This window comes from Sphingobium algorifonticola, from assembly GCF_004005485.1.
In the GTDB taxonomy this organism is placed as follows: Bacteria; Pseudomonadota; Alphaproteobacteria; order Sphingomonadales; family Sphingomonadaceae; genus Sphingobium; species Sphingobium algorifonticola.
In genome coordinates, this window is sequence record NZ_RZUL01000009.1 from 1 (window position 1) to 53,618 (window position 53,618).

The following is a 53,618-nucleotide window of genomic DNA, read 5'->3' on the forward strand; positions in this document are numbered from 1 at the left end:
AGTCTCCTTGAGGATGATGGTCTCGAACACCTTGTCCAAGCCACCTCCCTCTTCCCCGCTCCCCTCCCCGGCCACCGGCCGGGCCGGCGCGCAAGCGCCCCGTCCGAGGCCCGTTCACGGCCTCGGGATGGACCTCAGTGGATCGACCCGAAGAGGCGCTGCTTGACCTCGGCCTGGGACGCGCTGTCCTTCACCCCGACCGTCGCCTCCATGTCCGCCTCCAACCGGGCCACTAGATCGGCTGGCACCAGCGCATGAGGTTCGACAATCGCGATTGCGGCTTGGGGGGTCGGCAGTTCGCCGGGCTCGGTGCCGAGCCAGATCGTCGCCTCGCCTTCATCGGGTTCCTCTTGCGTAAGGAAGAAGACCTGCGCGAAGAAGGTCTGGAGCGGCCGGTCCCATCCGACGACGGCGCGGACCACGTTTGCCGCTTCGGGCCTAGTATCCAGTTCATAGCGGCTCATGGCAGGCTCCTGCGAAAACGGTGATCGGCATGGCGTGCGGCGCCCTGGGCGCTTCGGAGCGCATGCCGTGCCGCTTCCGCAGCGCGAGGCGCTCCGCTCTCCCGCAGCAGCGTACGGGCCTGGCGCAAATGTTCAATCGCCTGTGCGACGGTTTCGCGCGTCTCTTCGCTGGCCGGACGGATCTTGCGCATGCTGCTGTCTCCCTGCCCAGGCAGCTCACTCGGCCTCGGCCACAGGCGCGATCGTGGCGACCGCCGGCTCCGCGGCCTCGAGACGGATATCGAGACTGTTGCGGCCGACGACCGCGACGAACTGGCGACCTTCGGGCACGAACCATTGGGTCCGATAGGACAGGATCGCGCGAAACCGCTCGACCAGCGCCGCATCGTCGCCCAACAGGAGGCGTGTCGCCATTTCCTGGGCATCGAGCAGGAAGCGGTCATGCTGGGTATCCCAGCTGTCGGCATCCTTGTCGTCACTGGCGCTGAAACAGGCGCCATCAAGCAGATCGACAAGGTCATGGGGCGTGATGGCGACAGGCGACGCGATGAGGATATTCGCCTCCTCGAACCCCCAGAACAGCCCGTCATCATATTCGATCGCAACGGGCGCGGGCAGACGGATGCGAGCGGGCTCCGGGCCTTCGAGCGACAGGATGAGCTCAAGCCGATCGACGGGGCCGCTCTCCAGGCCGGGAAAATCGGGTCCTCCAAGTTCCGAGACTTCGCCATCCCGTTCAATCTCGAAACGAAGGTCGACGATCCGTGGCAGGCGATCGTACCAGCCATAGCCGCGCATTGCCTCGTCGGGTTCGGCGAGGCGTCCCTCCAGGCTGCCGTCGCGGGCAAGCGCAAAGGCCGCGCACTGTTCGAGCGGCGCGCCAAAATCGTCGACCAGGACAAGATCGGCGGTATCGATGATGCTATGGCGTCCGGCACCGCCATTCTGGTCGGCCACCGCGGGGCTCCAGGACAGCAGTTCTGCGCGCGCCTCGGGCAAGGTCACGCCGAGACCCGCAGCCTCCTCCCAGAGCGTGAAACCCAGCCGGTGAGAGCCAAGCGCGTGGATATGCCGGTAGATGGCAAGGCGGACGGCATCGCGCAGCGCCGCAAGCGCGGCATTCTCCACCATCTCCTTGCGCGCGGGGAGCACCAGCTGAAGATCGGGCGCATCGACGATATCGACTTTCGCGCTCCAGTGGCGATCCTTTTCCGAGACGGTGGGCAGCAAAGAGGCGACCGTCACACCGTGGAAATTGATGCTGGGGCTGAAATGACGGTGGAGATAGTTGCGGTAGAGACCGACACGGACCCCGTGCGCCGCGACGATCGTCTCTGCGCCTTTGAGCCAGTCCTCGCGCAACAGGTCCTTGCCGTCGAGACGAACAGTGATTGGACAATGGCGGGCCGCATTTTGCGCGGCCGCCATCAGGATCGGCGGCCATTGCGGATCCATGGCGACGCGGATTTCCGTGCCTGCGCGATGATTGCCGGCCACAACGCTGATCGGCGCGCCCGACTGCCAGTCGCCAGAAGCGATGCGGATCGACCAGCCATGGCCTTCAGCGCGCGGCGAGGAGATGATCTGGGCCTCGCGTCCCGCCAAACTGAAGACGCCCATGCCGGCCGGATCCTCCCGGCGCGCGATCGCCTCATCCCAGCCCGAGCGCCCAAGCGCGAGGACGACCGACGGATCGGCGATTCCGGCGCCGTCATCGGCGATGGACAGCCAGTCCATGCCGTCGAGATGGATCACCCCGATCTCGACAAGACCGGCGCCGGCCCGGCGCGCATTCTGGATGAGCTCGCACAGGATGTCGCCGAGCGTGTTGTTGAAAAGGCGCGTGACCTTGGTCACGGCAGCAGGATCGACCTGGGAACGGATCGTTGCGGGAAGGGCCATGGGGGCCTCCTTGGCTAGAGCGGGAAAGACTTCGCTTCCCCGCCCCCTTCCCTTTCCAGGCCTCGGCGCAGCCACCGGGCCAAACCTTAATAATCCTCGGCCAGCATGATGGTGAGGACGCGTTTCGTCACCGACGCGTCGGCCGGGTCTTCCGACCCGAATGCGAGGGCCATGTCGTAATAATCGATCTTGAAGAGGATGCGCTCGCCTCTGAGATCGAAGGCGCCGAAGTCGCGCTCGGGGCCATCGCCCGGCTTGAAGGCATAGCGCCGGACGGACGCCAGCAGTTCGGCCTGGGCGAGCACCTCGCCCAGCGGCTCGTCGCCCGCGAGGCGGGCCAGGCAGGTTCGGGTGACGACGATACGCGCCGTTGGATCGAGGCCTTGCCGGCAGCGATCGTTGAGACGGGCGATCTGGTCTTCGCGGGTGATGGTCATGCGGCCTCCGGGAATGCGGCGTTGAACTGGTCGAGCCACGCCGACATGGCGGGGCGCTCCGAGATCGGGATCTGGGCGGCGACGTCCTGGAACCGGATGAGGCTCATGGGCGCATCACGGATGATCGCGTCGATCACGGCTTCCGGCAGAAGCGCCTCGGCGCGGATGAAATCGGTCATTCGTCCCGGGCGCGTGCGGGTCGACCGACGCCACAGACCCTCGACGGTGCGCAGACGCGGCGCCGCCCGAGCCTCGACCAGGATGATGAGCCGCAGGCACCAGGCGGGCAGCGCGCGGACTTCGTCGGGCTTCATGGCTCCGCAGATGAATTATGTCGCCATTGAGACGATCCATTCCCTTTGACGGGATAAGGATATTGTCCCATTATCGATCGGGTCGGGGCAATAAAATGGAAACGCCCAGTGTCATGTCGAGGGTTCAGTGCATCTTTTCCCGTTCGATCCTTGGCTCGGCGTCGAGCCTATACTTCTTGATGGGACGATGATCCGGCCTGCGCTTGATGACTCCATAAAGCAGGACGCAATCAAATACTTACCCGAAACAAATCTCCCTTCTCTCCTTCATTCCGACGGAAGCCCCGTTGTAGAAGTCAATTCGTTCATCACGTTCCTGCGATCCGATGGCGTGTCCCTTGCCAGCGCAGGCCACTATGCTCGAGATCTTCAGGTCTTTGCCCGTTACCTGCGGGATGCGCGTTCAAAGTCGTTACTCGACGCATCGAGTGCCGACGTAGGGAAATATCGCAGCCTTCGGCTCGAAGGGCCGGGCGAGCTCCGACTATCGGGATCGTCTTGGAAGCGCACCTCTGCGGCGCTAACGCGGTTCTATCAATGGGCCGCCAGCGAGGACGCAGGACTGATATCAGTTGCGCCGAAAACCAGATTCCGCCGTGATGGCGCGGTTGCCGAAGATACGATCCGCATGATCCCGCTCGAGGATTACGTTCTGTTCCGAGACCAAGGCCTGCTCGGTGGGGGTTACGCGAACGGCATCACTCACCGGCGGAATCCGATGCGCGATGCCGCGTTCGCCGAGCTGCTTGTGACGACAGGGGTTAGGCTCGAAGAAGGCGCAAGCCTTCTGATCGGTGAGCTTCCGACGACGAACGCCCGCGTCTTTCACGGCTGTCGCAGCACCATGATCGACCTGCCCGCCAGAATCACCAAAGGGCGCAAACCTCGATCAGTGCCGTTCCCGAGGCGGGTAGCCAGTAACTTCATCGACGCTTATATTCGCGAGGAGCGGAGCCAGTTGGTCGATCGCTGGCGACGCGCGGGTGGGGTCCGGACCATGCGGCAGCCGCTCATCGGCACGCTTGCAGGCGGGCAACGCGTTTTGATCAAGGGCGAGCGGCGCCCTCGATCACTGGCGACTCTGCGCATCGACGAACGACGCAACCTCCTATTGCTGCCCGGATCGGGCGCACCATTGGAAAGTGCGCAGCCGGCAGCATTGTGGCTGGCGCAGGACGGCCAAGCCCTCACCCCCGCGGCATGGCAGTCGATATTCCGGCGTACCAGCAAGAAGTTGTCGGAGGACATGGGCTGGGACCTACACGTATCGCCCCATACCCTCCGGCATACCTTTGCCGTCTACTGGCTTACACACCTCGTCAAAGCGGAAGTGATGAGGCTCGACGATCGATCTGTCCCGGATCGAACCGAGGAAATCTACATGAAGGTTGTCAGCGACCCCTTGCGCCGGGTCCAGCGATGGCTGGGTCACGCCAGCGTCCTGACCACTGAAAAATATCTCACCTACCTCGATGAAGCCTTCGAAATCGTAGATCAGGCGGCCGAGGCGCTGGACTCTCGTCTGATGGGCTTCTTCTAGCAGTGGGTCGCCCTCGCCTCTCGTTCCGCGATTTACCTCCGCAGCAGGATGAGGAGCCGCGAGCCGACGCGATCGTAGCCTATCATCATCGTGACGGTGTCGGGCGCGAAATGACCTGGTTGCTGCACGAGGTGGGGAACGAAGGCCTGGGTCGCGATCTTGCCTTGTACCTTGGGCCGATGATGAACGAGCTGTTCGCCGGCCTGGCCGTCCCGAGTGTCGAACAGTATCGACAGAGCTGGATCCCGCTCGGGAAACATCTGTCCTCCAGCGGGCGCCTCAACGGGGGGCTTCGCGTGATCACGGCCGCTGACATCGATGCCTGCGACGTTCGGGGTCAATACTCCCGGTTCCGTTGCCTTGTTCACGGCCTTCGCGCGATAGACGAACGAAACCCTGATCTGCTTCGTCCGGATCTGAAGGCGCGGATCAACTTCACGAGCCGGCACAACGGAACGGCATTACGGCCCCGCGAACCGTTGACACCGTTCGTCGCTCGCGTCCTGAAAGACGCCGCTGATCGCAGCGTGGTAGCTACACGCGAAAGGATCTTGTCGGGCCGCGAGCAGATCGAAGCTTTGCGAAACAAGCCGGAGAGGAGCCGCTTTGAGAATGTGTTCCTGAGGGTCGCCGACGGCACGCGCCCCGCTCGAAGCGAGTTCGACATGTTCAAATATCGCAAGGTTGCCATCGCCGCGGCCAGCGATCTTCTCGTTCTGACCCTGCCTGATGCGATCTGCTTCATCATCGCCATCGCGCTCCGGGTCGAAATGCCGATAGAATGCCTGCGGACCCTGCGGCGCGACTGCCTGAAGAACCCCGCGAGAGGGTACGTCTCCATTGAATACACAAAGGGACGAGGCGGCCCCCGCGCGAAGATCAAGCGCGAACGCGTGCGTGATGGTGGAATTAATACGCCCGGCGGACTCGTTCGCCTTGCCCTCGAACTATCCCGACCCGCCGCCGAGCGAATGGCCGATCGAGGGGACCCGAATGCGGATTACCTGTGGGTGGGCTTCGTTGCAGCCGGACTGCCGAGCTGGCGGCGGTTCAGCCTTTCTACCCACAACTTCTATGCCGCGATCAGGAGCCTTGGGCTCGTCGACGAAGCGGGCAAGCCGATAACCAAGATCGTTCCCGCCCGGCTAAGGAAGACGGTGAAGCGGGACAATTACTTGCGCCACACAGGCCACCTTCGGCGCTTCGCGAGCGATCACTCGAAGCCAGTTGCCGCTCGGCATTATGCCGCGGTGGACGGGCTTCGAGAAGAGCATGCACGCTCGGTAGCGGTCGCTGAAGGTCAACTGTTCGACATGGCGATGATGCCGTTGGTCCTGCCACCGAAGGAGGAAGTCAGCGCGCTCGCATCCGGCCTCTCGATCGGAAACCAAAAGCTCGACGCAGGCGCGGTCGCGTCGTTGGTCTCAGGCGATGCCGATACGTTCCTTGGCATGTGTTCCGGCTTTTGGTCGAGCCCTCTTGGGCGGAACGACAACGGCTCCTGCGCCACCGCGTTCACCGGCTGCCTCCATTGCTCGAATGCAGTGTTCACCGCACGAAAACTGCCTGCATTGCTGACCTATCTGACATGGCTAGCTGAACGGCGCGCCGTCATGACGGAAGCGGAGTGGCACGAGCGCTACAGCGCCGACCATAATCGAATTATGGTACAGATACTCCCCGTGTTCGACGCTGGCGATATCGAACAGGCTCGGTCCACGGCGGAAAATGCCGCTGTGGCGCCAGCGCTGCCGCCACATCTTCAGCGGGGCTGAACATGCGTCGGGTTCTGGAACGTGCCGAAGCATCTTGGCGGATTGACCGTTCGGCATTGGTGATTCCGCCCCAGATGGTCGTGAGTGGCCGTGAGCAGCAGAATATCTCTCTGGTCGGGGACGATAAGTGGCTGCTCGAATGTGCCATCGCGCGGCCGACAAAGGCCCATGAAGCCTGTATCTGCTTCGGTCGGATCGCCGATGCTGATGAGCGGGAGCTCATACGAGAATACCTGTTCCTGTCTTTAAACTACGACTCCCGAGACAATGTGCGCGGCCGCCTCGGCGTCCTGAAACCTGGTTCGCTGATGCAGGTCGGCAATATAATCCGGCATTTTCTACAAGAAGTGCGGGAAGCCGGACTTCGACTCCACGAGATCGATCAGCCTTGGCTGGATCAGTGGCTGTCCGCGAAGCGGCACCTCGCACCGGCAACTCTTGTCTACAAGATCCTCTGCGTACGGCGACTTGCGCTCTATACGCCCTCCCTGTCGTTCCGGGGAATCGAGATAGCTCCTTGGGGTAACCGTTCAGCGACTAGGATCGCGGGATACCGGGGTGGCCGAGAAAATGTCACACCGCGAATACCGGAAGCCATTAGCGCGCCGGCGTTGCGGTGGGCCATGTTCTACGTCCATCATGGGATCGACGATCTTATCGCCCGACATCGTATAGCTGGCATCAACATCGCCGCGCGTCGGCAGAGAGTGTCACCGAAACTAAGCGACCAGCGCCTGCGCGCTTATTTGGATGCGCTTGAAGCATCGGGCTCTGGAGTACCGGCGACCCAAGATGGTCGACCCGCGTGGCCAGAAATCTGCAAGGCCAGCGGCCTCGGCGTGGCAGTGCTGAAGGCACGCTCAGCTATGCTCGAGAAGGCAATCTCGCAACTCGGAACCGAGCGCCCAGGCGCAAGCAGTGGTTGGGCCAGCATGCCAGGAACAAACATTGCGTGGCGGTCGCATCTTCCCAGCTTCAGCAGCCGTTATACCTTCATACCGGCGATAGCCGCGTGCTATCTCGTAATCGGCCTATTATCAGGAATGCGCGGCGAGGAAGCGGCCGCGCTCAAGCGTGGTTGCCTCAGACTCATGCGCGACGAACATGGGAAGGTTAAGGGCTACGAACTCGTCGGAAGAATCTTCAAAACCCGTAAAAACGTCGACGGCGCTGAACATCGCTGGACCGTGATAGAGCCTGTTGCCAGGGCCGTATTGGCAGCAATACGGTTGCAGGACTATCTACACAACAGCGCCGATCGAACGGAAGCGCCGCGAGATGATGAGCCCCTGTTCAAACCGGCCTTGATTCGGGGGGTGGGCAATGTCCAGCTTACGGCGCATCAATCGACCGTATACCTGAATTACTTTGCCAAAGAGTGTCGCCGGCTCGCCGAAGAAATGGCAGCGGCGGCGCCCGCCGAAGCCGACCGCATACTGGCACTTTATCATATCCCGGACGAGGGTGATGAACCCTGGCGGTGGCGCACGCGTCAGCTCCGCCGCACCCTTGCATGGTACATCGCCAGTCAGCCCTTCGGCGTGATCGCGGGCATGATACAATATGGGCACGCGAGCGCCATGATGTTCGAAGGCTATGCGGGCACTTCCCAATCCGGCTTCCGTTCGGAGATCGAAGAGGAACGTCGCCTCGCTCAGCTCAGCGATATCGTCGAGATGTACGAGGACTGGAAGGCAGGGATCAATCCAGGCGGCCCCATGCGATCGAAACTCGTCGCCGAATTTACAAGCATCAGAAACAAGATCGGAGATCTGCCCGGCACGGTCGTTGATGATCGGCGCCGCGCAAAAATGCTCTCGAACACCGCCGTCACGCTTCATCCGGGTTATATCAACGACTGCTTCTTCTATGCCGACCACGCCCTCTGCTTGAAGGTGAAAGGAGCTGAGGCGCAGCCGGCATTTACGAGGTGCCAGCCTGCTCGTTGTCCGAACAGCGTGGTGGCGAGGCGGCATGTGCTGGCTCTGCAATCATGCATCGCAGATGCCGAGACCATGAAAAATGGCAAGAACATCAGCCCGATCCAGAAACACGCCATTGAGGCACAGATCGATATTTACAGGCAGTTGCTGGAACAGGTCGAACGATGACGACGAAAGCGAACCCTCCCCGGAAATCGCAAGCCACCGTCGCGCTGCTTGACGCCTATAACCGCTTGCGCGACGGCAAAGGCACCGCGACGAATGGCAAGCTGAGCATAACCAATGTTGCGCGCGAGGCGGGGGTCAGTCGAGCGACGGCCTATCGATGCTCCAAACTTCTCGCTTTGTTCGATGAAGCTCCGAAGCCGCCGAAGGCTAAACCACAAAGCACGAGCGGCAAGGCCGAGCTGCGAAACGTGATCAACCAGTTGCTCAATCGTATCATCATGCTGGAGGCTGCGTTGGAAGCCAAAGACGCGGAACTCCGGCAATTGCGCTCAATGCTGCCAAAACCACGGCCGGCCGACTCATGATGCGAGCAAGTCCTGAGGACATTACAATCGACGCCACGTTGCACGCTCAATTCGCTCTACGCTACATGGCGACGCGAGACCGCCACGGGCGGGCTACGCATTGAAGGCAGGTTCAGTGTAAAACCCTCCCCGCTTGCGCAGCACTGATCCTCCCCTGCACAACGCTTGATGGATTTTGGTTGGGCCCATCACTCGACGAAGAATTCCCTCAATCAACGGCCCGCCTGCGACCAGCAGCTTGAATGGGTATCTCGCATGTAAATGACCGCGATTGGCCGGTAGGCGACTGTCCGGTTCGGAGCCGGGATGCGTGGATAGCTGACGGTCGTTCGGAGTCGGCAACCGACCACTTAAAGCCGTTCCGACGCCGCGGACGGAATGTCGAGTTACGCCAGAACCGGTCATTCAAGGCTTAATCAGCCGGCAAGCGCATCCGCGTGACTTTACGCAGTTCAGCGGCTCATCTTCATTTTTTTGGAAGCGCTCACCTTTTTAGATCCAGCGGATCGCCGAAACCGCTCCGCCTCTCGCGATCGGCGTTGCACAGCAGAACATGGCAGGCACTGCCCTGCGCGGGTTGTCTTGGCGTATGGCGACGGTCGATCGGAACCCAGCCAGGCGGCGGCGCGCCGCAAAATGGGATGGAGCGCGCAACCGCCGGTGCCGGCAGAGCCCCCGCCGCCAGATTGAGGCAAGCAGAAGCCGCTAGCCATGCCGCGCTAGACCGCATGGCTGAAGCGCCTTTCCTCAGCCGCCAGATAGGCGTCGAACCGTGCTGCAATGACCCGCGCATAGGGACGAGCGGCCGGTGTCAGAAGCATGCGTCCCTCGCTGCGCCGGACTAGCCCCAGCGCCTCGAAATCCGACAGATCGGGCATGGGTGTCGCACCCGGATGGGCCTCGCCCCGGCAGAGCAGTGCCTCTATGATGCGCCCCCGCCGCCGGTCTTCCCCATCGCGGATGAGCCCGCGAGAGGCAGTAAGCCGGTCGGCGGCGATCCGCTCGCGCCAGGCCCCGGCGCGCTTCTCATTCTGAACCAGCAGATCGGGAAAGGCGCTGATCGCGCTCGCGCCCATTCCGATGAGTATGTCGGCGTCATCGTCGGTGAAGCCCTGGAAATTGCGCCGCAGTCGCCCCTCGCGCGTGGCCTGCGCCAGCCCGTCGCCGGGGAGGGCGAAATGATCGAAACCGATCGCTTCATACCCTGCGGCGATCAGCCGCTCGTGCCCCTGCGCCGCCATGGCGAAGCGGGTTGCCAGATCCGGCAGGTCGTTGGCGTCGATCCGCTGCTGGCGCGGCAGAAGGCGTGGCATATGGGCATAGCCAAACAGCGCGATCCGTGCGGGCGCAAGCACGATGCTGGCGTCCAGCGTAGCGATGAGGTCTTCAATTGTCTGTCCCGGCAGGCCGTACATCAGGTCGAAACCGGTCGCCACGCCGGCGCGGGCGAAGCCCTCCACCGCGCGCTTCACCAGGTCGTGCGGCTGAATGCGACCGATCCGCGCCTGCACCGCCGGTGCGAAGGTCTGCACGCCCAGATTGACGCGACTTACCCCCATAGCCGCCATCGTCGTGATCCACTGGTTGTCCAGTCGGCGGGGGTCCAGCTCCACCGAGATCTGCGCATCATGCGCATCGAAACAGCGGCTCAGTTGTTGCGACAACCGGACGAAATCAACCAGCGGCAGGGAATTGGGACTGCCTCCCCCAAAGGCGATGCGCCGCACCCGGCCGCGGCCGGACAAGCGCGTCGTAATAATTGCTATTTCGCGCTCCAGCGCCTCGATATAGGCAGTCAGGCGTTGGATGCGATTAGCCGCTCCGGTGTTGCAGCCGCAATACCAGCAGATATCATGACAATAGGGAATATGGACATAGAGGGAGAGCGACGTGTCCGTCTCCAGTGCGTCCAGCCGTGCCATCAATTCAGCCTCTCCCACAGCATCGCTGAACTGGGCTGCGGTGGGATAGCTGGTGTAGCGCGGCACCGGCCGCGCGAGCAGATCGGGATAATAGGTCCACATACGCACGTGATCGCACGGGCGCGGTCAGTGCACATTGCGCCATGTCAAATAACGCGTTGCGCCGGATCAATGTCCAATCGGCCGATGGGGCTCAAAGGGCAGTCACCAACCAGAAGGGAAGGAGACCCCTATGAACAGGACAGTCCTATTGCTGGGCGCCGCAGCCATTGCCGCCGCGCTCGCCACGCCGGCGCAGGCGAAACAGGGCGATGTGCTGATCCGCCTGCGCGGCATCATCGTCGCGCCCAACGAAAAAAGTGGTAGTGTGCTGCCTGGGTTCCCCGGCGAAAAGGTGAGCATCGATAATGCAATCACGCCGGAGATCGACTTCACCTGGATGGCGGCCGACCATATCGGCTTCGAACTGATCGCAGCGACCACCAAGCATAGCGCCAGTGGTCGTACCGGCACGACGGGCAGCATCGGCAAGCTCGCTTCCACCTGGGTGCTGCCACCGACCCTCACGGCGCAATATCATTTCGTGCCCCAGGGCAAGGTGCGTCCATATGCAGGTGCCGGCATCAACTACACGCTGTTCTACAATGAGGACGCTTCCACGGCTCTGGAGGGCGCTGTCGGCAAGACCAAGGTGCACATGTCCGACAGCTTCGGCTGGGCGGCGCAGGCCGGCGTGGACATCGACCTGACCGATAAGGTCTTCCTGAACTTCGACATCAAATATATCGACATCGACACCGACGCGCGGCTTAGCACGAGCGCTGCGGGCGTACAGAAGGTCCATGTGGAGCTAGACCCACTGGTCTTCGGCGTTGGCTTGGGTATGCGCTTCTGACCTCCGAGAGGGGTGCCGCCGCTGAAACGGTGCCCTTTTCCGTTTGCGGGTATCCGAACCATTGACCGCCCAACTGGTCCTGCCACTATGCGGCCATGCGCATCGCGATCTTTGGCACCAAGGACTATGATCGGCAGTTCCTGAGCGGGGCCAATGTCGTGCACGGGCATGAGCTCCATTTCCTGGAACCCCGGCTGGATGAGAGCACGGCGCCTCTGGCGCAGGGGTTTCCGGCTGTTTGCATCTTCGTCAACGACCGGGCCGACGCTGCCGTGCTGGAACGGCTGGCGGCGCAGGGCACGCGACTGGTGGCGTTGCGCTGTGCGGGGTACAACAATGTGGACCTCCGGACTGCGGCGCGGCTGGGTGTCGCTGTCGTACGGGTGCCAGCCTATTCGCCGCATGCCGTCGCCGAGTTCACTATTGCGCTGCTGCTGGCACTCGACCGCAAGGTGCATCGCGCCTGGGCGCGGGTGCGGGAGAATAATTTTTCGTTGGACGGCCTGATTGGCCGCAACCTGCACGGTCGTACCGCAGGTGTCATCGGCACCGGCCGGATCGGCGCGCTGGTGGCGCGCACGCTACAACTAGGCTTCGGCTGCCAAGTGTTGGCGAGCGACGTCGTCGAGGATCCGGAGCTGGCGGCGATGGGCGTCTCCTATGTGCCGCCCGCCGAGTTGTTGGAGCGGGCCGAGATCGTCTCGCTGCATTGCCCGCTGACACCGCAGACGCGCCATATCATCGACGCCGATGCAATCGCGAAGGCGCGCGAGGGGCTGGTAATCGTCAACACGAGCCGTGGTGCGCTCATCGACACGCGGGCGCTGATCGCCGGACTCAAGGCCCGCAGGATCGGCGGCGTCGCGCTCGACGTCTATGAGCAGGAGGCCGATCTCTTCTTCGAGGACCTGTCGAACGAGATCATCGAAGACGACGATTTCCAGCGCCTGCTGACCTTCCCCAATGTTCTCGTTACCGGCCACCAGGCCTTCCTGACGCAGGAGGCGCTCGAAGGCATTGCCGAGACGACGCTGGCGAACATTAGCGATTTCGAGGCGGGACGGCCTCTTGCGAACAGCATCGATCCGGCGCTGGCACGGTAGCGCCTCTCGGTGCCAGCGCTGTTCAGAAACAGCGCTCCAGCATCACTAGGGTAGCATCGCCATCCACGGCTCGCGCGGAGAAACCCTTCTCCCGCTCCAGCGAGATCGCGGCGTGATTTTCGCGACTTTCGATCGAACGCAGCCGGCGGATGCCCCAGTGCCGGGCCTCGACGGCTGCGTGATCGAGCAGAGTCCAGCCGATGCCGCGTCCCTTATAGTCAGCATCGATGGAGATCGCGACTTCTGCGCTCTCCCCGGTCCGGTCGGCTGCGAGCGTGGCGGCAGCGATAATCTCGTCCGTGCCGGGCAGGAAGGCGAGGAAGGTCTCGCGCCGGTGATAGTCGAAGTCGATGATGTCCTTTGCTTGCGCCGCCGTCAGGTGGCGGATCGAGGACAGGAAGCGGAACCGGCGATCCTCGTCCGACACCCGGTCGAAGAAGTCGATCACCGCGGCGGCATCGGCGGGCGTGGCAGGGCGGACCGCGAGGCTGAAGCCGGCGCGGGTTTCGAGATAAATCATAGCCATGTCCTTTCGTTTAGGCGGGCGCGAGGCCCTTGACCAAGAAGGGGAGCTGCGCGCCGTCGGGCTCCGTCAGCGTCAGATAGCTGCCCGGCCGGACGCTGTGCGCGTCCAGCCGGAATATCCTTTCGTCATCCTCTTCCCCGCGGGCATAGGACAGCACCCACCCCTCCGGCGTCCGCAGCAGATAACCGCGCCGATCCGGCTCGTTCGGCCAGAAGCGGCGGGCGGTCGCCAGTTCAGGGTGGGTCCGATATTCCTGCTCGTCGATCAGCCCGTCGGATTGCAGCGGCAGGCGCAGCACATAGCTGCGCGCCGCCGAACCATTGGGGAAACCCTCCGTGCGGGCCAGTTCCAGGCGTATCGTCGTCCATGTCATGGCCTCTCTTTCCGGTTTCCGGGCGTCCGAAGAAATAAGGACTATCCCTGATGGTGCGATCCCGGACCTCCGGCCTAAGAAAAGGCGATCGGAAGCATCCGCTCGGAAAGGCCGGGGCCATGAAATCGATATTGCTTCATATCCATGACGATCTGGGTCAGGAAAGCCGGCTTCAGGCCGCCTTCGACATCGCGCGGGCGACCAGTGCCCATATCCGCTGCGTTCAGGTGACGATGCTGCCGGATTTGGTGGCGGCCGATCTCTATGGCGGTGCGGGCTTCGCGCCGACGATCATGGCGGAACTGCGGGACATCGACCGCAAGGCGCGGACGGAGGTCGAGGCGCGGCTGGCGCGGGAAGGCGTGCAATGGGACTGGATTCAGTGCGAGGGCGAGGCCGTGAGCGGTATCCTGTCCGCCGCACGCCTGGCCGACCTGATCGTGGCAACCCTGCCGCGAGGGCCGCGCAGCGGCATGCACGACCCGCTTTCCATCGTCCCGGACCTGGCGCTGGGCCGCTGCGGACCGGTACTGGGCGTACCGCAGGCGGCGACGCGCTTCGCCGTTGCCGGGCGGGCTCTGGTGGCCTGGGACGGGTCGCAGGAAGCCGGCGCTGCGCTCCGCTCCGCCGTTCCGCTCCTCAAACTGGCGGATGCGGTGCTGGTCGTGACGATCGAGGAGGGCGGGAAGGATGTCTTGCCGGCCACTGACGCGCTGGAATATCTGTCCCGCCATGGCATCGAGGCCGAATTGCGTAGCTGGCCGCGGCAGGAGCAAACTGTTGACGAGGCGCTGCTGCGCGTCGTGGGCGACCTAGCGATCGATTGGATCGTCATGGGCGCATACGGCCATAGCCGGTTGCGCGAAACGGTGTTTGGCGGCGTAACCCGCCGCCTGCTGCGCGACGCGCCCGTCCCGCTCTTGCTGGCGCACTGAAAGGGCGGCATGGTCGCGGCATGGCGGTGGCGGATGACGAAACGGACGGGCTGAGCGCGCGCGCGCACAGCTTGGAGCAGGCCCTCCTGGGATCGATCCTGGCGACCGTGCCCGATGCGCTGATCGTCATCGACATGGCAGGGCGCATCGTGTCCTTCGGCGCGGCGGCGCAGCGCATGTTTCAATATGCCGAAAGCGATGTGCTGGGCGAGAATATCTCGATGCTGATGCCATCCCCGGATCGGGAGCGGCACGACGGCTATATCGGCCATTATCTGACGACGGGCGAAAAACGGATCATCGGCATAGGACGGCTGACCAGCGCGCGGCGGCGGGACGGGTCCACTTTCCCCATCGAACTGTCAGTGGGCGAGGTGAACGACGGGACGCGGCGGCTATTCACCGGCTTCATCCGCGATCTCACCGAACGGCAGCAGGCGGAGCGGCGTGTCGCCGATCTCCAGGCGGAACTGGCCCATGCCAGCCGCCTGACCGCAATGGGCACACTGGCCTCCGCCCTCGCGCACGAGCTGAACCAGCCGCTGACCGCGATCGCCAACTACATGGAGGCAGGGCGCGACCTGCTGGACGCCGAAGGCCCGGTCGATCGCGACATGCTGCACGAGGCGATGGCCGAAAGTGCCGGCCAAGCTCTCCGCGCGGGGGAGATCATCCGGTCGCTGCGCGAATTCATCCGGCAGGGCGAAACCCTGCGCCGGCCCGAGGCGCTGCGCGGCGTTCTTGCAGAGGGCGTCGCGCTGGCCTTTATCGGTGTGGACAGCCGGGGCATCGATATGGACATCGCCGTCGACCGGCAGGTGGACAAGGTGCTGGTCAACCGGGTGCAACTCCAGCAGGTGATCATCAACCTGGTCAAGAATGCGGTAGAGGCGATGCAGAACTGCCCCGCGCGCATTCTGCGCCTGACTGCCAACCCGACGGAGAACGGCCGTGTGGAGGTCGTTGTCGCCGATAGCGGGCCGGGACTGGACCCGGAAATGTCGCGCACCCTCTTCACCCCCTTCACCACCACCAAAGCGCAGGGGATGGGCCTCGGCCTCTCGATCAGCCAGACCATCGTGGAGGGGCATGGCGGCCGCATCTGGGCCACGCCGTCGCAATGGGGCGGCACCGCCTTCCATTTCACCCTGGACGCCGCGGACTAGCAACGGAAGACCGGCATGAGCGAACCCTACATCATCTATGTCGTGGACGATGACGAGGCGATCCGCCGCTCGCTGTCCTTCATGCTCCGGACCAGCGGCTATGCCGTGCGCCTGTTCGCGGGCGGTCTGGAGTTCCTGAAGGAGGCGGGCACGCTGCCGCGCGGCTGTGTGCTGCTCGACGTGCGCATGCCCGACATTGACGGGCTGGAGGTGCAGCGGGAACTGCGCGCGCGCGGCATTACCCTGCCGGTCGTAATCATGACCGGCCATGGCGATGTCGACATGGCGGTCGCGGCGATGAAGACGGGCGCCAGCGACTTCATCGAAAAGCCCTTTGAGAAGGCAGCGCTGCTTGCCTGTATCGAGGCCGCCAAGGCGCTGTCCCTGGCGGAACGCGGCGCCATCGCGCGCGCTGAGGAGGCGCGGGCGCGGCTCAACGTGCTGACGGATCGCGAACGCGACGTGCTGGACGGGCTCGTGCAGGGCCTGCCCAATAAGAGCATCGCCTACGATCTGGGGATCAGTCCCAGGACAGTGGAAATTCACCGTGCCAACCTGATGCAAAAGCTGAGGGTGAAGAGTCTGGCTGAGGCGCTGCGTATCGCCTTTCATGCCGGATAGAGGAGGCGAAGAAATCATCAGCTTGATGAGTGAAGCCTGACACGCAATTTCCAGTTTCATTCCTTCGACGCCGCCCACCGATAGGGACATTTACGGATAGGTCGCGGCCTGCGCTCTCGTCATCCAGCGGCATGGATATGCGATTTGACATGACGCAAAATGGCGCCTTCTCGACCCCGGCACGATCCTGCGGCAGCCAGTGCTGCAACGCTTGCGTCGTCCGCGACCGTGCCATCTGCGCGGACCTTAACGAAGGTGATCGCGATGCGCTGAGCCGCCTGGGACGGCGGGTCACTTTGCAGGCCGGTCAAACCGTTATGTGGGAAGGGGACGATAGCATGGTCGTCGCCAATGTGATTGAAGGCACGCTGAAGCTCGCCACATCCACGGGTGACGGGCGCGAGCAGATTGTCGGCGTCGTCTATGCCGCCGACTTCATCGGCCGCCCTTTCGGCGCACGAACGCCGCATAGTGTTACGGCGTTGACCAACGCGCGGCTGTGTCTTTTCCCGCGTGGCGGTTTCGATGGTTTCGCCATGCGGCACGGGGAATTGCAGCATCGCTTGTTGCAACGAACGCTGGATGATCTCGACCGGACCCGCGCCTGGATGCTCCTGCTGGGCCGCAAGTCTGCGCGGGAGAAAGTCGCCACTTTCCTCCTCGACATGAGCCGGCGGCTGCACGCGGACAGGGACGGCGTGATCGCGCTCCCGCTGTCGCGGCAGCAGATCGCCGACATTCTGGGCATTACCATTGAAACGGTCTCCCGGCAGCTGACCGAGATGAAACGTGACGGCTTCATCGACTTGGTCGGGCGACGCGGCGTGCGGCCGGTGAACATGGCTGCACTGGAAGGGCTGTCTGAGGCGGCCTGACGCTTGCCTGTCAGGCTCATTCACCGCGAACACCTCAGCCTACGCATTTTCCCGTAAAGACCCGCCGCATCGCTTTTGACAGAGGTCGGGGCATAGCGGCGGGCACTTTCCAACAGGGCGCCGCTAAGCCTTTGCGGGGATAGATCCATGGACAGACTGGTAATGCGGACAGGCGGCTGGTTCGCGCTGGCGCTGCTCGCCTTCGCGGCGATGCTGGCGGCGCGCGACAGCGGCTTTTCCGTTCATATGGGGATCGTGAGCGCGGTGGCGCTCGGCCTCGCCATCTACGGCGTGCGCACCGCCGATTATACAGCCTTCGCGCGAGGACTGGTCAGGATGCCGCCTGATCGGGGGCGCTATTATGACGATGTGATCCGCTGGGGCGTGATCGCCACCGTCTTCTGGGGCCTCGCCGGTTTCTTGGCGGGCCTCTACATCGCGTTACAGCTTGCCTTCCCGGCGCTCAACCTCGGCCTGGAATATACCAGCTTCGGGCGGCTGCGGCCGCTACACACCTCGGCTGTCATCTTCGCCTTTGGCGGCAATGCGCTGATCGCGACCAGCTTCTACGTTGTCCAGCGCACCTGCCGTGCCCGGCTCTTCTTTCCCGCGCTCGCGAACTTCGTCTTCTGGGGATACCAGCTTTTCATCGTGCTGGCCGCCACCGGCTACCTGATGGGCGTAACCGAGGGCCGCGAATATGCCGAACCCGAATGGTATGTCGACCTGTGGCTGACCATCGTCTGGGTCGCCTATCTCGTGGTCTTCGGCGGCACGATCCTGAAGCGCAGCGAGCCACACATCTATGTGGCAAACTGGTTCTACCTGTCGTTCATCCTGACGATCGCGATGCTGCACATCGTCAACAACCTGACGGTGCCGGTCAGCTTCCTGGGCTCCAAAAGCTATAGCGCCTTTGCGGGCGTGCAGGATGCGCTGACCCAGTGGTGGTACGGCCACAATGCGGTCGGCTTCTTCCTGACCGCCGGCTTCCTCGCCATGATGTATTATTTCGTGCCCAAGCAGGCCGAGCGGCCGGTCTACAGCTATCGCCTGTCGATCATCCACTTCTGGTCGCTGATCTTCCTCTATATCTGGGCGGGTCCGCACCACCTGCATTACACCGCGCTGCCCGACTGGGCGCAGACGCTGGGCATGGTCTTCTCGATCATGCTGTGGATGCCGAGCTGGGGTGGCATGATCAACGGCCTGATGACGCTGAATGGCGCCTGGGACAAAATCCGCACCGACCCGATCATCCGCATGATGGTGATGGCGCTCGCCTTTTACGGCATGTCGACCTTCGAAGGGCCGATGATGTCGGTGAAGGCGGTCAACAGCCTTTCGCACTATACCGACTGGACCATCGGCCATGTCCATTCCGGCGCGCTCGGCTGGAACGGCATGATCACCTTCGCCTCGCTCTACTATCTCGCCCCGCGCCTGTGGAAGCGCGAGCGGCTCTATTCGCTGCGCCTCGTCAACTGGCACTTCTGGCTCGCGACGGTGGGTATCGTCCTCTACGCCGCGTCGATGTGGGTCGCGGGCATCATGCAGGGGCTGATGTGGCGCGAATATGGGTCGGACGGCTATCTGGTCTACGCCTTCTCGGAAGTCGTGAGCGCCATGCTGCCCATGTACCTGATCCGCGCGGCCGGTGGCCTGCTCTACCTGTCGGGCGCGATCATCATGGCCTGGAACATCGGCCGTACCATCGCCGGCAGCCCGCTGCGCGTGGAGAAGCCGATGCACGACGCGGCATACGACCCGGCGGTCGACAAGCCGCTGATCGCCCAGCCCGTTTAAGGAGACGCCCTCATGGCATCCCGTTTTTTCGACCATGGCAAGCTCGAGCGCAATGTCTCGCTGCTGGGCATCGCCGCTCTGATCGTCGTGGCCATCGGCGGCATCGTGGAGATCGCGCCCCTCTTCTGGATCGACAACACGATCGAGAAGGTGGAGGGGATGCGCCCCTACACGCCGCTGGAGCTGGCGGGCCGCAACATCTACATCCGCGAAGGCTGCTACAACTGCCATAGCCAGATGATCCGCCCCTTCCGGGACGAGACCGAGCGCTACGGCCATTACAGCCTCGCCGCCGAGAGCATGTTCGACCATCCGTTCCAATGGGGGTCGAAGCGCACCGGTCCGGACCTTGCCCGAGTAGGCGGTCGCTATTCGGACGAATGGCATGTCCAGCACCTGAAGGACCCGCGCGCGGTGGTGCCGGAATCGATCATGCCGACCTATCCCTTCCTCGCGGAGCGTGATCTGAAGCCGGGCGACATGGCCGCGCATCTGACGGCGCTGTCCGACGTCGGCGTGCCCTACAGCAAGGATGACGTCGACAAGGCCAATGCCGACCTTGCCGCCCAGGCCGACCCGACAGCTGACGCCGCCGACCTGCTGAAGCGCTATCCCAAGGCGCAGGTGCGCGATTTTGACGGCGACCCGAACAGGCTCACCGAGATGGATGCACTGGTCGCCTATCTCCAGATGCTGGGTACGCTGGTCGACGTGAACGCCGCCGAGCCGCAGGAGGTGGAGCGATGAGCAGCTATGACACGCTGCGGCATTTCGCCGACAGCTGGGGGCTGGTGTTCATGGGGGCGAGCTACCTCGTCCTGGTGGGCTGGCATTTCCTGCCGCGCGGCCGCGCGCACAGCCGCGCCGCATCCACGATGATCTTCAAGGACCGTGAAGAGACGGAGGCCGATCATGGCTGACGAGAAGCATATCGACCCCGCGACTGGCACGGAGCTCAAGGGGCATGAATGGGACGGCATCCGGGAACTGGACACGCCGCTGCCCCGCTGGTGGCTGTGGACCTTCTACGCCACCATCCTCTTCGCGATCGCCTATACCATCGCCTATCCCGCCTGGCCGATGATCCACAGCGCCACCCAGGGCATGCTCGGCTGGTCCAGCCGGGGCGCGCTGGACAAGGAACTGACCACGCGCGAGGCACAGGTCGCGCCGATCCGCAAGGCGATCGCCGAAACGCTGATCGAGGCGCTGCCGGGCCAGCCGCAGCTCATGCAGGCAGCGGTCGAGGGCGGGCGGGCGGCGTTCCGGGTGCATTGCGTGCAGTGCCATGGGTCGGGCGCGGCGGGATCGAAGGGTTATCCCAACCTCAATGACGACGACTGGCTGTGGGGCGGGAACCTGGCGACGATCGAGAAGACGATCTTCGATGGCGTGCGCAATCCCGATCATGCGGCGACCCGCATGTCGCAGATGCCCGCATTCGGCCGGGATCAGTTGCTGACCGAGCCGCAAGTGGACGATGTGGTCGCCTATGTGCGCACCATCAGCCGGCAGGATCGTCCCGGCGCGGCGGCGCAGCGCGGCGCAAGGCTCTTCGCTGACAATTGCGCCGTCTGCCACGGCCCCACTGGGCACGGCAGTCGCGAACTCGGCGCGCCCAATCTCACCGACGGCATCTGGCTCTATGGCGGCGACCCCGACACAATCCGGGAGACCGTGTGGAACAGCCGTCAGGGCGTGATGCCTCGTTGGGGCGACAAGCTCGACAGCGCGACCGTACGGATGCTCGCTGCTTATGTTCACAGCCTTGGGGGCGGCGAGGCGGCACCGGTCGTTGCGACTGCCGAAGAGGTGCGCGATGGCGGCAAATAAGCTCGCTCGGGGGTAGGCAGCATGCTGATGCCTGCGGGCTCCTCCGACCTCTACGAAAAGCGCAAGGGCGTCTATCCCAAGGCGGTGGACGGCTTCTATCGCCGCTTGAAATGGGCGGTGATGGTGGCGACGCTCGCCATCTACTGGGTGACGCCGTGGCTACGCTGGGATCGCGGGCCCTATGCGCCCGATCAGGCGGTGCTGATCGACCTCGCCCATCGGCGCTTCTACATGTTCGCGATCGAGATCTGGCCGCAGGAATTCTATTATGTCGCCGGCCTGCTGATCATGGCGGGGGTGGGGCTGTTCCTGGTCACCTCGGCAGTCGGGCGGGCCTGGTGCGGCTATGCCTGCCCGCAGACGGTGTGGACCGACCTCTACCAGCATGTCGAACGCTTTATCGACGGCGACCGCAACGCGCAGATCCGGCTGGCGAAGGCGCCCTGGACCCCGGCGAAGCTGGCGAGGCGCCTGCTCAAATGGACCGCATGGCTGGCCATCGCCTTCCTGACGGGCGGCGCCTGGGTCTTCTACTTTGCCGACGCGCGGACGCTCCAGCAGCAATTCTGGACCGGCGCCGCCGCGCCCGTCGCCTATGCGACGGTCGGCGTGCTGACCGCCACCACCTTAGTCCTGGGCGGTTTCATGCGCGAGCAGGTGTGCATCTACATGTGTCCCTGGCCACGCATCCAGACCGCGATGCTGGACGAGAAGTCGCTGGTCGTCACCTACAAGGACTGGCGCGGGGAGAAGCGCGGCAGCCTGAAGAAGGCGGAGGCGCATCCGGGCGATTATGGCGACTGCATCGACTGCAACCAGTGCGTTGCGGTGTGCCCGACCGGCATCGACATCCGTGAAGGGCCGCAGATCGGCTGCATCACCTGCGCGCTGTGCATCGACGCCTGCGACAAGGTGATGGCACAGGTCGGCCGCCCGCGCGGCCTGATCGATTATTGCACCGAGGACGATGCGGAAGCGGAGAAAAAGGGCGCAGCGCCTCAACCGGTGTTGAGGACGCTGCTGCGTCCCCGCACCATCGCCTATTTCACGCTGTGGTGCGGGATCGGCCTTGCTATGCTGTTCGCGCTCGGCGCCCGCACCCGTATAGAGATCAGCGCGCAGCAGGACCGCAATCCCATTGCCGTGCGCCTGTCCGACGGCATGGTCCGCAACGCCTATACGGTGAAGCTGCGCAACATGGAGGCGCGGCCACGCCCGATGGCGGTGACGGTCGAGGGACTGCCCGGGGCGCGCCTCTGGACCGACGGCATGACCCGTGAGGAGGCCCAAGCCGACGTCGGCACAACCGTGCCCGCCGACAGCGTCGCCAGGCTGCGCCTGTTCGTCGCCCTCCCAGGCGCCGGGCCGCAGCGCCAGGACTTCCGTTTCACCGTTCGCGCTACTGACCGCGAGGGCGGCGGCGACAGCGAGCCCGCCCGTTTCGAAAGGTCCCGATAATGTCCAACAGCCTTCCCGCGCGCCGCTTCACCGGCTGGCACATGACTGCGATCCTGGTCGCTTTCTTCGCGGTGGTGATCGCCGTCAACGTTCTGATGGCGACCGTCGCCGTCCGGTCCTTTGGCGGCACGGTGGTGGAGAACAGCTATGTCGCGAGCCAGCGCTTCAATGGCTGGTTGGCCGCTGCCCGCGCGCAGGATGGGTTGCGCTGGAAGGACGGGGTGGCGACGGATGGTGCGCGCCACGTCGTGCTGACGCTGGGCAGCGGGGCCGGCGCGCCGGTCCGGGGCGGGACTGTGAAGGCGCTCGCGCAGCATCCGCTCGGCCGGGTCGCCGATATTCCGCTCGCTTTTCGTGAGGCCGCGCCCGGCCGCTATGTCAGCGAAGCTGCGCTACCACCCGGTCGCTGGCGCGTTCGCCTCGACGTCTGGCATGGTGGCAGCGAGCAGCATCTGCTGCGGGAGATCGACTGATGGCGACACGGGCGCTGCTCCCTGAACCCGCACCGCTGGCCGAAACACGCGAAAGCCTCCTAGCCGTCCCTGGCATCCACTGCGCGGGCTGCATCTCGAAAATCGAGAACGGCCTGCCGAAGGTTAACGGTATCGAATCGGCCCGCGTCAACATGGGGGCCAGGCGCGTCGCAATCCGGCATGATGCGGCTTTGAGCCCGCCAGACCTGAAGGCGGCGCTCGCCCGGCTCGGTTTCGAGGCCGAGGCGCTGGCCGACCCTGGCCTTGACGTTGCGGCGGCGGAGAATCGGGCCTTGCTCCGAGCCCTCGCCGTTGCCGGCTTCGCCGCGATGAACATCATGCTGCTGTCGGTATCCATCTGGTCCGGTGCGGAAGGCGCCACGCGGCAGATGTTCCACTGGCTTTCCGCCCTGATCGCGCTGCCGACCGTCGCCTATGCCGGCGAGCCCTTCTTCCGTTCCGCCTGGGCGGCGTTGCGGCAAGGGCGCACCAACATGGACGTTCCGATCAGCATTGGCGTGCTGCTGACCACGAGCATGAGCCTGTTTGAGACCATAAGCGGCGGCGCGCATGCCTGGTTTGACGGGGCGGTGATGCTGCTCTTCTTCCTGCTCGCGGGACGCTGCCTCGACAGTATGATGCGCGGCCGGGCACGGGCCGGGGTCGCGGCGCTGCTGAAGCAGACGGCGCCGGGCGCGCTGGTGCTGGACGAGGCGGGACAGAGCCGGTGGTCGGAGGCCGACGTGCTTCGTCCGGGAATGCGGATGCTGGTCGCGGCGGGGGAGCGGCTGGCGGCGGACGGGCGCGTTCTAATGGGAGACAGCAGCCTCGACATCTCGTTTCTGACTGGAGAAAGCACGCCCGTTCGCGTCCAGGCGGGCGATGTCGTGCAGGCCGGGGCGCTCAACGTCGCCGGCCCGTTGACGGTCGAGGTGACGGCGGCGGGCGCCGACACGGTGATTGCAGACATCGCAAGGCTGATGGAGGAGGCGGGACAAAGCAAATCGCACTATGTCCGCCTCGCCGATCGGGCGGCGCGCTGGTACGCGCCCTGCGTCCATCTGCTCGCCGCCCTGTCTTTCATCGGCTGGACGGTCGGTGGTGCGGGCGTGCATCAGTCGCTGCTGATCGCGGTCGCGGTGCTGCTCATCACCTGTCCCTGTGCGCTCGGCCTCGCTGTGCCCGTCGCGCAAGTTGTCGCGTGCGGTGCGCTGATGCGGCAGGGCGTGCTGGTCAAGGACGGCTCCGCGCTGGAGCGGCTGGCCGAGACGACGGAAGCCGTGTTCGACAAGACGGGGACGCTGACCCTTGGCCGCCCCGTTCCGCGTCATCTCGACAGGCTCGACGGGGAAGATCATTCCATCCTGCTCGCGCTGGCGCAGGCCAGCCGCCACCCGCTGAGCGTCGCGCTGCGGCAGGCGCTGGAGGCCGAAGGCGTCCGACCCGCCACGCTGGATCCCATCCGTGAGGTGCCGGGCGAGGGGTTGTTCGCCAACCATCGCGGCGTGCCGGTCTCGTTGGCTCGGCCGCGCAGTCTGATCACCCTGTTTGAGTTGGCGAGCGAATATCGCCACGGCGCGGATGTTCACCTGCTCCCGTTCACCGACGCTCTGCGACCCGATGCGGCCGAGACGCTGGCCGCGTTGCGCGCTGCCGGCCTTCAGACACTCATCGCCAGTGGGGACCAGCCCGAGGCACTGGAGGAGATCGCACGCGCGACCGGTACAACCGCGATTGGCCGACTTCGACCTGCGGACAAGTTAGCGCTGCTCGACCGTATAAAGGCGCAGGGGCAGAAGGTGCTGATGGTCGGTGACGGGCTGAATGACGGACCTGCGCTTGCCGCAGGGCATGCCAGTATAGCGCCGGCATCGGCTAGCGACGCCAGCCAGCTCGCAGCCGATATCGTCTTCCTAGGCGACAGGCTGGCGCCGGTCGCGATCGCGCTGCGGGCCGCGCGGCGCACGATACGCGTAGTGAAGCAGAATTTCGCGCTCGCCATCTGCTACAATATATTGGCGGTGCCGCTCGCGATCGCGGGCAAGGTGACGCCGCTGGTGGCGGCGGTAGCCATGTCTTTGTCCTCGCTAATCGTCATCCTCAACGCCCTTCGTCTCAAAGACAGCGCGAAATGACAGGTCTAACCCTCCTCATCCCGCTCGCCCTGCTGTGCGGACTTATGGCACTTGCGGCCTTCTTCATGGCGCTGCGCACCGGTCAGTATGACGATCTCGACGGAGCGGCGATGCGAATGCTGGTTGAGGGCGAGGAGGACTGATCCTGACCGACACTCTGGGTCGAAGTTGTAGCGAGGACGACCGCTCACGCCTAAAATCGAACATTTGGAGGCGCCAGTGGCTAGTAGGGCAGCTGCGCGCACCAATTTTAGCCAACAGGGTGTCAACAACTCTATCCCGGGCTGAAATCGGCGAAGTCAAGGAAGACGGAGACATGGCCATCCGACAGCGACAAGCTATGCGCCAGGCAGAAACCGCGCACCGCCATTGCGTCGGGCGACGCATTCAATGCAAACTGCAGAAGCAGTCGATTTGCGGCATATATGATCACGCGGGGGTACGAGCCACCTCGGCGCCGCCATGAAAGGATATACCGCGGGGCAAGCGGAGGCCCTGTGCTGGCAGACCTCCTTCTTTCTGGCGCGAACGAGATCTCCAGGCCAAACTCAGCCGCGGCTGGTGAGCTTTAGATATTTTTCACCGTAAGCTGCCAAAATCAAGCGATCATGATGTCCCCCGCGCTTCGCAAAATGCCAATCTCTACTAGGGCGGCGCTTACCCTTTCCCTTGTGATCGGATCGCTGTTTATAGCATTTGGCGCTGCAGTGTATTTTGACATCAGGCGCCAAGCTCTGAGCGAGTCGCTAACCCGGCTCGACAGCCAGAACAGGCAAGTGGCTGCGCTTCAGGAAGGGCGTTTCACTCGTCTCCGGGCAGCGCACGACCACGCGAAGCAGTTGTTGCTGGCAGAACTTGCGGCCGGGGCCGATCCCGACGATGTAGGCAACCTGGACACTCTGTTTCCGCGCCACAATCGGGGGGGGCGGCGCAGTTCGGACTTGCTATTCGACGGTGGCCAAACACCGTTCGGCTATGTGCGTGGTGTAGGCGCCTATATCAGGACGGAACCGGATCCCCAATAGCGCGCACTCATTCTCCGTGCCACACGCGTAGCTCACGCAGTCGGAGAAGGCATTCGCCCTGACCTGAAAAGCCTGTACTTCTTCACGCCGGGAAATACGCTTATCATGTTCGCCCCAGACCGTGAGGACAGGCGTGGCTTCTACCGGAAAAGGCCCCCGAAGACCTCGACTTCCAGCAGGAGACCTTCGCGAGAATAAGCACACCTGCGCTAAATCCATCTCGAGCCACGCGATGCACGCCTCTTGTTCACATATTATACGACACTTCCGGTCGAACCTGGACTACAGGTTGCATGACTCCTGTCGACTGGAAAGGACGTCACATTGGGACGTGGGGCACGAGTCTTCTGCTTGATGATCTATTATCGGCGGATGAATTGAAAGGGCTGCCGGCGACTGACACTGTCCTTGTATCGGCGGAAGGGATGTTGATCTGGCATCCACAATATACTCACCAAAGCATAGCGGGATCGGAGCAGTTGCTGGATCTTACGCGGACGCGTGATCCAAAGCTCAAGGCATTGTGGCGGTTTATTCGAGGCAACGCCGGCAAGCCCTTTTTGGGCCATGTGCAGCAATTAGGCGCGCATGTTTCAATGCGTATGGTCAACACTCCTCGATGGTATGTGCTGACCATCCAAAATGACGAGGTGATACAATCGGGCGCGATGCGAGCCGTTGCACGCGTCGCGATAGCCGCTGTGCTTTGTCTTGCGCTGCAGGGTGTCGCTGTCGGCCTACTGCTCCGACGCTATGTGGGCAAACCACTTGCGCGCCTGACCCACCGAACGCGGATATTGACGCAGCGCTTTCAAACCGAGGGCGCTCCTCCGTCTCGCGCGAAAGTTGGGCGTGATGAGGTGGAACAACTGGCGCATGACTTCGACGATATGGCCGATAGGCTTACGCGCGTACATCGCGACCTGGAGCAGCAGGTCGCACAGAGAACCAAAGAACTGCATCGTGCCAATGTTGAACTCAGCCGGCTAGCTGACTACGACCCCCTCACCGGAGTCTTGAGTCGCCGACGGATCGTTCAGGATGTTGAGCAGCTATTGATGTTGCGGAACCCGTCTCGACTGTACATGCTCGTAATCGATGTTGATCACTTCAAATCTGTGAACGACACCTATGGCCATCTCGCTGGAGATCGCATCCTGACCGAAGTAGCGCGCGATGCACGGTCGCTGTTGAGAGATAATGACCTGTTTGGCCGAATTGGCGGCGAAGAGTTCATGGCTCTGATCGAGGCCAGCGGTTCGGACGAAGCTGCGGTAGTGGCAGAACGGCTTCGTTCCGGCATTGCCAGGACGAAGCGGGTATTCCGCGAAGGAGCAGCGGGACAGGTAAGCGTCAGCATCGGTGTTGCTAATGCTAGCAACAGGTCGTCGTTTGCCGAATTATATGCGGTAGCGGATGCGGCGCTCTACAAGGCGAAGCAGCAGGGACGCGACCAGTGTGTCATGGATGCTGCGTCAAACGCCGAGCAGATGGACTGCTCTGAACGCCTAATTGACTGGCATTCTCGTGATTGGCAGTTAAGTCAGCAGGCTAGCTAAAATCGCGCTCGTCGCCTTTGACCCGCTTTGGTCAATTTTCCAGTGGTGAGGGGTAGCCCTCCGGTGAAGGTCGCGGTTTCGCTAGGCTCGCCTTCTACAATGTGGTGCAGACGGACGTCGCGGCATTCCTTGCGGGGAGATCGGCTATCGGCAACGCGTAAGCTGCGGTCGAGACACGCGGAAGCGCCCGACGCGGCCAACGCAGGAGACCGAGCGCGACAAGAACCCGTCGCAACCTGCGCGCGCCAATGGTGAAGGCTTATCGGCTATCTCGAACTTCAGGTCGATCACGACGGCTTCTAGCTGAGTCGGTCATTCAGGGCATCTGGCTTGAAGGACCGGAATGTCCCAAACTCGATTAAGTTGGCTCCCCATCCGAAGGGGGAGCCAACTAGCTTTTCAAATTTCAGTGTTCTCGGCGAGGGCAAGGGCGTCCTCAACGTCGATGCCGAGGTAACGCACCGTATTCTCGATCTTGCTATGGCCGAGCAATATCTGGACTGCGCGCAGGTTCCCTGTCGCTCGGTAAATGATCGAGGCCTTGGTTCGGCGCAGTGAATGGGTGCCGTACTCATTTCGCATCAACCCCACTCCCGTCACCCATTCATCAACCAGCCTTGCATACTGGCGGGTGCTAAGATGGCCGTTACGATCAACACGGCTTGGAAACACGTAATCGTCTACCGTGCCGCCACGACGTTCAAGCCATGCGAGCAAGCTGGTGCGGGTATCTGGCAGCAGCTCGAATTGAACCGGTCGTCCGGTCTTCTGCTGCATCACGATTGCGCGGGTGCGAATCTGTCCACCGCTGACAATATCGCCAATCTTGATCTGCACGAGGTCGCAGCCACGCAGCTTACTGTCGATAGCAAGGTCGAAGAGAGCTCGATCTCGCAAGCGGCAGCGCTGGTTGAGGTAGAAGCGGATCTCCCAGATCTGCTTCGGCTTCAGCGCCCGCTTGGCACCGACAGTGCGCCCCGCGTTCCAGACCTGACGCTTGTGGGATGCGAGTGTGTTCTCAGGCATGTCCATGTTCGTTCTCCGATGGCCAGAATTGGCCTTCTGAAGAACGATTGCCGGCCTAATGTGGAAATGCCTCTTGGCTCGTGCCGATCAGCTTGCGCCGCTAGCCCGTGGGTCTGCAATCGGCAGCTTTCGCCAGAACCACCCCTCCGATCAACGCAGGACGGTCTGTCGACAACTCGCACGAAATTCCAACATTCGGGTGCAACGACCGTCAGCAAAAAGTCGCCGTTCTAGCGTCTTGAAAACTGCTGCTAGAGGAACTGACGCGCTGTTCGGACAGCTGGGAGTGCAAGTCGTCCACGGCGTTTCGCCGCTGCAAGACTGATTGATCAACTATGAGCACTGTGCAGAGAGAATTACCTGCTAATTCATGCATCCACAGGCGCGAGGAGGTGTGAAAAATCGCCCTTGCGCGCCAGCACGTCGGCCAGTGAGTAGCCGTCGAGTACCTTGAGGAATGCCAGCAGCGCCTCGTCGAGCACGCTAGTGAGGCCGCAGGCCGGGGCAATCACACAGGCCCCGCAGCCAACCAGATCGAAATCGTCCTCGGTCTGGCGAACCAGTGCGCCGACGTTGATCTCGTGCGGCGGGCGGGCGAGGCGGATCCCGCCGTTGCGACCGCGCACGCTTTCCAGATAGCCCGCGTTCACCAGATCGTTGACCACCTTCATCAGGTGGTTCTGCGAAATGGCAAAGGCGCGCGCAATGACTGCAATCGAGGCCAGCTCGCCCGGCTGCCGCCCGAGGTATAGCAGCACCCGCATGGCATAATCGGTGTAGCGCGTCAGGCGCATCGCAGCTCCGCAAAAATAATCATGTATTCTCATTGCATGTTTTTCAGCGTCAGTATAGATGCATCCTAGATACATGATTTGGAGTCGCAGCCATGCCAGCACTCGACATAACCGAACCCGGCCTCACCCGGCTGGTCGACGCGTTCTATGCCCGCGTCCGTTGCGATGAAGAACTCGGCCCGATCTTCAACGATGCCATCCACGACTGGCCCGAACATCTCGAGAAGCTGAGAGCCTTCTGGTCCTCCGTCATGCTCACCAGCGGACGCTACAAGGGCCAGCCGGTGCCTGCGCATGTGAAGCATCGCGATCGCATCACCCCCGCCCTGTTCGAGCGCTGGCTCGCACTCTGGGCCGAGACCACCGATGAACTGATGGCCCCCGAAGCCGCTGCTGCCTTGCAGGCCAAGGCCGCGCGGATCGCCGAGAGCCTGAAGCTCGCGATGTTTTTCCGGCTGGAAGCCCAGCCAGTGCCCGCCTCTTCCCACCGACCCGGCAGCCCCACAGCAGCCGCGACGGACCATGCCTGAAAAGGAGCATATTGCCATGACCGACATTCCGCTGGTCGATCTGACCGTTCACCACACCCCGCGCGACCTGCGTGATCGGATCGCGCTCGGCTTCACCAAGGTCTTGCGCTTGTGCGCCGATACCTTCTTCGCCAAGCGCTACGGCCATCGCGCCATCGTGCTCGAAACCGTCGCCGCCGTGCCCGGCATGGTCGGCGCCACACTCACTCACCTCAGGTGCCTGCGCCGGATGCAGGGTGACAACGGCTGGATCCGCACCCTGATGGAAGAGGCGGAGAACGAGCGGATGCACCTGATGACCTTCATCGAGGTCGCCCAGCCGTCGCTGTTCGAGCGGCTGGTGATTCTGCTGGTGCAGTGGGCGTTCTATCTCGCCTTCTTCGGCCTCTATCTGGTGAGCGCACGGACCGCGCACCGCGTGGTCGGCTATTTCGAGGAGGAGGCCGTGATCAGCTACACTCTCTACCTCAAGGAGATCGACGAGGGTCGCAGCCCGGATGTCGCCGCCCCGATGATCGCCCGTCGCTACTGGAAGCTGCCCGATACGGCCACCTTGCGCGACGTGGTGCTGGTGGTCCGCGCCGACGAAGCGCATCATCGCGACGTCAACCACGGCTTTGCCGATGAACTGGCGGGCAAGCCTGCACCGCTGAGTGTTGCTCCTTATCCCGAGCACGCGGACGATATCCGGCTGGCAGCCTGACCATGTCAAAACCGCGCCCCTATCGCTCCACCCCCGTGTTCGATCAGGATAGCCTGCCCGCTGCCCTGCGCGCCCGCCACGATACCAAGGCGGGCGTGTGGGGCGTGATCCGGGTGATCGAGGGAGAGCTCCGGCTCACCTATCTCGATCCAACCAGCGAGGTGATCCTTACCCCTGATCGGCCCGGATTGATCGAGCCGCAACAACCGCATTTCGTCACGCCACTGGGCACGATGAAAATGCAGGTCGATTTCTGGGACCGGCCTCCACCCGGTTTCTGACCACGACCTGCCCCCTTCCCGAACCACCTTTCCATCTCAGGAGAATTCCATGTCGCAGCCGCTCAGCGAGCAGACGATCGCGCTCGTCAAGGCCACGGTCCCCGCACTCGAAGCCCATGGCCTCGCCATCGTGCACGAAATGTATGCCCGCCTGTTCCAGAACCCCGAGATCGCCGCCTTGTTCAACCAGTCGCACCACGGTGATGCGGGATCGCAACCGCGCGCCTTGACCGGGGCCATCCTTGCCTATGCGAGCAACATCGAGAACCTCGCGGCACTCGCGCCGGCGGTGGAGCGCATCGCGCAAAAGCATGTCGGTTTGCAGATTTTGCCCGAGCATTACCCCTATGTCGCCGATGCCTTGCTCGGCGCGATCAAGGCGGTGCTGGACGATGCTGCGACCGATGAGATTCTCGCTGCTTGGGGCGAAGCCTACTGGTTCCTCGCCAATATCCTGATCGCGCGTGAAGATCGGCTCTATTCGGAACAGCAATCGGCCGACGGAGGCTGGAGCGGCTGGCGCGAGTTCAAGGTGGTCGAAGTCGTGCCGGAAAGCGCGGTCATCACCTCGTTTATCTTGTGCCCCGCCGATGGGCTCCCTGTAATGGCATACAAGCCCGGCCAGTATCTGACCTTCTGGTTCGACATCCCCGGTCATCCGTCAGTGAAGCGCAACTATTCGATTTCCGCGGCGCCCAATGGCGAGACCTATCGCATCTCGGTCAAGCGCGAACCACAGGGGCTGGCCTCGGGTTGGCTTCACGATACTGCGGGCGTCGGCAGCAGACTCAAGGTCGCAGCTCCGGCGGGCGAGTTCTTCCTTGATGATACGAGCGAACGACCGGTGGTGTTGCTGTCGGGCGGAGTGGGTCTGACGCCAATGGTCGCGATGCTGGAGGCGCTCGTGGCGAAGGGAGGCACCGCGCCGATCCACTATGTCCACGGCACACATGATCGTACCACCCACGCAATGCGCGATCACGTCCAGGCACTGGCGGCGAGCGCCGGTTTGGTAAGTGTCACCGACTTTCATCAGCACCCGCTGGGCGACGAAGTGGCGGGGCGCGACTACGACATCGCCGGGATCATCACCGACGAATGGCTGGTGGCCAACACGCCCATTGCCGAAGCGGACTACTACATCTGCGGGCCCCGCGCCTTTCTGCGTCACGCGGTTGCCACACTCTCGCAGGCTGGTGTAGCGGCTAGTCGCATCCACTATGAATTCTTCGGACCGGCAGACGAATTGCTGGCCGCCTGAGAGGCCCCTATCCGTTGCATCGATTGAAAAGCCCCGCCTTCTGGCGTCAACCCGGCATGCATCCGGCCCGTTCGGCGATCGGTGCGGGAATCGCTCTCGCGCTGACCGGGCTTGTCACAGCCTGGCTGCTTCCCGATCCCTCGGCGCTGCCATTTCTGGTGGCGCCGATGGGGGCATCGGCGGTGCTGGTCTTCGCCCTGCCAGCCGCCCCGCTTGCCCAGCCGCGCGCGGTACTGCTCGGCAATTTCGTTTCGGCGCTTTTTGGCGTATCCGCCGTGCAGCTGTTCCCCGATCCGCTCGTGGCGGGATCGCTTGGCGCTGGTGCGGCCATTCTGGCCATGCAGCTGCTGCGCTGCACTCACCCGCCGGGCGGGGCCGTGGCCTTGTTCGCCGCTTTCGGCGGCGATGCCGTGCGAGAGGCAGGCTTTGCCTTTGCGCTTCTTCCGGTCGGGCTCAACTCGCTGCTGCTGGTGGGGCTTGGCATAGCTTTCAACAATTTGGCCGGCAGCCGCTACCCCCATCGGGCCGAAACTGCCTCAACTGCGAGTCCCCGCACAAGCGACCAACCTGCCGCCGAGCGAACCGGCTTCAGCGACAGCGACGTCGAAGCTGTGCTCGACCGGTTGGAAGACCGGCCCGATATCGAGGCCGAGGATCTTGCCAGCCTGCTGCGCGCAGTCGAAGCTGAAGCCTTCGCCCGGCGCAAGCCGCTGCCGCTGTGCTTCGACATCATGTCGCGCGACGTGATCACCTGCCGCGCCACCGACGAGATCGCGCCGACCCTCGCGCTGATGGACGAACGGTGCGTCTCGGCTCTGCCCGTGCTGGACGAGAAGGATCATGTGATCGGATTGGTCCCGCGCCATGTGCTCGCGCCAGCGTCACAGGGAACGGTGCGGGAGGTCATGCTGAAGGGCGCGTGCCTGGTGGCGGTGGACAGGCCGGCTGCTACGCTGGTGCCGCTGCTGTCCGATGGTGTGCACCATCATGCCGTGGTGGTCTGGAGCAACGGCACGCTAGCGGGGCTCATTACGCAGACTGACCTGCTCGCTGGCATGCGGCATTTGTCGGAGGATGAATGAGGAGGGGGTCTCCCGCGACTGAAATGCGAGCCATATCTGAGTAATCTGTGTGGGGTCGCTAAGATCTGCAGGACAACAACAAAATACTTTACCAGCAGCAAGCGACCAATCCCAGCTGCTAGGATCAACTGTCATGAAGGTCTGCTTCCGGCAGAAGCGGCAGCGCCTCGCATCTTCCTAAACGGTCGGACACATGGGTATGGCCAGAAAATCACGCTTCCCGGCATTGGCCTCCGCTTCCCACCGGCCTGACCGGACGTTATTGTCGCGCCCAAAGGGGACGTCATGCGGATTGTCATTATCGACGATAGCGGGCTGCGCGCGTCCGTTCTGGAAGACGGGCTGCGCGATGCCGGCTATGACGACATCCACATTGTCCCGCCGCGCGGCGCGTTCGTTGCGAGGCTGGAGCGCATGGCGCCCGATGTCGTCCTGATGGACCTGGGTAGCCCCAGCCGCGATACGCTGGAAGAAATGCTGATGGTCAGCCGGGCGCTGGCCAAGCCGATCGCGATGTTCGTGGATCAGTCGGACGACGCCATGATCGGTGCGGCGATCGACGCGGGCATATCCGCCTATGTCGTCGACGGGTTGCGCAAGGAACGCGTGAAGCCGGTGCTGGAACTGGCGGTGCGCCGCTTCAATGCCTTTGCCCGGATGCAGGCCGAACGCGACGATGCGCGCGCCGCCCTGACCGAGCGCAAGGTCATTGATCGCGCCAAGTCCATCCTGATGAACCAGCGATCCATGTCAGAACAGGATGCCTATACGCTGCTGCGATCGACCGCGATGAACCAGGGCAAGAAAATCGTCGACGTGGCGCAAGCGTTGATTACCGCCAGCGACCTGTTGGGAGGGGGAGCATGACGACGACAGTGAAGATTTCCTTTTTGCCCCTGACCGATTCAGCCGCGCTGGTCGCCGCGCGCGAGCAGGGATTTGCGCAAGAGGAAGGTATCGACCTTGATCTGGTCCGCAGCACGAGCTGGGCGACGCTGCGCGACCGCATGATTTACGGGCAGGTTCACGCCGCGCAGATGCTGGCACCGCTGGCGGTTGCGGTCACGCTGGGCCTCAGCCAGCAGCCCGCCCCCCTCGCCGCGCCGTACAAGTTGAACGTGAACGGTAACATGCTGGTGATGGCAAGCGACTTCGCAAAGGCGCTGGACCCCGATGTGGCGGCGCGTCTGGCCGATCCGCTGGGCACTGCGCACGACTTTGCCGCAGCGATCGGCCTGTGGCGGCGCAAACCCGTCATCGGCGTGGTCCATCGCTTCTCCAGCCATTCGCTGATGCTGCGTTACTGGCTGGCGAGCGCGGGCGTCGATCCGGACAAGGATGTCGTGCTGCGCGTGCTGCCGCCGTCGCTGACGGTCGAGGCGATGCAGGCCGGGGAAATCGACGGATTTATCGCGGGCGAACCGTGGGGCAGCGCAGCGGTCGAAGCCGGACTGGCCGAGGCGGCGGCGATCGGCGAACGCATCTGGCAGCGCGGCGTGGAGAAGGTTCTGGCCTTCCGCGAAGCCTGGATGGAGGAGAATCCCGAAACGGTCGACAGGTTGCTGCGCGCCCTGGCACGCTCCGCCGCATGGTGCGACGATCCGGCCAGTCACGACAGGCTGTCCGAGCTGCTTTCCGATCCACGCTATATCGACCAGCCGGCGCATCTTATCCGGCGCGCCCTTGCCGGCCAGATTATGGCGCGGCCGCACGAGCCGGCTTTGGCCAGTCCCGACTTCATCCTGTTCGGCCGGGAAGCGACGCCCTTTCCATGGCGCAGTCAGGCGCTGTGGATCTACTCGCAGCTTGTGCGGTGGGGCATGGTGGATCATGACCCGGCAACGGCGACCCGCGCTGCGGCGGTTTTTCGCCCCGATATTTTCCGGCGCGCGCTGACGGGCAGAGATGTGGCAATGCCCGGCGCGAGCATGAAGGTGGAGGGCGCGGTCCAGCTGCCGCTTGCAGTCGGATCGCGTCGGGGAGACCTGACCCTTGGCCCCGACCGTTTCTTCGACGGGCGGATTTTCGATCCCGAACGAATCGAGGCATATCTCGCGGAATTTTCGCAGACGCGTTGATTTCCCGGGCGAAAATTGTGCTTTGCAACAGCCTGCAGATTCCATAAGACTATAGGAGTCGCGCGACGAAGCGCGCTTATATCGATGCGCTGTCCCAAAGGTGGGATCGCCATCCCCAATTTCTATCGCAGCAGAGCCGCTGACCGGACTTGCCCATAGGGGTGACGTCCGGGCTGCGGCTTTTTTCGTGTCTATTTTCCATTTATGGGGGAAGCACCATGGCAACCGCTTATTGGGACCGCGAACAGACTGGCGCCGCGCCGGCGCCCGCGACAAGTTTCTGGAAGGCCGGTCACACACCGACCCTGATCGCCGCCTTTCTCTATTTTGACCTCGCCTTCATGGTGTGGGTTCTGCTCGGGCCGCTGGCGCCGATGATTTCCAAGACATTGATGCTGACGCCCGCCGAAAAAGGCCTGATGGTCGCGACGCCGACGCTTGCCGGAGCCTTGCTGCGCGTCGTCAACGGCCTGCTCGTCGACCGGATCGGACCGAAGCGGTCGGGCGCGATCAGCCAAATCATCGTCATTGCCGGATTGTTCTGCGCCTGGGCGCTGGGCGTCGACAGCTTTGGCGGTACGCTGGCGCTGGGCGTCATTCTGGGCTTTGCAGGCGCAAGCTTCGCCATCGCCCTGCCGCTTGCCAGCCGCTGGTATCCGGCGGAACATCAAGGCAAGGCGATGGGCCTGGCGGGCATGGGCAATTCGGGAACGGTGCTTGCGTCGCTCTTTGCTCCCGTGCTTGCCAAGATGTTCGGCTGGAATGCCGTGCTTGGCCTCGCCTGCATCCCGCTGACGATCGTCTTTGTCGCCTATATGCTGATGGCCAAGGACGCGCCCAATGCGCCCGCACCCAAGAAGATCGTCGATTATTTCACGCCACTCAAGCAGGCTGATGCCTGGTGGCTGATGGCCTTCTACGCCGTGACGTTCGGCGGTTTCGTGGGACTTGCCGCCAGCCTGCCCATCTATTTCACCGACCAGTTCGGCCTGACGCCGATCGTTGCGGGTTATTGCACCGCAGGCTGCGTTTTCGCCGGATCGCTGGTGCGGCCGTTGGGCGGCGCGCTTGCTGACCGGATCGGCGGGGTCAAGGCGCTGACGATCGTCTATATCCTCGCGGCACTGGCGCTGGCGGGCGTGGGCTATGCCACGACTTTGGCCGGTGCGCTTGGCCTGTTCGTCCTCGCCATGCTGGCGCTGGGCACGGGTAACGGCTCGGTCTTCCAGCTCGTCCCGCAGCGTTTTCAGCCGGAAATCGGGGTGATGACGGGTCTGGTGGGCATGGCCGGCGGGATCGGCGGCTTCTACCTCGCCAGCTCGCTGGGTCTGGCAAAGCAGATCACCGGCAGCTTCGCGCCCGGCTTCCTGATCTTCGCCGGACTTGCGGTTCTGGCGGTGCTGGGCCTGACGGCGGTGAAGGCCCGGTGGCGCGCGACCTGGAGCACCGGAGCGCGCATCTGACGATCTGAAACCGGGGGCGGCGCAGCTTTTGCCGCCCCCGGTTTCATCGCTTCACCATTCGTCCGGGGGGACGCATCCCATGAAGTTTTTTATCGTAACCGCGGCCGCGCTGGTCGTCGCACGCCCCGCTTGCGCCCAGACAATTGCCCTGAAGCCGCTCGCGGAAGCACGACTGCGCTACGAGCATGTCGATCAGGATGGCTTGCCGCAAGAGAAGGCCGATGCCCTGACGGTCCGCGCCCGCGCCGGACTTACCGCGAGCAGCGGCGCGCTGTCCGCCTCCATCGTCGGGCAAGGGACGCTGGCGATCGTCGATCATTATTATGACGGCCTCAATGGCGCGCCGACACGGCCGATCGTCGCCGATCCGGAAAATGTCGCGCTCTACATCGCGCAGCTTCAATATAAGACGAAGGCGGTCGCCCTGACGGCGGGACGCCAGAAGATCGTGCTCGATGACGAACGCTTTGTCGGCAATGTCGCCTTCCGCGACAATGCGCAGACGTTCGATGCAGTGCGGGCCGAACTCACGCCGGTAAAGGGCCTGAAGCTGGACGTCGCCTATGCCTGGAGCGTCAGGTCGATCTGGGGCGTTCAGGGGACACGTGCCCGGCAGCAGGCGGTGAGCGGCGACAATATCCTCGCCAATCTTTCCTACACGACGCCCATCGGCACGATGACGGGCTTTGCCTATCTGGTAAATCAGGATGAGGCGGCGGTGCAGGCATATCGCCTGTCGAGCCAGACCTACGGCGTGCGGCTCGCCGGCGCGAAGGCGCTGTCGAAGGCGGCGAAGCTCAGCTACCAGCTCAGCTATGCGCGCCAGTCCGACTATCATCGCAATCCCAACGACTATAGCGCCGATTACTGGCTGGCGGACGCCACGCTGGACGTGAAGGGGTGGAAGCTCAATGGCGGCTACGAAGTGCTAGGCGCCGACAACGGACGACCCTTCACCAGCTTTCAGACGCCGCTCGGCACCAATTTCAAGTTTCAGGGATGGGCCGACAAGTTCCTGACCACGCCCGCCAACGGCGTGCGCGACCTCTATGTCGGCGGCGGCTATGACTGGAAGAAGTGGGGCAGGTTGTCGGCCATCACCCTGACGGCAAGCTGGCACAGGTTCGACAGCGATAGGCTCGACCAGCATTATGGCAATGAGGTCGATCTTCTGGCGACCGCGAAGGTGAAAAAGACGGCTCTGTCGGTGCGCTACGCCCATTATGATGCGCGAGCGCTGGCGACCGACACGAACAAAGTCTGGCTTCAGGCGGACTGGGCCATCTGATTTGAAAGCATCGCGACGAATCGCTTGAGCCACCTAGCGATTCGTCCTATGCTGCGACGCAAGGGACAAGGATGTCCTCCTTCACATAGCCGCGACGATCCACAGACGGGTCGGCAAGGCACGATATGATGGCAAAGCCGCCATCCAGACTCTCGGTTCTCACCGATGGTCCGGATGGCGGCTTTTTTGTTTTCCGAAAGGCACTGGGATGGAATTTCAGCGTGAGACTGTTCCGGTCGCGGAGCGCGTTGACGATCTTCTCGTCACCTCCCCCGACCCGCGCGAACATCTGGTTGTGGTGGGCAACGGCATGGCGGGATGCCGTGCGGTCGAAGAACTGCTGGCGCGCGACGCGGGGCGCTATCGCGTCACGATCTTCGGCGCCGAACCGCATGTGAACTACAACCGCATCATGCTGTCGCCGGTTCTGGCGGGGGAAAAGACTTTCGAGCAGATCGTCATCAACGATGCCGCCTGGTATGCCGACAACGCCATCGAGCTGATCTCGGGCGACCCGGTGACGGCGATCGACCGCACCGCCAAGCGCGTGACGGCGCAGAGCGGGCGCAGCGTCTCCTATGACAAGCTGCTGATCGCGACGGGGTCAGACCCCTTCATCATCCCGGTGCCGGGCAAGGATCTGCCGGGCGTCATCAGCTTCCGTGACATGAAGGATGTCGACACCATGCTGGCGGCGGCGGAAGCCGGGAAGGCCAATGGCGGCGGCAGCGCGGTGGTGATCGGCGGCGGCCTTCTGGGACTGGAGGCGGCGCATGGCCTGACCCTGCGCGGTATGAAAGTGACGGTCATCCACCTCATGGACACGCTGATGGAGCGGCAGCTCGACGAGGCGGCGGGCTGGCTGCTGAAGACGGCGCTGGAGGCGCGCGGCCAGACGATCCTGACGGGCGCCAATACCGAAGCCATCTATGGCGACGGCAAGGTCGAGGGCGTCCGCCTGAAGGACGGTCGCGAAATCCCCGCCAGCCTCGTCGTCATGGCGGTGGGCATCCGCCCCGCGACGGCGCTGGCGCGCGAGGCGGGCCTCACCGTCAATCGCGGCATCTGCGTCGACGATCATATGGTGACGAGCGATCCCGACATCCTGGCGGTCGGCGAATGCGTCGAACATGACGGCAATGTCTATGGCCTCGTCGCGCCGCTGTGGGACATGTGCCGCAGCCTTGCCGATGGCCTCACCGATCAGCACAGCGGCTATCGCGGCTCGGTCACATCCACAAAGCTCAAGGTCGCGGGCCTTGACGTGTTCTCCGCTGGCAACTTTTCGGGCGGAGATGGCTGCGAGGACATCGTGATGCGCGACGCATCGCGTGGCATCTACAAGCGCGTCGTGGTGAAGGACGACCGCGTCGTCGGCGCCGTGCTCTATGGCGATACCGTCGATGGCGGCTGGTATTTCGACCTGCTCAAACGCGAGGAAAATGTCGCGGATATTCGCGACATGCTGATCTTCGGACAAGCCTTCGCCCAGGGAGGGGGCGCGCTGGACCCTAAGGCGGCCGTTGCGGCGCTCTCGGACGATGCCGAGATTTGCGGCTGCAACGGCGTCAGCAAGGGGCAGGTCGTGGCGTGCATCGGGGCGGGCAATGCCAGCCTCGACGCCGTGCGCGCGACGTGCAAGGCGTCGGCCAGCTGCGGCAGCTGCACCGGCCTTGTCGAAAATCTGCTGAGCGTCGTGCTGGGCGATGATGTGAAGTCCGGTCCCAAGACGATGTGCAAATGCACCAGCTTCACTCATGACGACGTTCGGCGCGAGATCGTGGCGCAGGACATGCGCTCCATCCCCGAGGTGATGCAGAAGCTGCACTGGTCGACGCCCGATGGCTGCTCGTCGTGCCGCCCTGCGCTCAACTATTATCTGCTGTGTGCGCTGCCCGGCGTCTATCACGACGATCAGCAAAGCCGCTTCGTCAATGAACGGATGCACGCCAACATCCAGAAGGACGGCACCTATTCGGTGGTCCCGCGCATGTGGGGCGGCCTGACCAACCCGCGCGAGCTGCGCGCGATCGCGGATGTGGTCGAGAAATATAACGCGCCGATGGTCAAGGTCACGGGCGGTCAGCGGCTCGATATTTTCGGGATCAAGGGCGAGGATCTGCCCGCCGTCTGGGCCGACCTCAACGCCGCGGGCATGGTTTCGGGCCACGCCTATGGCAAGTCGCTGCGGACGGTGAAGACCTGCGTCGGGTCCGAATGGTGCCGCTTTGGCACGCAGGATTCGACCGGCCTTGGCGTCAAGGCCGAGCGGATGACCTGGGGATCGTGGATGCCCCACAAGTTCAAGATCGCCGTGTCGGGCTGCCCCCGCAACTGCGCGGAGGCGACGATCAAGGACTTCGGCGTCGTCTGCGTCGATTCAGGCTATGAGCTGCATGTCGGCGGCAATGGCGGCATCCACGTTCGCGCCACCGACCTTCTGTGCAAGATTTCGACCGAGCAGGAGGCGCTGGATTACTGCGCCGCCTTCATCCAGCTCTATCGCGAAGAGGCCCGCTATCTCGAACGCACCGCGCCGTGGATCGAGCGCGTCGGCGTCGACTATGTAAAACAGCGCATCGTCGAAGACGCCGCCGGTCGGGAAGCCCTGCGCGCCCGCTTCCTCTATGCCCAGAGCTTTTCGCAGGACGATCCTTGGGCAGAGCGCGCCGCTGGCCAGCACGCCGAACTGCACCAGCCCATCGCCCCCTTCGCCATCGCAGCAGAGTGAACGACATGACCACATGGATTGACATCGGAACGCTGGACGACATCCCCCAGCGCGGTGCCCGCACCGTCCAGATCGCGGGGCAGAAGGATCTTGCGGTGTTCCGCACAGGTGATGATCATGTCTTCGCGCTGGTCAACGAATGCCCGCACAAGAAGGGGCCGCTCAGCCAGGGCATCGTGCATGGGCACAGCGTCGCCTGCCCGCTGCACAACTGGAACATCGCGCTCAGGACCGGGCAGGCGCAGGGTGCGGACGAGGGATGCACGCCTGTCATCGAAGTGCGTCAGGAGGGCGGCCGCATCCTGATCGCGCAGCCCGACGCCATGCAGGCGGCCGCCTGATGCAAGAGGCGGTCCGCACCACCTGCGCCTATTGCGGCGTCGGCTGCGGCATCGTCGCGACGCCGACCGGCCCGCGATTGGTTTCTGTGAGGGGGGATGAGGCGCACCCGGCCAACGGCGGGCGCCTCTGTTCCAAGGGCACGCATCTGGGCGAGACGGTCGGTCTTCAGGGGCGGTTGCTGCATCCGATGATCGGGGGCAAGCGGGCGGGCTGGGACAAGGCGCTCGACCTTGTGGCAAAGCGCTTCAGGGACGCGATCGATCGCCACGGCCCCGACAGCGTCGCCTTCTACGTCTCCGGCCAGTTGATGACCGAAGACTATTATGTCGCCAACAAACTGATGAAGGGCTTCATCGGGTCGGCCAATATCGACACCAACAGCCGCTTGTGCATGTCGAGCGCGGTCGCGGGGCATAACCGCGCCTTCGGCGAAGACATCGTTCCGGCAAGCTATGACGATCTCGACGCGGCGGACCTCATCGTCCTGGTGGGATCGAACACCGCCTGGTGCCACCCGATCGTCTATCAGCGGATACAGGCGGCGCGGGCGGCACGCGGCACGAAGCTGGTCGTCATCGACCCGCGCCGCACCGAGACTTGCGAAGGCGCGGACCTGCACCTGCCCATCCGCCCCGGAACCGACGTTGCGCTTATGAACGGGCTGCTGGCCTGGTGTAATGCGACATGGACGATCGACCGGACGTTCATCGAGCGCTCGATCACCGCGCCAGAAGGCTTCTGGGAGCATATCCGGAACGGTCATGACCTTTGGACGACGGCGCAGACATGCGATGTCGAGCCCGCGCTCATCAAGCAGTTTTTCGAAATGTTCGCCGCGACACCGCGCACCGTCACACTGTTCAGCCAGGGCGTGAACCAGTCGATCCGCGGGACCGATCAGGTCAATGCGATCATCAACGTCCATCTTGCCACCGGCCGCATCGGCAAGCCGGGCGCGGCACCCTTTTCGATTACCGGGCAGCCCAATGCGATGGGCGGGCGCGAGGTCGGCGGCCTTGCCTCGACCCTTGCGGCGCACATGGACTTTGCGCCGGACAATGTGGCGCGCGTGGGCCGCTTCTGGGCCGCGCCCAACATGGCGACCAAGCCGGGGCTGAAGGCCGTCGATCTGTTTCGCGCAGTGGACGAAGGGCGGATCAAGGCGCTGTGGATCATGGCGACCAACCCCGCCGTATCGATGCCCGACGCAGGCCGCGTACGCGACGCTTTGGCCTTTGTCCCCTTCCTCGTCGTGTCGGACATCATGGCCAACACCGACAGCAGCACGCACGCCCATGTCAGCCTGCCCGCCGCCGGATGGGGGGAGAAGGACGGCACGGTCACCAATTCGGACCGCACGATCAGCCGCCAGCGTCCCTTCATGGCGCTGCCGGGTGAGGCAAAGCCCGACTGGTGGATCGTGAAGGAAGTGGGCCGTCGCATGGGGTGGGCCAACGCCTTCGCCTATGACCGGCCCGCCGACATATGGCGCGAACATGCGCGCCTGACCGCCTATCAGAATGACGGGCAACGATTGCTGAACCTTAAGGACAAGGCGACGATCGGCAACGAAGCCTATGAGGCGATGGAGCCGTTCCGGTGGGGCGGTCGGCCTTTTGCCGATCGCTCGTTTGCCACGCCCGAGGGCAAGGCGCGACTGGTGCTGACCAGACAAATGGACGTGCAGCCGCCGCTCAAGGACTGGCCGATGACGCTCAACACCGGGCGCTATCGCGACCAGTGGCACACGATGAGCCGCACCGGCCTGTCGCCCAAATTGTCGCGGCATCGTGAAGAGCCGCTCGTGGAAGTCCATCCGCAGGACGCGGCGGCGCTGGGGCTTGCCGATGGCGATCTGGCGCGGGTCGATACTGCGCAGGGGAACAGCGTCTTTCGCGTCGCCCTGAACGAAGGGCAGCGTGTGGGTGAGATTTTCACGCCGATCCACTGGACCGATCGCACGAGCAGCGGCGGGCGCACCGGGCTCCTGCCGCGTCCGCTGGTGGACCCACATTCGGGGCAGCCGGGCTTCAAGTCCACGCCCGCCAGCGTCACGCGGGTCGAGACCGAATGGAAGGGCTTCCTGATCCTGCGGGGAGAGACCTTCCCGCACATCCCCTGCCTGTGGGCCACCAAAATCACCGTGCCGGGGGGCGCCCTGTTCGAAGTAGCCGGGAACGGCGATCCCGCTCGGCTCGAGGCATTGCTTCCTCATGGCGAGCGGGTCGAGGCGCTGGACCGGGCGAAGGGCACGCGCCGCGTCGCCAGCATCAACGAAGGCCGTTTGCAAGCCGTCCTGTTCGTGACGCGCACCGGCCTCCTGCCCTCCCGCGACTGGCTGATCGCGCAGTTGGAAGCGGTCAACGTGGGTGGTTCGGTGCTCGCGGCACGTGGTCCGGGCAGTCAGCCCGACAAAGGCGCGACCGTGTGCGTCTGCTTCGACATCGGCCTCAACCAGATCGTCGCTGCGATCCGCGACCAGCATCTGATGGATGTCGCCGCTGTCGGCGCCGCACTTGGGGCGGGCACAAATTGCGGATCGTGCCGCCCCGCGATCGCGACCATCTTTACCCAGACCATGCAGGAGACGCTTGATGCCGCGGAATGACCTGATCGCGCCCGGAGACGTGTGGCTGGTGGGGGCTGGCCCCGGCGATCCCGACCTTCTGACGCGAAAGGCCGAGAAGCTGATCGCAGCGGCAGAGGTCGTCTTCTATGATGCGCTGGTCGGGCCGGGCGTGGTGGACCTGATCCCCTCCAGTGTCGAGCGGGTAAGCGTAGGCAAACGATCCGGCCGCCATTCGAAGGATCAATTGACGATCGACCAGATGTTGGTCGCCGCATCGCTGGCGGGCAGGCGCATCGTGCGCCTGAAGGGCGGCGACCCAGCCATGTTCGCCAGAGCAGCCGAGGAAATGTCCGCCCTGCGTGCGATCGGCGCGCGCGTTCGGATTTGCCCCGGCGTGACGGCCGCCAGCGCGGTGGCGGCGTCGGCGGGCGTGTCCCTTTCTCTCCGGGGTATCGCCCGCCGCGTTCAGTTCGTCACCGCGCACAGTCGGCGTGGGCAGGCGCTCGATCTGGACTGGAATGCGCTGGCCGATCCGACCAGCACGCTAGCGGTCTATATGGGCCGGGATGCCGCGCCCGAACTCAGTCGCGCCCTGATCGCCGCTGGCTTGCCCGGGTCGACCCCAGCGCTCATCACGTGCGACGCGTCCCTGCCGCAAGAGCAGATGCTGCGAACCCGGCTGGACCTGCTGCCTTTGGTGATCGAGTCCTTTGCCCAGGATCGCCCGACGCTGATCCTGATAGGAAAAGCGGTGGCGCAACCCGATCTGACCGTCGTCGCCGGGGCGGTTGCCGACAATGTCATGACGCACTAGGGCCGCGTCATGACCGCAGCAACCAGCATTGCGTGCGCCGCGACCATTGGCTTCGATGAAGCGCAGGCGATCGTGCGGAAGAGTTGCGTGCCGCTAGGTTTTGAGTTCGTGCCTCTTGGCAAGGCAGGCCGGCGCGTCCTTGCCAGGGATGTCGTCGCCGGGATTGATTCGCCACGGCGGGACTGCGCGGCTATGGACGGATATGCCGTGCATTCCCGCGATCTTGCGCAAGGGGTCATCCGGTTTCGCCTCTCCGGCGAAAGTGGCGCCGGTGGACCGCTTCCAGTGCCGTTGCCACCCGGCACGGCGGTTCGAATATCGACCGGCGCGCCGATGCCTCCGGGTGCCGACCGTGTCGTCATGCGCGAATATGCGATGATCGACGGGAAACATGTCATACTGACGGACAGGGGTGGCAAGGGCCATGTCCGCAGGCGCGGCGATGATTTTGCGCGAGGCCAGACATTGCTGACCGCAGGCACCCGCATGGATGCGCGGGCCATGGTCGTGACCGCCGCCGCCGACGTAGAGGGTGTGACCGTATGGCGCCGGCCGCGCGTGCATGTCATGACCAATGGCGACGAACTGGTCGAACCCGGCAAGGCCGCAATGCAGGCCGATACCGTTCCTGATAGTCTAAGCGAAGCTTTGACGCTGATAGCGCGGCAATGGGGCGGCAAGCTGACCGGCATGTCACGCGCGACCGACCGGATCGACAGCCTGCGCGATGCCGCGCAGGCCGCGCTTTCCGAAACCGACATTTTGGTGCTGGCGGGGGGCGCATCGCATGGACATCGGGATCTGGCCCGCGCAGCGCTCCTGCCGCTCGGCCTGCGCCTCGCCTTCGCGGGCGTTGCCATGAAGCCGGGCAAGCCTCTGTGGTATGGCAGAATCGGCAGGACTCACATTCTGGGCCTGCCAGGAAATCCGACTGCCGCCCTGACGACCGCGCGTCTGTTTCTGGCGCCGATGATCGCGGCCATGTCAGGCGCCGGTTTCGCCTCTGCCTTGCGCTGGTCCAGCCATGCGTCGTCCCTTGCTTTGGAGGAAGGCGGCGACAGGGATCAGTTCTTATGCGGGGTGACGCAGGGCAATACCGTTCGAACTATTGAACGCCAGCAGGCGTCGGCGCAGATGATGCTGGCGCAAGCGGATGTCCTCGTCGAGCGACGGGCAGGTGTGCCTGCCGGTCCGGCAGGTTCCGTTCTACAATGCCTGCGCTTCTGACATGGCCCTGCTGGGAGCGATCATTGGAGGTGGCATGTCGCGGCGCTTCGGCTCCGACAAGGCCATGGCGCGGATTGATGGCGTTACGCTTCTGGACCACGTCCATGCCGCCTTGCAGCCTCAGGTCGACGATATCGTCTTGTGCGGGCGTAGCTGGCTGGAGTGGACCTCCATCCCGGACGTGCCGGGCCCGGGCCTTGGGCCGTTGGGGGGCATGGCCGCGGCCTTGGAATATGGCCGCCGTAACGGCTTCGACGCTGTTCTGACAGTTCCGTTAGACACCTATCCACTTCCAAGTGACCTCGCTCGCTCGCTCGGAACTGGGCCAGTTTGTTTCGCTGACCAGTATATGGTGGGTATTTGGCCAGCATCGCTATGTGCTCGCTTGAACGCGCATATTGTCAGCGGCCACCGGTCCGTGCGGTCATGGATCAGCGCCTCAGGCTGTCAATTAATAAAAGTCGATAATCTCGCCTGGAGAAACATTAATGTAGCTACAGATCTACATGAAATTTTTGAATAATCACAACATCATCTCGAAGGGATTCTTAAACTGCTAATCGCAGAGTTGACTGGCCACTTAGATGTGGCCTGATCAGAATCGCGCGCTTTCGGCGATGTTTAATCTTTTTAATAGTTCCTGGACAGGTGAGGCGGGCCCGTGGGGTGCACCCTTTCAATAATTTTATCGCCAGGGTCTTGCTGGGCCGCCAGCCTCTCCGCCAAGGCTGCCCGTTTCAAAGAGCAATGACGGTAAAATTACCGATGTCTGTTTCCAAACCAAAACCTGCCGCTCGCAAATACAAAACTGAATGGCAGGTTTGTCCCAGGTCCCGTCATTCATATGCTCTATCGGCAACAATAGGCGAACAACCGGTTCTGCCGCGCCAAACTGGCGCCATGAACGTACGGTATGTCAGCGGTTACCCGGATTGTCGTCAACATCGGCGAAGCTTGGCCCACAAACCTTGACGAACAGCCCGGCTTCACTTATCTCACTTTTATTAGTGAGGATTGTGAAATGATTCGATACCCGATGCTGACCAGCCCATCCGGTAGCACAACACTGGCCGGTAGCGCCATGGGGCGGCAGATGCTCGCCCAGTTGATCGAGAAGACAAAGCCGGTGGTCGAGCCGACCCTTGCCTTCCTCGATTTCGCGGAGGTGGACATCGCGACGGGGTCGTTCCTTCGCGAGGCCGTAATGGGCTTCCGCGACTTCTGCCGCAACGCGACTGGCATGATCTACCCGGTGGTGGCCAATGCCAACGCGACCATCGAGGAGGAACTTGCGACCTACCTTCGGGGTCGCAACGACGCCATTTGGGCATGTGCCCTTGATGCCGAAGGCGCGGCCACTGCCCCCCGCATCCTAGGGGAGCTCGACGCGGGGCAGATGAGCACTATCCAACTGATTGCCCAGCACCATCCGATTTCCGCGCCCGAGCTGGCCAAGCTCCGCCCCGATGACAAGATCGGCACGACTGCATGGAACAACCGGCTGGCGACACTGTCCGCGAAGGGCATGCTGAAGGAAGTGCGGCACGGCAAAACCAAGCTGTTCAGCCCGGTGATGGAGACCGTGTAATGGGTGCTGATTTCATCCGCGAACAGTCTGGCCAGCCCTGGCGCAAGCGCTGGAACAAGGGTGTGGACCGCCTCAAGCAGCCGGGCCTGTTCGATGTCCGGTTCGGGTCACAACAGCGGACCATTACGGCGGATATCGACCCCGGCATGAGCGTGCGGGCGGGCGACGAGCTGGTCGTGCAGTGTGGGTCCGGCAATGCCATGGTGTGCCGGGGGCAAAGCCGCATCGGTGCCGTCAACGGCCTGCCGTCCGACATGCACACAACCATTACCGACTGCGGTGGCGTCGCACTCGGGATCGTTGAACGGGTCAGCCTGTTCGGCAACAGCGTGGAGCTTCGTCTGCAATGAAGAATGCCAACAACAATTCGCTTCCCCGCATCGTGCGCAACTCGCAGCGCCTTTGGGACGATGCAGCCACGATGCCCTGTTCGCTGGGTTGCGTGAGCTGTGTAGATCACCCGATCTGTGGCGGGGCGCACAACAGCGCCAGCTTCTTCGACTGTAGCGATTATTGCCGGTGCAATGACAAAGCGACCTGCGATTTGGTCTGCCGAGGCAACCCCAAACAGTTTGTAGAACGTCTGCGGGAGGTCAATGGCTTGGACCTCAAGAACGCGCCCCGCGCCCCAATCGTCTCCATTGAGGCACTGCCGCCGATGGTTCCGTTAATCGAGCATTCGACGGCGCGCGTCGGCACGCTCAACTCTCCGATTGTCGCGCTGCCGCTCCATGCGCTTTTGGACATCAACGCGGGCACGCTGCGCTATCACGACAGGGACGCGCTGAGTCAGAAGTTCGGTATCGATCCGAACGCCCGACTGGTGATCTCAGGGGTAGCACGCGACCGGAGGATCGAGCGCTACTGGGCGGCGACGGACAGGGATGCCATGCTGGAGCAGCTGGCAGCCCTCGACATCGCGCTGATCACACCACCCAATTACAGCGTGCTGACCGATGTGCCCCGCACCGACAATATGCATGCCATGAAGCGCATCCTGCTGGCGGCGATTGAGATGATGCAAGCAGGTCTTCCGACCGCGCTGCATGTCAACGCGCGCACCGAACGGGACTACAAGCGCTGGGCCGAGCTCATCGCCGAACGCCCGGAGATTCAATGGCTGGCCTTTGAGTTCGCGACTGGCACTGGCCGTGGCGAACGGCTGGATTGGCATGTGGCGCAGCTGACCGCGCTTGCCGCGCGTGTACCGCAACCACTGGGCTTGGTGGTGCGCGGCGGCATGCGCGCACTGGAGCCACTGCGTGCAGCTTTTGCAGCGGTGACGATGATCGATACCGATGCCTTCACCAAGACCCGCTGCCGCCAAGAAGCGCAATTCCGCCCCGACGGGATATTGGTGTGGCGCAAGCACCCAACGCCGCGCGGTGCACCAATCGACGCCTTGCTGCAACAGAACGTCGCAGCGCTTCACAGTCACCACATTATCTTGGAGCGCATCCACGCAGAACGACGGCGCAACGCCGCTTCACGGGGTTTCCGCGCGCCAAATCGCGCTGATCGTCAGGCCCGCCAGGGTTGAGGTATGGCTGAGCCGCTGGTGCCCATTAAGAGGATCATTTGTCGGGCATAGCGTCAGCGCATGATCACCGGAGCGGAAGCGAAGCTCAACCCGGTCGGTCACCATTGACCTGCAAAGCTGGATAAATCCCTGGCCCCTTCCGCTGGAAGCAGGGAACCGCGACACACCAGGTCGGATCGCTTCCGTCAGCGCCGCACCTGCGTCCGGCAGATGCGCGTAGTCAGGGTTTTGCCGCAGCGTCTCCAGCACACCCATGCCGCGATCCGCCACCACAAACTCGAAGGTGCGATCCGTGACTGCATAAGCGACCAGCCCCGTTTGGGCCGCGCCGCTATGCTCATAGACATTGTCCTGCAGTTCACCCAATGCCCCCACCAGCGATGCGACGAGCCCGGAGGGAAAGCCTCTATTTTTCCCAGCATTTTCTGCGTGGAGGAGCCATTGCGCCCAAACCGGATCACGGGTCTCTACAGGGTTCTCTAACGGCAATGGAAACGCCCCAGCTTGGTCGCTGAAGCCGCCGCCGAACGGCTTTCCCGTTGCCCAAGCATCGCGAACTTTCGGGGCAAATGTCCCCGCAAATGAAACGGATGCATACTCGGCCGGAAATTGCTGGGCAGCAGCCAATAATTCGACAAGTGGCCCAATACGTCCTGAGTTTTCGATCATAAACGAACCGTGGCCATGCAAATGACCACGCATCGCTTCTCTGAGAAGATCATCTACATCCGAGAACTGTGCCTGCAAGGTATGCATCATTGCTCAATACCATATAGACTTGGCTTACGCCTACAATTCCTTGGGTTGAGCACAGCTCGGGGATTATGACCGGGCGGCCTCAGCAGCGATGTGCCCGGCGAGGTTGGTCGCAAATGTCTTCAGGCTTGTTAGCTCTGACACCCCGCATAACTCCCCTGTCTTCAACGCTGTGCGCGGCGGTCCTCATTATTTCAGCAGCGAGGCCTGCAGCTTCGGTGGACGCGCTGGAAGCCGAACATTATCGTGGGCTGTCATGTTTCGCCTCCATTGCACCAAGAAGTTACTTGAGCGTATCAAGCCGGACATCGTTACCCCTGGGCATAGCGACACCGCGCTTGGTGGCTGGTATGCCACCGTCCTGTTCTGGAAGCCGCAGATAGCTTTGCTGGTTTCTGAGCGCACGCTGCTTCCAGTGCTTATGCCGCTGGCCCCAGCGGCCACACTTGCTCTGAGATTCCCGGCACAATTGGCGCTGGTTTTGAAGGAGCATAACGCCCCAAGCGAATTCATCGCTCGGGAAATTTGGCGAATGGACACGGTCCAGTACTCGAAAACTGCGAACCGAAGCGTCGTGGGCATCCTCAATGAGTTCGTTCGCCAGGCCGAGTTTTGGCTGGCAGTCTATGCCTATGAAAAGGGCGATGATGACGACCTCCTGGCCATTTCGGCCAAGCTAGCGGAGACACCTTGTAGCCCGCTGTACAAGGGCCCGGTTTCGCCAGACAGGGCCCTTCATGAACTCGTGACGGCTGGTGCGCAGGCATGAGCCTGCTGGCCGTCAACTGCGCTCGGAGATCCTACAGCACTCGGCCGGAAACCCAGCCTATGCGGTCAGACGGGATCGGACGGCAAATCGACGATACGGAAAACAGCCCCAGTTCCAGCATCACGGACGAGGTCAACGCGCTGGCCATCCCAATGATAGTCGAGGTGCCGTCCCTGAAGGGGGTTTGACGCGCAGTCAGGGTAGAAGAGCGCGACGCATTCTCCATCTGGATGCCGGATACTCGGGTAGACAATTCCATCCGATCCCGCGCTCTGGAGGTGCCGCGCGAGCGCTTGAGATGCGGCATAGGCGTCGGAGTCGAGCGCCTGAACCGGCTCGCCTGCCAGAGGACGAAGATCATGCAGTTCTGCATCGACGGACATGACGATTTCCCGGAACTGCGAAGTCCAGCCAGGTGCTTGCCTAGTCCGTGCCATGAAGCGGGCATGGTGGTGGATCGTCTCGAACAGCGCGGTCTCGAACCGGTCCCCAACATAGAGCACGCCGTAGCTGCCATCGGTAAACCTGCTTGGCCGATCGGTGCTGACATGGGTGAATGGCGCCATGAGGTAGGAGGCGCCGTTGCCACCGACGCGGCGGCCAACCGGAACGAGGTCGAGATTCCCAATCGTCGCCATGATGCGAGGATTGGTCTTCTGCTCGGCCGAAATCAGCAGCGGCCAGTCCGCGGGATCGGCGATGTCCTCGAACAGGTCGATCGGCGGAAAGGCGCTGCGGATGATCCTGACAGCGCCCTTCCACTCAACTCGAGAAACGGGGATTTCTGCCGCCTCGCTCACCAGCCACCGCGCTCAGCGTCGAGATAGCGACGCACCCGCATGATGTCGGTGAGCTCGCCTCCCAGCATTACGTCGAGCGCACAGGCTCCGCCGAACGCATCGTTAGCCGCCCTGATCCAAGTATACCCGCGGGCCGCCTCCGAGAAGATGATCCGGAGCGCCTTATGGATGCCCATAAGGTTGGACAGACGAGCACGGCCATCGCGCGAGACGCGCCCCGGGCCTTCCGCCTTCCATCGACGATAGGAACGCACCGGCATGTCGAGCAGAGTTGCCGCCTGCTCGTCGGTCAGTTCCCATTTGCCGAACAGATTGAGGACTGCCCGGAACATGGCAGCTGCCTCGTCCTGGGTAATCGGATCGGGACGGAAAGCGGTAACAGCAGTATCAACGGGTTGCATAGCCAACATGGCAGTTCTCCATATGGCAGCATATATGCTCAATAATGCCATTTGGCAACAACCTATGCGGATGATGCCAGTCTGGCCATCACGCTCGCCGCGCCCTCAACCGGCACAAAGAGCCGGGTCTGGTAACGAATGATCTCGGTAAAGCAGCCTTGGGCCTTGTACCAGTCGAGGCGGGCAACGCTCCAACCGGTCAGCTCAATTCGCTGTGATCCATTGACCAGGCTGCGTTTGACCATGAGCTTTTCGCGCCCTGCGAATTCCATGGCCCGTCCCGTTGCCAGGACGGTCTGGACAATCTCGTCGGCGGACAGCGCCTGCTCGCGCTCGAGACCCAACGCCCGGCACAGGTCCGGGACACAATGAACCGGAACCTCTCGGCCAAGGAGCGAGCGACCATCGGCTGCCGAGATGCGGCTCACCCTCACGAAATCCGAAGGGAGCTTGTCCCAGACCGGCAGCAGGAGGCCGGTCGCAAGATAGAGGCGCTCGCGCTTGTGACTGGTTTGCGCCTCCGCGACCTCGGTTGACCAGGCACCGCGGAAGGCGTCGATGGCAATATCCTCCCAGCTGCTCTCAGCGAGCTGATCCTCGGTGATGTGACTGCGCTTCAGCGGGCGCAGTAATTCGAAGCGGGTCATGCGCGTGCCGTCATCGGCAAGAATACTGCGAGCGGGGACCAGCAGGGCGACCCGACCAGAGCGGGCGTTCCGAACCGGTCGCTGCCGCTGCCCGGTGAGGCCGTGGATCTCCTCGAGCTGCTTCAACGTAAGCGGCTTCAAGGCTCTGGCGATTTCCAGTTCCAGCAGATGGGTGGTCGCGCCCGATGCCGGATCGGTGCGTAGCAGCGTATCCGATAGTATCGTGAAGTCCTCAACCGCGATGGTCTCCAAGCCGAGATCAAGGGTGCCAGCCTGCCGGGCGGCATCGAAGCGCGCTTCGACCAGTCCCAAGAACTCACCAAAGATCGCGTTCTGCAGGGCAATGGGAAGCGCCAGGATGCGATTGAGCCACCGCTGGATCGACGGCAGGTCATCGACCATCGACCCGTCAGGCGCCTCGATCCGCAGGCCTGTCAGGTCCTGGAAGCGCCCGAGGCTGACCGCTTCGAGCTTGCCGGTGAACAACAGGCCGAACCAGCGATGGAGCGCCTCCTTGGCGTAGATGCTTTCGAGATTGTCGGCAGGATCGAAGAGGTTCTGGCCACCGGTCTGGCGCTGCCCGCGGGTCAGAGCGCCGAGGCTGTCGAGGCGCCGAGCGATCGTCGAGATGAAGCGGCGCTCGCCGCGCACATCGGTGGTCACGGGCCTGAACAGCGGGGCCGATGCCTGATTGGTGCGATTGGTCCGGCCAAGCCCCTGGATTGCGGCGTCAGCCCGCCAGCCCGGCTCGAGCAGGAAGTGGACGCGGCGGGCCTGGTTCTTTGCGGCCAGATCGGCATGGTAGCTGCGCCCGGTTCCCCCGGCATCGGAGAACACCAGGATACGCTTGGCACCGTCCATGAACGCCTGGGTCTCGGCGACGTTGGCGCGCGGCGACCGGGATTGGAGTTTCTGACGACCATCGCGGCCGACGATGAGCCGACGTGTGCGACCGGTGACTTCCGCCACCTGGTCAACGCCGAAGCGTTCGATGATGGCATCGAGGGCTGTGGCGATGGGCGGCAAGGCGCAGAGCTGCTCGATCATCCGGTCGCGCGCGGCCAGCGCGGAGCGGCAAAGCACAGGTGCGCCTTGCTCGTCACTCATCGGCTCGGACCGAGGGTTGCCGCTTTCGTCGGTGAACACCGCCATCAGGCGGACGGGGAAGCTCTTGGCGAGATAGTCGATCACATATTCTTTGCAGTCGCAGTTTATGTCGAGCGTGGTGGCGGGAGGCGCAGGTTTCCTTCGGTTTCCCATGATTTCACTCCAGATAATTACGGTTCCCTCGACCTCAACAAGTCGAAGGAACCAA

The 53,618-nt window shown here is 63.3% G+C and carries 51 protein-coding genes and 1 pseudogene; 38 read left to right on the forward strand and 14 right to left on the reverse strand.

What is annotated here, in order from left to right:
* Nucleotides 1–134 precede the first annotated feature (134 nt).
* From ENE74_RS15955 to ENE74_RS15975, 5 genes and pseudogenes are all read right to left on the reverse strand, one after another.
* Nucleotides 135–464, reverse strand: a complete 330-nt coding sequence (locus tag ENE74_RS15955) for a hypothetical protein (RefSeq protein ID WP_127691912.1) — start codon at nt 462–464, stop codon at nt 135–137.
* Complete coding sequence (locus tag ENE74_RS15960; protein WP_127691913.1) at nt 461–655, reverse strand: hypothetical protein; 195 nt, start codon at nt 653–655, stop codon at nt 461–463. Before ENE74_RS15960 ends, ENE74_RS15955 begins: the two co-directional genes overlap by 4 nt.
* Nucleotides 656–680: 25 nt before the next feature.
* The gene (locus ENE74_RS15965; protein ID WP_127691914.1) at nt 681–2,366 is read right to left on the reverse strand and encodes an ATP-binding protein; all 1,686 of its coding nucleotides are present in this window, start codon (nt 2,364–2,366) and stop codon (nt 681–683) included.
* Between the two features lie 86 nt (nt 2,367–2,452).
* Complete coding sequence (locus ENE74_RS15970; protein ID WP_127691915.1) at nt 2,453–2,803, reverse strand: DUF3768 domain-containing protein; 351 nt, start codon at nt 2,801–2,803, stop codon at nt 2,453–2,455.
* Nucleotides 2,800–3,132 (reverse strand): annotated as a pseudogene (locus ENE74_RS15975) (hypothetical protein); the annotation flags it as partial. The pseudogene ENE74_RS15975 and the gene ENE74_RS15970, both read right to left, overlap by 4 nt.
* 172 nt (nt 3,133–3,304) lie before the next feature.
* Here ENE74_RS15975 and ENE74_RS15980 point away from each other — a divergent pair.
* From ENE74_RS15980 to ENE74_RS15995, 4 genes are all read left to right on the forward strand, one after another.
* Nucleotides 3,305–4,657, forward strand: coding sequence for a tyrosine-type recombinase/integrase (locus ENE74_RS15980; RefSeq protein ID WP_037522502.1), 1,353 nt, complete (start codon nt 3,305–3,307; stop codon nt 4,655–4,657).
* 110 nt (nt 4,658–4,767) lie between these two features.
* The gene (locus tag ENE74_RS15985; RefSeq protein ID WP_048939653.1) at nt 4,768–6,432 is read left to right on the forward strand and encodes a hypothetical protein; all 1,665 of its coding nucleotides are present in this window, start codon (nt 4,768–4,770) and stop codon (nt 6,430–6,432) included.
* 2 nt (nt 6,433–6,434) lie between these two features.
* Nucleotides 6,435–8,543, forward strand: a complete 2,109-nt coding sequence (locus tag ENE74_RS15990; RefSeq protein WP_048939652.1) for a site-specific integrase — start codon at nt 6,435–6,437, stop codon at nt 8,541–8,543.
* Complete coding sequence (locus ENE74_RS15995) at nt 8,540–8,908, forward strand: hypothetical protein (RefSeq protein ID WP_010409068.1); 369 nt, start codon at nt 8,540–8,542, stop codon at nt 8,906–8,908. Before ENE74_RS15990 ends, ENE74_RS15995 begins: the two co-directional genes overlap by 4 nt.
* A 719-nt stretch (nt 8,909–9,627) precedes the next feature.
* Here ENE74_RS15995 and ENE74_RS16000 read toward each other — a convergent pair.
* Entirely contained in the window at nt 9,628–10,932 is a 1,305-nt protein-coding gene (locus ENE74_RS16000) for a radical SAM protein (protein ID WP_021227594.1), read from the reverse strand.
* A gap of 130 nt (nt 10,933–11,062) precedes the next feature.
* Here ENE74_RS16000 and ENE74_RS16005 point away from each other — a divergent pair, with 130 nt between their 5' ends.
* Both ENE74_RS16005 and ENE74_RS16010 read left to right on the forward strand, forming a co-directional pair.
* Nucleotides 11,063–11,725, forward strand: a complete 663-nt coding sequence (locus ENE74_RS16005; protein WP_021227593.1) for an OmpW/AlkL family protein — start codon at nt 11,063–11,065, stop codon at nt 11,723–11,725.
* A 95-nt stretch (nt 11,726–11,820) separates the two neighbouring features.
* Nucleotides 11,821–12,828 (forward strand): 2-hydroxyacid dehydrogenase, encoded by a 1,008-nt coding sequence (locus ENE74_RS16010; RefSeq protein WP_021227592.1) that lies wholly within the window; start codon nt 11,821–11,823, stop codon nt 12,826–12,828.
* Nucleotides 12,829–12,850: 22 nt separating this feature from the next.
* Here the strand turns inward: ENE74_RS16010 and ENE74_RS16015 are convergent, their stop codons facing one another.
* Both ENE74_RS16015 and ENE74_RS16020 read right to left on the reverse strand, forming a co-directional pair.
* Nucleotides 12,851–13,354 (reverse strand): GNAT family N-acetyltransferase, encoded by a 504-nt coding sequence (locus tag ENE74_RS16015; protein ID WP_040603882.1) that lies wholly within the window; start codon nt 13,352–13,354, stop codon nt 12,851–12,853.
* Nucleotides 13,355–13,364: 10 nt separating this feature from the next.
* Complete coding sequence (locus ENE74_RS16020; RefSeq protein WP_021227590.1) at nt 13,365–13,727, reverse strand: hypothetical protein; 363 nt, start codon at nt 13,725–13,727, stop codon at nt 13,365–13,367.
* 119 nt (nt 13,728–13,846) lie between these two features.
* Here ENE74_RS16020 and ENE74_RS16025 point away from each other — a divergent pair, with 119 nt between their 5' ends.
* The 13 genes from ENE74_RS16025 (at nt 13,847) to ENE74_RS16085 (ending at nt 27,613) form a co-directional block, all read left to right on the forward strand.
* Entirely contained in the window at nt 13,847–14,662 is an 816-nt protein-coding gene (locus ENE74_RS16025) for a universal stress protein (RefSeq protein ID WP_021227589.1), read from the forward strand.
* 20 nt (nt 14,663–14,682) lie between these two features.
* Nucleotides 14,683–15,828: a sensor histidine kinase gene (locus ENE74_RS16030; protein WP_021227588.1), complete on the forward strand. Its 1,146-nt coding sequence runs from the start codon at nt 14,683–14,685 to the stop codon at nt 15,826–15,828.
* A gap of 15 nt (nt 15,829–15,843) precedes the next feature.
* Nucleotides 15,844–16,449 (forward strand): response regulator FixJ, encoded by a 606-nt coding sequence (gene fixJ / locus ENE74_RS16035; protein WP_021227587.1) that lies wholly within the window; start codon nt 15,844–15,846, stop codon nt 16,447–16,449.
* A gap of 131 nt (nt 16,450–16,580) precedes the next feature.
* Nucleotides 16,581–17,324, forward strand: coding sequence for a Crp/Fnr family transcriptional regulator (locus ENE74_RS16040; RefSeq protein ID WP_021227586.1), 744 nt, complete (start codon nt 16,581–16,583; stop codon nt 17,322–17,324).
* 147 nt (nt 17,325–17,471) lie between these two features.
* Nucleotides 17,472–19,130 (forward strand): cytochrome-c oxidase, cbb3-type subunit I, encoded by a 1,659-nt coding sequence (gene ccoN, locus ENE74_RS16045; protein ID WP_031298779.1) that lies wholly within the window; start codon nt 17,472–17,474, stop codon nt 19,128–19,130.
* Nucleotides 19,131–19,142: 12 nt separating this feature from the next.
* Nucleotides 19,143–19,877, forward strand: a complete 735-nt coding sequence (gene ccoO / locus ENE74_RS16050; protein ID WP_021227584.1) for a cytochrome-c oxidase, cbb3-type subunit II — start codon at nt 19,143–19,145, stop codon at nt 19,875–19,877.
* Nucleotides 19,874–20,050, forward strand: coding sequence for a cbb3-type cytochrome c oxidase subunit 3 (locus tag ENE74_RS16055; RefSeq protein WP_021227583.1), 177 nt, complete (start codon nt 19,874–19,876; stop codon nt 20,048–20,050). Before ccoO ends, ENE74_RS16055 begins: the two co-directional genes overlap by 4 nt.
* A complete protein-coding gene (gene ccoP, locus ENE74_RS16060) occupies nt 20,043–20,963 on the forward strand; it encodes a cytochrome-c oxidase, cbb3-type subunit III (RefSeq protein WP_021227582.1) in 921 nt (306 codons plus the stop codon). Before ENE74_RS16055 ends, ccoP begins: the two co-directional genes overlap by 8 nt.
* 21 nt (nt 20,964–20,984) lie before the next feature.
* Nucleotides 20,985–22,421 (forward strand): cytochrome c oxidase accessory protein CcoG, encoded by a 1,437-nt coding sequence (gene ccoG, locus ENE74_RS16065; RefSeq protein ID WP_021227581.1) that lies wholly within the window; start codon nt 20,985–20,987, stop codon nt 22,419–22,421.
* Nucleotides 22,421–22,894 carry a FixH family protein gene (locus ENE74_RS16070; RefSeq protein ID WP_021227580.1) on the forward strand — a complete coding sequence of 158 codons (474 nt, stop codon included), beginning with the start codon at nt 22,421–22,423 and terminating at the stop codon, nt 22,892–22,894. Before ccoG ends, ENE74_RS16070 begins: the two co-directional genes overlap by 1 nt.
* Nucleotides 22,894–25,029 carry a heavy metal translocating P-type ATPase gene (locus ENE74_RS16075; protein WP_021227579.1) on the forward strand — a complete coding sequence of 712 codons (2,136 nt, stop codon included), beginning with the start codon at nt 22,894–22,896 and terminating at the stop codon, nt 25,027–25,029. Before ENE74_RS16070 ends, ENE74_RS16075 begins: the two co-directional genes overlap by 1 nt.
* Nucleotides 25,026–25,172, forward strand: a complete 147-nt coding sequence (gene ccoS, locus ENE74_RS16080) for a cbb3-type cytochrome oxidase assembly protein CcoS (protein WP_021227578.1) — start codon at nt 25,026–25,028, stop codon at nt 25,170–25,172. The genes ENE74_RS16075 and ccoS overlap by 4 nt, the downstream gene beginning before the upstream one ends.
* 1,175 nt (nt 25,173–26,347) lie before the next feature.
* On the forward strand, nt 26,348–27,613 hold the full coding sequence (locus tag ENE74_RS16085; RefSeq protein ID WP_021227575.1) for a GGDEF domain-containing protein: 1,266 nt from the start codon (nt 26,348–26,350) through the stop codon (nt 27,611–27,613).
* 399 nt (nt 27,614–28,012) lie between these two features.
* On the opposite strand, the gene ENE74_RS16090 is transcribed toward ENE74_RS16085, so the two are convergent.
* A complete protein-coding gene (locus ENE74_RS16090) occupies nt 28,013–28,645 on the reverse strand; it encodes a tyrosine-type recombinase/integrase (RefSeq protein WP_021227574.1) in 633 nt (210 codons plus the stop codon).
* A gap of 362 nt (nt 28,646–29,007) precedes the next feature.
* Nucleotides 29,008–29,433 (reverse strand): RrF2 family transcriptional regulator, encoded by a 426-nt coding sequence (locus tag ENE74_RS16095; RefSeq protein WP_009824050.1) that lies wholly within the window; start codon nt 29,431–29,433, stop codon nt 29,008–29,010.
* A gap of 92 nt (nt 29,434–29,525) precedes the next feature.
* Here ENE74_RS16095 and ENE74_RS16100 point away from each other — a divergent pair, with 92 nt between their 5' ends.
* The 18 genes from ENE74_RS16100 (at nt 29,526) to ENE74_RS16185 (ending at nt 48,930) form a co-directional block, all read left to right on the forward strand.
* A complete protein-coding gene (locus ENE74_RS16100) occupies nt 29,526–29,963 on the forward strand; it encodes a group III truncated hemoglobin (RefSeq protein WP_009824051.1) in 438 nt (145 codons plus the stop codon).
* A gap of 16 nt (nt 29,964–29,979) precedes the next feature.
* A complete protein-coding gene (locus tag ENE74_RS16105) occupies nt 29,980–30,666 on the forward strand; it encodes an alternative oxidase (RefSeq protein ID WP_021227573.1) in 687 nt (228 codons plus the stop codon).
* Nucleotides 30,667–30,668: 2 nt separating this feature from the next.
* Nucleotides 30,669–30,947 carry a TehB family protein gene (locus ENE74_RS16110; protein WP_009824053.1) on the forward strand — a complete coding sequence of 93 codons (279 nt, stop codon included), beginning with the start codon at nt 30,669–30,671 and terminating at the stop codon, nt 30,945–30,947.
* A gap of 49 nt (nt 30,948–30,996) precedes the next feature.
* Nucleotides 30,997–32,208: an NO-inducible flavohemoprotein gene (gene hmpA / locus ENE74_RS16115; RefSeq protein ID WP_009824054.1), complete on the forward strand. Its 1,212-nt coding sequence runs from the start codon at nt 30,997–30,999 to the stop codon at nt 32,206–32,208.
* Nucleotides 32,209–32,264: 56 nt separating this feature from the next.
* Nucleotides 32,265–33,290 carry an HPP family protein gene (locus tag ENE74_RS16120; RefSeq protein ID WP_009824055.1) on the forward strand — a complete coding sequence of 342 codons (1,026 nt, stop codon included), beginning with the start codon at nt 32,265–32,267 and terminating at the stop codon, nt 33,288–33,290.
* A gap of 285 nt (nt 33,291–33,575) precedes the next feature.
* Nucleotides 33,576–34,157, forward strand: coding sequence for an ANTAR domain-containing response regulator (locus ENE74_RS16125; protein ID WP_009824056.1), 582 nt, complete (start codon nt 33,576–33,578; stop codon nt 34,155–34,157).
* On the forward strand, nt 34,154–35,368 hold the full coding sequence (locus tag ENE74_RS16130; protein WP_127691917.1) for a CmpA/NrtA family ABC transporter substrate-binding protein: 1,215 nt from the start codon (nt 34,154–34,156) through the stop codon (nt 35,366–35,368). Before ENE74_RS16125 ends, ENE74_RS16130 begins: the two co-directional genes overlap by 4 nt.
* A 218-nt stretch (nt 35,369–35,586) precedes the next feature.
* Nucleotides 35,587–36,831, forward strand: a complete 1,245-nt coding sequence (locus ENE74_RS16135) for a nitrate/nitrite transporter (protein WP_127691918.1) — start codon at nt 35,587–35,589, stop codon at nt 36,829–36,831.
* A 79-nt stretch (nt 36,832–36,910) separates the two neighbouring features.
* Nucleotides 36,911–38,119: a hypothetical protein gene (locus ENE74_RS16140; protein WP_127691919.1), complete on the forward strand. Its 1,209-nt coding sequence runs from the start codon at nt 36,911–36,913 to the stop codon at nt 38,117–38,119.
* Between the two features lie 208 nt (nt 38,120–38,327).
* Nucleotides 38,328–40,850 (forward strand): nitrite reductase large subunit NirB, encoded by a 2,523-nt coding sequence (gene nirB, locus ENE74_RS16145; RefSeq protein ID WP_009824060.1) that lies wholly within the window; start codon nt 38,328–38,330, stop codon nt 40,848–40,850.
* A 5-nt stretch (nt 40,851–40,855) separates the two neighbouring features.
* Nucleotides 40,856–41,191 (forward strand): nitrite reductase small subunit NirD, encoded by a 336-nt coding sequence (gene nirD / locus ENE74_RS16150; RefSeq protein ID WP_021224520.1) that lies wholly within the window; start codon nt 40,856–40,858, stop codon nt 41,189–41,191.
* The gene (locus ENE74_RS16155; protein WP_009824062.1) at nt 41,191–43,800 is read left to right on the forward strand and encodes a nitrate reductase; all 2,610 of its coding nucleotides are present in this window, start codon (nt 41,191–41,193) and stop codon (nt 43,798–43,800) included. The genes nirD and ENE74_RS16155 overlap by 1 nt, the downstream gene beginning before the upstream one ends.
* Nucleotides 43,787–44,575 carry a uroporphyrinogen-III C-methyltransferase gene (cobA, locus tag ENE74_RS16160; RefSeq protein ID WP_009824063.1) on the forward strand — a complete coding sequence of 263 codons (789 nt, stop codon included), beginning with the start codon at nt 43,787–43,789 and terminating at the stop codon, nt 44,573–44,575. Before ENE74_RS16155 ends, cobA begins: the two co-directional genes overlap by 14 nt.
* Nucleotides 44,576–44,584: 9 nt before the next feature.
* The gene (locus ENE74_RS16165; protein ID WP_009824064.1) at nt 44,585–45,802 is read left to right on the forward strand and encodes a molybdopterin molybdotransferase MoeA; all 1,218 of its coding nucleotides are present in this window, start codon (nt 44,585–44,587) and stop codon (nt 45,800–45,802) included.
* Nucleotide 45,803: 1 nt separating this feature from the next.
* Complete coding sequence (locus ENE74_RS16170; protein ID WP_009824065.1) at nt 45,804–46,325, forward strand: molybdenum cofactor guanylyltransferase; 522 nt, start codon at nt 45,804–45,806, stop codon at nt 46,323–46,325.
* Nucleotides 46,326–46,715: 390 nt separating this feature from the next.
* Complete coding sequence (locus ENE74_RS16175) at nt 46,716–47,390, forward strand: hypothetical protein (RefSeq protein WP_127691920.1); 675 nt, start codon at nt 46,716–46,718, stop codon at nt 47,388–47,390.
* Nucleotides 47,390–47,740 (forward strand): hypothetical protein, encoded by a 351-nt coding sequence (locus ENE74_RS16180; protein ID WP_127691921.1) that lies wholly within the window; start codon nt 47,390–47,392, stop codon nt 47,738–47,740. The genes ENE74_RS16175 and ENE74_RS16180 overlap by 1 nt, the downstream gene beginning before the upstream one ends.
* The gene (locus ENE74_RS16185) at nt 47,737–48,930 is read left to right on the forward strand and encodes a DUF4417 domain-containing protein (protein WP_127691922.1); all 1,194 of its coding nucleotides are present in this window, start codon (nt 47,737–47,739) and stop codon (nt 48,928–48,930) included. Before ENE74_RS16180 ends, ENE74_RS16185 begins: the two co-directional genes overlap by 4 nt.
* Here the strand turns inward: ENE74_RS16185 and ENE74_RS16190 are convergent.
* Nucleotides 48,877–49,689: a hypothetical protein gene (locus tag ENE74_RS16190; RefSeq protein WP_127691923.1), complete on the reverse strand. Its 813-nt coding sequence runs from the start codon at nt 49,687–49,689 to the stop codon at nt 48,877–48,879. The two genes, ENE74_RS16185 and ENE74_RS16190, sit on opposite strands and share 54 nt — an antisense overlap.
* 253 nt (nt 49,690–49,942) lie before the next feature.
* Here ENE74_RS16190 and ENE74_RS16195 point away from each other — a divergent pair, with 253 nt between their 5' ends.
* Nucleotides 49,943–50,455 (forward strand): DUF6933 domain-containing protein, encoded by a 513-nt coding sequence (locus tag ENE74_RS16195; protein WP_127691924.1) that lies wholly within the window; start codon nt 49,943–49,945, stop codon nt 50,453–50,455.
* Nucleotides 50,456–50,520: 65 nt separating this feature from the next.
* On the opposite strand, the gene ENE74_RS16200 is transcribed toward ENE74_RS16195, so the two are convergent.
* The 3 genes from ENE74_RS16200 to ENE74_RS16210 are packed head-to-tail and all read right to left on the reverse strand — an operon-like array spanning nt 50,521 to nt 53,410.
* Entirely contained in the window at nt 50,521–51,255 is a 735-nt protein-coding gene (locus ENE74_RS16200) for an RES family NAD+ phosphorylase (RefSeq protein ID WP_127691925.1), read from the reverse strand.
* Nucleotides 51,252–51,665 carry an MbcA/ParS/Xre antitoxin family protein gene (locus ENE74_RS16205; RefSeq protein ID WP_127691926.1) on the reverse strand — a complete coding sequence of 138 codons (414 nt, stop codon included), beginning with the start codon at nt 51,663–51,665 and terminating at the stop codon, nt 51,252–51,254. Before ENE74_RS16205 ends, ENE74_RS16200 begins: the two co-directional genes overlap by 4 nt.
* A 53-nt stretch (nt 51,666–51,718) precedes the next feature.
* A complete protein-coding gene (locus ENE74_RS16210) occupies nt 51,719–53,410 on the reverse strand; it encodes a strawberry notch C-terminal domain-containing protein (protein WP_420902605.1) in 1,692 nt (563 codons plus the stop codon).
* Nucleotides 53,411–53,618: the final 208 nt, after the last annotated feature.

Excerpts from the sequence above, each read along its gene's own strand:
- ENE74_RS15955 (WP_127691912.1), bottom strand. The coding sequence starts at position 464 with ATGAGCCGCTATGAACTGGATACTAGGCCCGAAGCGGCAAACGTGGTC.
- ENE74_RS15960 (WP_127691913.1), bottom strand. The coding sequence starts at position 655 with ATGCGCAAGATCCGTCCGGCCAGCGAAGAGACGCGCGAAACCGTCGCA.
- ENE74_RS15965 (WP_127691914.1), bottom strand. The coding sequence starts at position 2,366 with ATGGCCCTTCCCGCAACGATCCGTTCCCAGGTCGATCCTGCTGCCGTG.
- ENE74_RS15970 (WP_127691915.1), bottom strand. The coding sequence starts at position 2,803 with ATGACCATCACCCGCGAAGACCAGATCGCCCGTCTCAACGATCGCTGC.
- ENE74_RS15980 (WP_037522502.1), top strand. The coding sequence starts at position 3,305 with ATGATCCGGCCTGCGCTTGATGACTCCATAAAGCAGGACGCAATCAAA.
- ENE74_RS15985 (WP_048939653.1), top strand. The coding sequence starts at position 4,768 with ATGACCTGGTTGCTGCACGAGGTGGGGAACGAAGGCCTGGGTCGCGAT.
- ENE74_RS15990 (WP_048939652.1), top strand. The coding sequence starts at position 6,435 with ATGCGTCGGGTTCTGGAACGTGCCGAAGCATCTTGGCGGATTGACCGT.
- ENE74_RS15995 (WP_010409068.1), top strand. The coding sequence starts at position 8,540 with ATGACGACGAAAGCGAACCCTCCCCGGAAATCGCAAGCCACCGTCGCG.
- ENE74_RS16000 (WP_021227594.1), bottom strand. The coding sequence starts at position 10,932 with ATGTGGACCTATTATCCCGATCTGCTCGCGCGGCCGGTGCCGCGCTAC.
- ENE74_RS16005 (WP_021227593.1), top strand. The coding sequence starts at position 11,063 with ATGAACAGGACAGTCCTATTGCTGGGCGCCGCAGCCATTGCCGCCGCG.
- ENE74_RS16010 (WP_021227592.1), top strand. The coding sequence starts at position 11,821 with ATGCGCATCGCGATCTTTGGCACCAAGGACTATGATCGGCAGTTCCTG.
- ENE74_RS16015 (WP_040603882.1), bottom strand. The coding sequence starts at position 13,354 with ATGGCTATGATTTATCTCGAAACCCGCGCCGGCTTCAGCCTCGCGGTC.
- ENE74_RS16020 (WP_021227590.1), bottom strand. The coding sequence starts at position 13,727 with ATGACATGGACGACGATACGCCTGGAACTGGCCCGCACGGAGGGTTTC.
- ENE74_RS16025 (WP_021227589.1), top strand. The coding sequence starts at position 13,847 with ATGAAATCGATATTGCTTCATATCCATGACGATCTGGGTCAGGAAAGC.
- ENE74_RS16030 (WP_021227588.1), top strand. The coding sequence starts at position 14,683 with ATGGCGGTGGCGGATGACGAAACGGACGGGCTGAGCGCGCGCGCGCAC.
- fixJ (WP_021227587.1), top strand. The coding sequence starts at position 15,844 with ATGAGCGAACCCTACATCATCTATGTCGTGGACGATGACGAGGCGATC.
- ENE74_RS16040 (WP_021227586.1), top strand. The coding sequence starts at position 16,581 with ATGGATATGCGATTTGACATGACGCAAAATGGCGCCTTCTCGACCCCG.
- ccoN (WP_031298779.1), top strand. The coding sequence starts at position 17,472 with ATGGACAGACTGGTAATGCGGACAGGCGGCTGGTTCGCGCTGGCGCTG.
- ccoO (WP_021227584.1), top strand. The coding sequence starts at position 19,143 with ATGGCATCCCGTTTTTTCGACCATGGCAAGCTCGAGCGCAATGTCTCG.
- ENE74_RS16055 (WP_021227583.1), top strand. The coding sequence starts at position 19,874 with ATGAGCAGCTATGACACGCTGCGGCATTTCGCCGACAGCTGGGGGCTG.
- ccoP (WP_021227582.1), top strand. The coding sequence starts at position 20,043 with ATGGCTGACGAGAAGCATATCGACCCCGCGACTGGCACGGAGCTCAAG.
- ccoG (WP_021227581.1), top strand. The coding sequence starts at position 20,985 with ATGCTGATGCCTGCGGGCTCCTCCGACCTCTACGAAAAGCGCAAGGGC.
- ENE74_RS16070 (WP_021227580.1), top strand. The coding sequence starts at position 22,421 with ATGTCCAACAGCCTTCCCGCGCGCCGCTTCACCGGCTGGCACATGACT.
- ENE74_RS16075 (WP_021227579.1), top strand. The coding sequence starts at position 22,894 with ATGGCGACACGGGCGCTGCTCCCTGAACCCGCACCGCTGGCCGAAACA.
- ccoS (WP_021227578.1), top strand. The coding sequence starts at position 25,026 with ATGACAGGTCTAACCCTCCTCATCCCGCTCGCCCTGCTGTGCGGACTT.
- ENE74_RS16085 (WP_021227575.1), top strand. The coding sequence starts at position 26,348 with ATGACTCCTGTCGACTGGAAAGGACGTCACATTGGGACGTGGGGCACG.
- ENE74_RS16090 (WP_021227574.1), bottom strand. The coding sequence starts at position 28,645 with ATGGACATGCCTGAGAACACACTCGCATCCCACAAGCGTCAGGTCTGG.
- ENE74_RS16095 (WP_009824050.1), bottom strand. The coding sequence starts at position 29,433 with ATGCGCCTGACGCGCTACACCGATTATGCCATGCGGGTGCTGCTATAC.
- ENE74_RS16100 (WP_009824051.1), top strand. The coding sequence starts at position 29,526 with ATGCCAGCACTCGACATAACCGAACCCGGCCTCACCCGGCTGGTCGAC.
- ENE74_RS16105 (WP_021227573.1), top strand. The coding sequence starts at position 29,980 with ATGACCGACATTCCGCTGGTCGATCTGACCGTTCACCACACCCCGCGC.
- ENE74_RS16110 (WP_009824053.1), top strand. The coding sequence starts at position 30,669 with ATGTCAAAACCGCGCCCCTATCGCTCCACCCCCGTGTTCGATCAGGAT.
- hmpA (WP_009824054.1), top strand. The coding sequence starts at position 30,997 with ATGTCGCAGCCGCTCAGCGAGCAGACGATCGCGCTCGTCAAGGCCACG.
- ENE74_RS16120 (WP_009824055.1), top strand. The coding sequence starts at position 32,265 with ATGCATCCGGCCCGTTCGGCGATCGGTGCGGGAATCGCTCTCGCGCTG.
- ENE74_RS16125 (WP_009824056.1), top strand. The coding sequence starts at position 33,576 with ATGCGGATTGTCATTATCGACGATAGCGGGCTGCGCGCGTCCGTTCTG.
- ENE74_RS16130 (WP_127691917.1), top strand. The coding sequence starts at position 34,154 with ATGACGACGACAGTGAAGATTTCCTTTTTGCCCCTGACCGATTCAGCC.
- ENE74_RS16135 (WP_127691918.1), top strand. The coding sequence starts at position 35,587 with ATGGCAACCGCTTATTGGGACCGCGAACAGACTGGCGCCGCGCCGGCG.
- ENE74_RS16140 (WP_127691919.1), top strand. The coding sequence starts at position 36,911 with ATGAAGTTTTTTATCGTAACCGCGGCCGCGCTGGTCGTCGCACGCCCC.
- nirB (WP_009824060.1), top strand. The coding sequence starts at position 38,328 with ATGGAATTTCAGCGTGAGACTGTTCCGGTCGCGGAGCGCGTTGACGAT.
- nirD (WP_021224520.1), top strand. The coding sequence starts at position 40,856 with ATGACCACATGGATTGACATCGGAACGCTGGACGACATCCCCCAGCGC.
- ENE74_RS16155 (WP_009824062.1), top strand. The coding sequence starts at position 41,191 with ATGCAAGAGGCGGTCCGCACCACCTGCGCCTATTGCGGCGTCGGCTGC.
- cobA (WP_009824063.1), top strand. The coding sequence starts at position 43,787 with ATGCCGCGGAATGACCTGATCGCGCCCGGAGACGTGTGGCTGGTGGGG.
- ENE74_RS16165 (WP_009824064.1), top strand. The coding sequence starts at position 44,585 with ATGACCGCAGCAACCAGCATTGCGTGCGCCGCGACCATTGGCTTCGAT.
- ENE74_RS16170 (WP_009824065.1), top strand. The coding sequence starts at position 45,804 with ATGGCCCTGCTGGGAGCGATCATTGGAGGTGGCATGTCGCGGCGCTTC.
- ENE74_RS16175 (WP_127691920.1), top strand. The coding sequence starts at position 46,716 with ATGTCAGCGGTTACCCGGATTGTCGTCAACATCGGCGAAGCTTGGCCC.
- ENE74_RS16180 (WP_127691921.1), top strand. The coding sequence starts at position 47,390 with ATGGGTGCTGATTTCATCCGCGAACAGTCTGGCCAGCCCTGGCGCAAG.
- ENE74_RS16185 (WP_127691922.1), top strand. The coding sequence starts at position 47,737 with ATGAAGAATGCCAACAACAATTCGCTTCCCCGCATCGTGCGCAACTCG.
- ENE74_RS16190 (WP_127691923.1), bottom strand. The coding sequence starts at position 49,689 with ATGATGCATACCTTGCAGGCACAGTTCTCGGATGTAGATGATCTTCTC.
- ENE74_RS16195 (WP_127691924.1), top strand. The coding sequence starts at position 49,943 with ATGTTTCGCCTCCATTGCACCAAGAAGTTACTTGAGCGTATCAAGCCG.
- ENE74_RS16205 (WP_127691926.1), bottom strand. The coding sequence starts at position 51,665 with ATGTTGGCTATGCAACCCGTTGATACTGCTGTTACCGCTTTCCGTCCC.
- ENE74_RS16210 (WP_420902605.1), bottom strand. The coding sequence starts at position 53,410 with ATGAGTGACGAGCAAGGCGCACCTGTGCTTTGCCGCTCCGCGCTGGCC.